The organism is Sphingomonas citri, assembly GCF_019429485.1.
Classification (GTDB): domain Bacteria; phylum Pseudomonadota; class Alphaproteobacteria; order Sphingomonadales; family Sphingomonadaceae; genus Sphingomonas; species Sphingomonas citri.
Map to the genome: position 1 here is coordinate 505,265 of NZ_JAHXZN010000001.1, position 54,965 is coordinate 560,229.

The window sequence follows — 54,965 nt, forward strand, 5'->3', positions numbered from 1 at the left end:
CCGCCCGCGCGCTCCACCGTCACCAGCCCCTCGCTCTCGATCGCCTCGCCTTCCAGCGCACCGGGGCCCTCGCCCCAGCGGATCGCGAGGTCGAGGTTGGCCTCGGTGAAATCGACGTTGTCGTCGGCTGCGACGAGCGCGAAGCGCAGCTCGGCATCGCCGGCGGCGATCTCGGCGAGGCGCGGCAGCAGCCATTTCTCGGTGACGTCGCGGGGCGCCGCGATCGTCAGCGACTTGGACGACTGGCCCGCCTGCATCGCACGCACCGCTTCCTCGAACTCGAGGAAGCCCTGGCGCAGCGGCGCGAGCCCCGCCTCGCCCTCGGGAGTCAGCTCCAGCCCCTTGGTGGTGCGGCGGAACAGGACGACGCCCAACGTGTCCTCCAGCGCGCGGATCTGCTGGCCGACCGCCGCGGGGGTCACCGCCAATTCGTCGGCGGCACGGGTGAAGGAGAGGTGGCGCGCCGCCGCGTCGAGCACGCGCAGACCGTTGAGCGGCAGGTGGGTGCGCTTCACTCCGCCACCGCCGGCGCGGTCAGCGCGAAGCGCGGGATGGCGACGTCGAACAGCTGCCCGTCCTCGGCAATCATGCGATAGCTGCCCTGCATGGCGCCGCTGGGCGTGGCGAGCGGGCAGCCCGAGACATAATCGTAGCTCGCGCCCGGCGCGATCAGCGGCTGCTCGCCGACCACGCCCTCGCCCTCCACGGTGTGACGCGCCCCGTTGCCGTCGGTAATGACCCAGTGGCGCGTGAGCAGCTGCACCGCGCCGTTACCGTCATTCTCCAGCCGAATGTGATAGGCCCAGAACCAGCGCCCGCGCGCCGGCTCGGACTGTTCGGGCAGATAGCTGACCGAGACCCGCACGGTGACCGTCCCGGTCGTCGTGGCGAGCGGGAACAGCGCCTCCATGCCGATCGCGGTCATAGGCCGACCTGCCGGAGCGCCTGGTCGAGATCGTCGATCAGGTCCTGTGGATCCTCGAGGCCGACGTTGAGCCGCAACAGCCCCTCGGTCACGCCCATCTCGGCGCGCGCCTCGGCGCTGACGCCGAAATGGGTGGTGGAGGCAGGATGCGTCATCAGCGAGCGAGAATCGCCGATATTGTTCGAGATGTCGATCAGTTGCAGCGCGTTGAGCAGCGCGTGCGCCTGGGCGCGGTCGGCGACCTCGAAGGCGAAGATCGGGCCGGTCGCGACCATCTGCGCCATCGCCAGCGCGTGCTGCGGGTGGCTCGGCAGGCCGGGATGCAGGATCCGTGGCACCCGGCCCTCGAGGAATCGCCCGACCGTGACCGCGTTCTCCGACTGGCGACGGACGCGCAGGTCGAGCGTCTCCAGCCCCTTGAGCACGACCCAGGCGTTGAAGGCGCTGAGCGTCGGCCCGGTGTTGCGGGTGAAGGGCAGCAACGTGTTGGTGATGAAATCCTCGCTGCCGCACACCGCGCCGGCGAGCACGCGGCCCTGCCCGTCCATCATCTTGGTGGCAGAATACGCGACCACGTCGGCGCCGAACTCGAGCGGGCGCTGGAGCGCGGGCGTGGCGAAGGCATTGTCGACCACGCTGACGATCCCGCGCTCGCGCGCGATGCCGCACACGGCCTTGAGGTCGACCACGTCCATCGTCGGGTTGGCGGGGGTCTCGAAGAAGAAGACCTTGGTGTTGGGCCGCACCGCCGCCTCGAACGCACCCGGATCGCGCGCGTCGACCGTGGTCGACTGGATGCCGAAGCGCGGCAGCAGGGTGTCGACCAGCCAGCGGCACGAACCGAAGGCGGCGCGACCGGCGACGACATGGTCGCCCTGCTGGAGCTGGCACAGCAGCGCCGCGGTCATCGCCGCCATGCCAGTGGCCATCGTGCGACACGCCTCGGCGCCCTCGAGCAGCGCGATGCGGTGTTCGAGCATCTCGACGGTCGGGTTCTGCAGGCGGGAATAGGTCATCCCCTCCTGCTCTCCGGCGAAGCGCGCTGCGGCGTCCTCGGCACAGTCGTAGCTGTAGCCCGAGGTGAGAAAGATCGCCTCCGAGGTCTCGCCGAACTCGGATCGGGCCGTGCCGCCGCGCACCGCGAGGGTGGCGGGGCGCCAATGCTGGGTGACCGACCGGTCCTGTCCGCTACGCCGCTTCATGCGCGCACGCTTAGCCCCCGGCGGCGCGCGGAGACAAGGGGCAGCGCAGGTGAGGAGGCTTGTCGCCGCGGCGGCGCTGCCGCAAGGGAGCCGAGTGTTTCTGCGCAGGCAGGAACTCAGGATGATGACCCGCCACGCTCGCGGCCCTGCGCTCCTGCGTGCGCGGGAGCACAAGTGGGGAAGTTGATGGCCGCACGCGACGAGACGGTAACGACGCCCCGCCCCTGGTTACTCGGAATGACGATCGCGCTCGCCGCCGAGCTGCTGTTCCTGTTCCGCGTCACCGTGCCCGACAAGCCGGTGTTCGACGAGGTCCATTACCTGCCCGCCGCGCGCGCGCTGCGCGACCTCAGCGGCCCTGCCAATATGGAGCACCCGCTGCTCGCCAAGGAGCTGATCGCGCTGGGGCTGCGGCTGTTCGGCGACGGGCCGCTGGGCTGGCGCGCGATGTCGACCGTGGCGGGCAGCGCGACGATCGCGGGGGTGTTCGCGCTGACCTGGCTGCTGACCGGGCGCACCCGCGCGGCGCTGACCGGCGCGCTGCTCGCGGTGCTGGGCTTCACCGTCTACGTCCAGGCGAGGATCGCGATGCTGGACACCTTCCTGCTCGCCTTCCTGTTGTGGGGGATCGTGCTGCTCACCGCGGCGATGCGCGACGGCAGCGTGGCGCGCTGGATCGCCGGCGCGGCGCTGCTGGGACTCGCCACCGCATGCAAATGGGTCGCGGCGCCGTACGTGGCCGCGGCGGCGGTCACCTTCGTGATGATGAAGCGCGAGCGGCCCGCGCGCTGGCCGGGGCTCGGCGCGGTGCGCGCGCTGGCGCTGCTGGGCGGCGTGTCGGTGGCGGCGTACTTCCTTACCTTCGTCCCCGCCTTCTTCTACACCAACGAGCCGATGACGGTCGAGCGGCTGCTGCCGTTCCAATGGGACATGTACCTGCGCCAGACGCAGAAGCTGCCGCACCACACCTATCAGTCGGACTGGTGGACTTGGCCGCTGCTGATCCGCCCGATCTGGTACCTCTACGAGCCGGTCGATGGCGCGCAGCGCGGCATCATCCTGCTCGGCAACCCCGCGGTGATGTGGGGCGGGCTGGCGGCAGTGGCGGCATGTTATTGGGGCTGGGTGAAGCGCGGGTCGGCGCGGCTGCTCGCGCCCGCGGTGCTGTGGACCTTCGCGGTGGGGATCTTCGCTATTATCCCCAAGTCGCTGGGGTTCTATTATTATTACTATCCGGCCAGCGTCTTCCTCAGCATCGCGCTGTCGGTGGCACTGGACCATTGGCGCGCGCGGCTGGGTTGGTGGGACGAAATGTATCTGCTGCTGGCGTTCGCGCTGACGCTCTACTTCCTGCCGGTGCTCACCGCCGCCCCGCTGGCGCATGCCGCGGCCTTCCACCGCTGGACGTGGTTCCCGAGCTGGGTTTGAACCTCACGCAAACACGTGATGATCCGGAGTCGGCGGAAGGCGTGCAGACGGTCGTTCTAGCTCGACGGCTTGCACGTCTTCCGCTTACAGCTCGCGCGGATCCGGCCCCATGCGACCGTCGGGATCGTCCATCCCGTCGATCGCTACGACGTCTTCCTCGCTCAGGCGCAGCTCAGTCGCCTGCCAGTTGCTCGCGAGATGCTCGGGGTTGCCTGCCTTCGGTATAACCGCCAGCCCCTTGGTGAGGTGCCAGGCGATCAGCACCTGCGCCGGCGTCGCGTTTAGCCGCTCGGCGATCGCGACCACGCGCCCGTCGCGCAGCGTCTCGCCCTGCCCCAGCGGCGACCAGCTCTGGGTGACGATCCCGCGCTCGCGGTTGTACGCCTGCAACTCGCGCTGCTGGAAGGTCGGGTGAAGCTCGATCTGGTTGACCGCGGGCACCACACCAGTCGCGTCGATGATCGCGTCGAGATGCTCGGGCAGGAAGTTGGACACACCGATCGAGCGCGCCTTGCCCGCGTCGCGCAGCTGCACCAGCGCCTGCCACGCCTCGACATAGCGCTCGCCGGCGGGGTGCGGCCAGTGGATCAGGTACAAATCGACATGGTCGCGCCCGAGCAGCGCCAGGCTGGCGTCGAGCGCGGCCGCGGCGTCACCGTGCTGGTCGTGCCACAATTTGGTGGTGAGCCACACGTCGTCGCGGCCAAGGCCTTCGCCGACACCGCGCTCATTGTGGTACAATGCCGCGGTGTCGACGAGCCGGAAGCCGAGGTCGAGCCCGGCGCGCACCACGGCGGCCACCTGAGAGTCGGGGATCTGATAGGTGCCGAGCCCGAGTTGGGGCATCAGGCGGCCGTCGTTGAGCGTGAGATCGGTCATGCGCGTCGAACCGTTGCTGGACGGCACAGTTCCACTTTGCGGCTTCCCTTTCGCATCCGCGTGACGCAAGCGCAGCATCATGGTCGAGAAGATCCTTGCCGCGCTCGCCGGCTTCGCCATCGCCGTGATCTCCGCCGGCGGCTATTGGGGCATCGCGCTGCTGATGGCGATCGAGAGCGCGTGCATCCCGCTGCCGTCCGAGATCATCATGCCCTTCGCGGGCTATCTGGTCTCCACCGGCGAGCTCAACCTCTTCCTCGCCGCGACCGCGGGCGCGATCGGCTGCAACATCGGCTCGGTCGTCGCCTATGAGATCGGTCGCCGCGGCGGGCGGCCGATGGCGGAGAAGTTCGGCCGCTACGTCCTCATCGGCCCCGGCGAACTCGACCTCGCCGACCGCTTCTTCAACCGCTGGGGTGCGTGGGCGATCCTGATCGGGCGGATGCTACCCGTGATCCGCACCTTCATCGCCTTTCCCGCCGGGGTGGCGCGGATGAAGCTGATCCCGTTCCACGTCTACACCTTCGTGGGTTCTTGGCCCTTCTGCCTGCTGCTCGCCTGGATCGGCATGACGTTGGGCGACAAGTGGAACAGCGACCCGCGGCTGAAGGCCTTCTTCCACCGCGCCGACGCGGCGATCGGCGTGGTGCTGGTCGCGGCGATCGCCTTCTACGTCTGGCACCGGGTCCGCGGCCTGAAGAAGCACGGCTGAGCCGTCAGCGCGGGCGCTCCCCGCGCCGCGGGGCGGGCCCGCGATCCGAGCGGTCCCTCATCGGACGCGGCGTGCGATAGCCCTCCGCGCGGTTATCCCGGCGCAGCTCGCGATACTCGCGCCGCACGTCCCCACGATACTCCTGGCGCGCGTCGCGCCGCCCCTGACGGAACTGGTCGCGCGTGATCGTGCCGCTGCGATAGGCGTCCCGGTTGGCGCGAAGGTCACCGCGATAGTCGCGCCGCTCGCGCCCTACGTCGCGGCGGAAGTCGCGCCAATTGTCGCGCACGTCGCGGCCGGCATAGCTGCCGCGGCGCTGCTGCCAGTAGCGCTGCTGGTTGTCGTTCCAGCGGTACGGGCGACGGTAGCGATCGTAGACGTAGACGCCGGTGCCCGGGTAATAGAAGCCGTCGTTCCAGCCGTAATAGCTCGGCGCGTAGCCGTAGCCGTATCCGCCGTACGGGTCGTCATAATAGCCGCCGCTGCCGATGCCGAAGCCGACCCCGCTATAACCGTAGCCGGTCGAGCAGGCAGAGGTCATGAGCGCCAGCCCGCCGAGCAGGCCAGCGGCGACGATGTGGGTCCATCTCATCGAAACTCTCCATACCACGGAGGAAGCGGCTGGTACGCGCCGCCAATGCGGAGCCAACGGCGCTGAGCCGGTGGCGGTTCCGGCGACGCTCAGTGACCCTCGAAGGCCACCAGCGCGCTGACCGCGATGTCCTCGTCGCGCAGTCGCTGGGCGCCGCCCAGGTCGGGCAGGTCGACGACGAACTGGGCCTGGCGCACCTCGGCACCGGCCTTGCGCAACAGCCGCACCGCGGCGCGCGCCGTGCCGCCGGTGGCGATGAGGTCGTCGACGAGCAGCACGCGCGCGCCCGGCGCACAGGCGTCGGCGTGGATCGCGATCCGGTCGCTGCCGTACTCGAGCGCATAATCCTCGGCGATGGTCGCCCCGGGCAGCTTGCCGTCCTTGCGGATCAGCAGCACGCCGGCGCGCAGCGGCACCGCCAGCGCTGCGGCGAAGAGGAAGCCGCGTGCCTCGATCCCCGCGACCAGATCGACCGGCCCCTCGGTCGCCGCCACCATCCGCTCGACGCAGGCGGCCAAGCCGGCAGGATCGAGCAGCAGCGTGGTGATGTCGCGGAACTGGATGCCGGGTTTGGGGAAGTCGGGTATGGTCCGGATCAGGGCCCGAAGATCGTCGTTCATGCGCGGCTCCGCTGCGGCGGGAAAGAAGAAGGCGCGCCGAGGCGCGGAAGTCGCGGGTTCCTAGCCGTTGCGGGGCGGAAGTCCATCGCCGGGGCGTCGCGCGCTTGCCCAAGCAAGGGCGAACGCGCGAGAATAAGCGCGGATGATGAGGAGCAACCGATGCGGGTGACGATGACGGCGATGGTTCTCACCGGGAGCCTGCTCGCGCTGCCCGCGACCGCGGCCCCGCAGGTGGAGGAAGTATCGCTCGAGCAGCTGAGCGCGCAGCTCGCCGCCGGCAAGACCAGCAGCGTCGCGCTCACTCGCGCCTATCTCGCGCGAATCGCCAAGATCGACCGCAGGGGCCCGACCCTGCGCAGCCTGATCGCGCTCAACCCCGATGCACTTGCCCAGGCGCGCGCGCTCGACGCCGAGCGCGTCGCCGGACGCGTCCGCGGCCCACTTCACGGCGTGCCGATCCTGCTCAAGGACAATATCGAGACCGCCGACCCGATCGCGACCACAGCCGGCAGCCTAGCGCTTGCCCGCAACATCACGCGCCGCGACGCTCCCTTGGTGGCGCGGCTGCGCGCGGCGGGCGCGGTGATCCTCGGCAAGACCAACCTGTCCGAATGGGCCAACATCCGCTCGACGCGCTCGATGAGCGGCTGGAGCGCGGTCGGCGGGCTGGTGCGCAACCCCTATGCGCTCGATCGCACCGCCTGCGGCTCCTCCTCGGGCTCGGGCGCCGCGGTCGCCGCCAGCCTCGCCGCCGCGGCGGTAGGCACCGAGACCGACGGCTCGGTCACGTGTCCCTCGTCGATCAACGGGCTCGTCGGGCTGAAGCCGACGCTGGGGCTGGTCAGCGCCGAGCGCGTCGTGCCGATCAGCCATAGCCAGGACACGCCGGGGCCGATGGCGCGCAGCGTACGCGACGTCGCGCTGCTGCTCGGCGGGATGACCGGCGAAACCACCGACTATGCCGCCGCGCTCTCCACCAGCGCGCTGAGCGGCACGCGCGTCGCGGTGATCCGTCCGCCTGAACTGCGCCCCGCGCTCGCCTCGCGCTACGACGCCGCGCTGGCGGTACTTCGCGCCGCCGGCGCCGAGCTGGTCGAAGTCACGCCGCCCAAGCTCGAGGGGCTCGGCGAGGCCGAGCTGCTGGTGCTCAAGACCGAGCTCAAGGCCGATCTCAACGCCTATCTCGCCACCACGCCCGCGAGCGTCACGACGCGCACGCTCGCCGACGTGATCGCCTTCGACCGCGCCCATGCCGCGACCGAGATGCCGTATTTCGGCCAGGAGCTGTTCGAGGCCGCGGAGCAGACCAAGGGGCTCGACGACCCGGCCTATCGCGCCGCGCGCGCGACCTCGCTGCGGCTCGCCGGCGCGCAGGGGATCGACGCGATGCTGCGCCAGGCGCGCGCGACGCTGCTGGTGGAGCCAAGCTACGACGCCGCCTGGCCGAGCGACCGCGTCTATGGCGACCAATATGGCGGCCCCTCGGCGTCACAGCTGCCGGCGATCGCAGGCTATCCACACCTTACCGTGCCGATGGGGCTGGCGGACGGGCTGCCGGTCGGCCTCTCGTTCATCGCCACGCGCGGCGGCGACCAGGCGGTGCTCGGCGCGGGCTATGCCTATGAGCAGCGCGCGCGGGCGCGGGTGGCGCCGCGTTACCTTGCCACGGCTGGGGTAAATGCCGCGGCGGACGCCGGGGCCGTGCGCTGACGAAGCCGGTTCATGGCGGCGTCGCGACTTGCTCATCGCGACGCCACGGAGACGGTGCGCGCGCGCGGCGTTGAGCGGGCAACATCCTCGCGGAGACGTATCCATGAAAATCACGCGCAGCGGCGACATCGCCTCATCGCGCGGCCCGGCGAATTATTTCGCCGGCACCGTTCGGCTCGACATGCCTTTCGAGGGCAGCGGTGCGCTCGCCGGCGCCACCGTCACCTTCGAGCCGGGCGCGCGCACCAACTGGCACACGCACCCGCTCGGCCAGACGCTGCTCGTCACCTTCGGACGCGGGCGGGTGCAGCGCGAGGGCGGCGCGATCGAGGAGATCGCGCCGGGCGACATCGTCTATTTCGCGCCCGACGAGCGTCACTGGCACGGCGCCGCACCCGATGCCGCGATGACGCATATCGCCATCGCCGAGAAGAGGGACGGCAGCGCGGTCACGTGGCTCGATCCGGTCAGCGACGAAGAGTATGGCGGCGGGAGTGCGGCATGACCCGCCCGCGCCTGACCTGCCTGATGGCGGGCTCGCTCGACGGTCGGCTCCACCCGAGCCGCTGGACCGAGAGCCCCGACGGCACCGCGGCGGACTGGACCGGCGCCTATGAGGCGATCCACGACCGCTACACCGCGGACGGCTGGATCGTCGGCCGGGTCACGATGGCGGAGATGGCGAGAGGCGAGCCGCATCCGCCTTCCCCCATCGGGGCGCCACCCCGTCCGCTCCATGTCGCGCGCGACCACGGCCCCTATGCGATCGCGCTCGATCGCGACGGCAAGCTCCACTTCACCGCGGCGGACATTCACGGCGACCATGTCATCGTGCTGCTCGGGCCGGACATCCCCGACTCGCATCTCGCCGAGCTGGTTGGCGACGGCGTCTCCTACATCGTTTGCCAGGAGCACGCCGGCCGGCTCGACCTCGCCGCCGCGCTGGACGTGCTGGGCGAGCGGTTCGGTGCGCGCCACCTGCTGCTCGAGGGCGGGGGCGGGGTGAACGGCAGCTTCCTCGCCGCCGGGCTGGTCGAGCAATTCGACCTCGTCCTCGCGCCCGCGCTGGACGGCAGCGACAGCCGCGCGATCGTCGAGGCCGGGGAGACAGGACTGAAAGGCAAGATCCGGCTCAAGCTGATCGGCGTCGACCCGCTCGCTCACGGCGCGCTTCATCTGCGCTACGCCGTCACCGTAGCTCAGGACGCGGTGTAGCGGTCGCAGGTGTAGCGCTGCGCCGTCGGCGCGGGATTGTAGACCATGTCGAAGGTGCGCCGGTCGCGCACGATGAACGAGGCGGTGTAGCGCATCTGCTGCACGCCCGCGCTCAGCCAGCGGCTGCTGATGATCGGGTTGTAGAGGTAGTTGACCTCCACGAACATCACCCCGGTGCCCGTCGGCGCGGTGACCTGCGCGCCGGGCTTGCCCATGCCGGTCACCACCGTACCGGCATAGCCGCTGCCGGTCTGGGTGCCGGCCGTGACCGGCGTCGTCCCGTAGTGCGAGTCGTAGTCGGCGCCGCTCTGCGTGCCGAGGCAACGCTGCCAGTGGATATATTGCTTCCCGCCGCTCTCCTCGAGCGAGGAGACGATGATGCGCCCCCTGGTGGTGAGCCCGAGCTTGGCGCCCTGCAGCCGCGCCGCGGTGAGCACGTCGTTGATGTCGACCTCGCGCAACTGGGTCGAGTTGTCGCTCTGCATGCTGCCGACACGCGAGGCGTTGTCGGCGAGGTTGAGCGCGAGCTGGCTGACCTGCAGCGAGGTCAGCGCGAGGTTGCTCGTCTCGATGCCGTAGCAGCCGAGCGTCAGCACAACGGGCAAGGTGAGCGCGAACTCGATCATCGACACGCCCGAGCGGTCGCGCCGCAGCCGTGCGGCGAGCGGGGCGAGGCTCAGGTGCATATCGATTTCACCACGTTGCTGGTCTGGGTCTTGTACGGCTGATTCTTGAGCAACGTGCTGGCGGACAGCGACTGCACCCGAGGCCAGCCGGCCAGCGCCGCCATCGGGAAGATGCGGTTGTAGGTCAGCGTGACGGTATAATTGGTGACGTCGTTGGCGCCGCCCTGCCCGCCGACCCCCGGGTCGGCGTCCCACACGCCGTTACCGTTGACGTCGTCGAAACACTCGCCGGCGTCGCGCACGCCGTTCCTGTTCTGGTCGTCGAACGCCTCCGGCTTGACCAGCGAGAAGCTGGCGTAGCTCTTGCGCGACGTGGTGATCGTCATCCCGCCGCCGAGCGAGGCGAGCATCGAGCGGACCTTGGCGTCGATCGCGTTCTGATCGGCGGCGTTGTTCTCCAATGCGCTGTCGCGCCCCGCCTTGATCACCGCGCCTTCCAGCACCGAGCGGACGTAGACGCCGTAAAGCAGGTCGAAGAGTCCGAGCACGACGAGGAACAGCACCGGTGCGAGCAGCGCGAACTCGATCGTACTGACGCCGCGGCGGTCGCGGACGAGCCCCGGGCGCGCGCTCACTGGTCGATCCGCAGCATAGCGACCTGCTTGGCGATCTTCTGGAAGATCGCTGACAGACCGCTGCCGGTGGTGGTGTAGAGCGCCTGCGAGCTGTTGCGTGCGCATTGCGTCAGCTGGTCGCTGGAGCTGGTGTCGATCGCCACCGTCCACACGTCGATGCCGAGCTGGCGCGCGCGGCCGCACTCGTAGAGGAAGCGCGCATTGTGGTAGCTGGTGAGGTTGCCCGTGTCGCCGTTGCTGACGCGCTTATCGAAGTTCTCCACGCCGTACATGCCGTAGATCACCTCACTCGGCGACATGTCGCCGTCGGTCAGGAAGACGATGACCTTGCGCGGCAGCGGTTGACCGGTGCGACCCTTGTTATCGGAGGAGAAGACGCCCGCATTCGACAAAAGGCGCGTGCCCCAGATCATCCCGGTATCGTGGTAGGTACCGCCCAGCGGCTTGAAGTCAGCGGCGTCGACATAGGCAGCGATGTCGGACGCGCTCATCGTCGACAATCGATGGATCGGCTTGCCGCACGAGTAATAGCCCGACTTGCGCATCCACGCGAGATTGTAGCTTGGACGGTAACTTGTATCGTCGCCGTTGCTCGTGTCCGTCGGCGATGACTGACGGAAATATTCCACGTCAGGCCACATCGGCCGCCAGCGCGTCCGCGCGTCGGTGGTGGGGATCAGGTCGGGATCGAGGTCGTACGAGGCAGACGTGAAGCTCGTCGTCCCCGCCTCGGTCGCACGCTCCTCGACGCAGCCGTCCCAAGCGGTAGTCTCGCCCTTCACCTTGGTTGGGTCAGTGACCGTGCTGCCACTCAGGAACTTGGACACGTCCCAGCTATATTGCTGATATTGGTACTGGGGACCGACAGTCCGCGTGAGATTGCCGTAGCACTTGCCATCGCTGCTGTTCCAGCGCTGCCCCCCGCTCCACGTTGCCGTACCGCTGCTGTTGTTGTACGTGAGCGGCGCGCTGACCGCGGGCGAGCGCGTGCCGTCGATCGTGGTGCAATTCGTCGATGTCTTGTTGTTGGCCGTGCCCGTCCAGCTGATCTCGTAATCCTTCCACGGCCAGCGGGTCTGATAGGCCACCGTCTCGCCATTCACGCCGCCTAGCAGATAGGAAGGTGAGACCTGGTAGATCGCCTTGCCGGCGTTGACCGTCGACGTATAGGTGACAAACCCATAGCGGACGCGCGTGCTGCTATCGACCGATGACGCGATCACCGCGGAGAAGTCCTTCACCGCTTGACGCAGCGCCTTGATACGCGACCCATTGCCCGCGGTGGTTTCCGGAACAGCATAAGCGGTCGAGCCGAGATATCCTGCGACCGCGTCCGGATCGCTTCCGGGGCGAGCGTAGGACTGAACCGTAGTGCTGCTGACATAGCTATTGCACTGCGTGTCGGTGTCTTCCGGGCGGCACGCCATCGAGCCCGTGGTGTCGAGGACGAAGACGATGTCGGTGTCGGCGATGTCGAAGCGCGCCTTGCACGTCACCGTCAGATTGGCGGTGGCCATCGAGAACATCTTCATGACGGTCATCGGCACCTGCACGGTCGCGGTCCCCGCCACCTGCTGGTCACTGGTCTTGGTGGGGGTGAAAGTGGCGCTGGATGAGCCGAAGAAACCCGCGCCGAAATTATTGGTGAAGAACGTTTTGGCCTGGGTCGTCGCGTTAGCGTCGAGCGTCGTGCCGCCGTCGGTCGCCATGAAGCGCCGCCCCGCCAGCACGCCCGCGTCGCACGCCTGCTGAAGCCGTGACTTGACCACGTACATGCGCGACACGTCGAGCGCCGAACCGGCGAGCGCGGCGAGCGGGATCATCGCCACCGCCATCATCGCCGCGACATTCGCGCCGCGATCGCGGGCCAGGCGGGTCAACCAGGAGAAGCTCGTCATGCGCATGCGACCGCGTCGGGGCCCGACGCGTCACCGGCGCACGCGTCGAGCGGGGGAAACCAGCCGCCCTCCCCGTCTCGCGGAGCCGAGAGCGACGCGGGTCTACGACCTCGTCGCTTACCACTATGTCATTCGTACTTAAGGATTGGTTCGCACGACCGTATACGAGACACCGCGTCACTCGTCGGGAGCACCGCGGACGCCGACCGTGGCGACTATCACGTTGAGCAGCGGGCGGCGGCTCGAGTCCTCCACCGTCACGCGCCAATGGCCCTCCTCGGCATAGCCGGGATGGTCGGAGAGATAGCCGCCGAGCCGCCGCACCGCCTCGTTGCGCGCCGCCGCCACGTCGGTGCAGTCGATCCCGGTCGCGTCCCGCTCGCGACCGGCAAACTGAAAATAGAACAGAGCCATAGGCCTCAGAAGCGCGGTAGAGGCCGATCGTTCCGGAGACTGATCCAGGGCAGTGGCTCGGCAGCCGCCGCCCCGGGCCGGATCACCGCGCCGCGCCGATCCGACGGAGCTTGATGTTGCGGAAGGCGACCGGCTCGCCATGGTCCTGCAGCGCGATCACGCCGCTGGTGAAGGTGCCGTAGAGCGGCATCTTGGCGAACTTGGACTTGGCCACGCGCGCCTTCCACGCCGCGTCGCCGTAGGACACGTCGGCGGTCGGCACGCCGTTGAGCCACTGGCGGATGCGGCCGGGCTCGACCAAGAGCCGCGCGTGGTTCCAGCTGCCCGCCGGGCGCGACACGCCCGCGGGCGGCACGGTGATGTCGTAGAGCGAGCCGGCACGATGCGACGGGATCTTGCCGTCGGGGTGGCCCTGATCGTCGAGCACCTGCATCTCGAGCCCGGTCTCATAGCTCTGCGTCGTCTCGGGCACGTTGCGGGCGAGATAGATCACGCCGCTGTTGCCGCCCTTCTCCACCTTCCAGTCGAGCGTGAGCTCGAACGGTCCGTAGCTCTCGGCGGTGGCGAGATCGGCGCCGCTCATGTGACCGCCCGAGGCGGTGAGCTCGAGCGCGCCGTCGCGCACCACCCAGGATGGTGTCGGCGCGCCGCCCTTGAACGAGCGCCAGCCGGTGAGATCGCGGCCGTTGAACAGCAGGGTCCAGCCCGCGGCGCGCTCCTGGGCGCTGAGCGTGTTGGGCGCTGACGCGCCGCGCTGCGCCACGCTCGGCGCCGCCGACAGCGCCAGCGCGAGCGCGGCCACGCCCGCCTTGGTCAGATTTCGCATCATGTCTCTCCTTCTCGTCGGCGCCGTCCCATCGTCGGGCGACGCCGGTGCGATCCACCGGTACTCAAGCGCATGCGGCCGTCCACCGCAACGCCGCTCAGCGCTTCTCCTCGCGCAGCGTGCGCTCGAAATCGACCCGTGCCGCGCGCGCCATGTCGCCGAGCAATCGCGGCGCGACGAGCGTCCCAACGCGCGCGCGGGCGAACACGTCGGCCGCCTCGGGGTGCATCGGCAACACCACGTCGGCGTGCAGCCGCTCGATCCGGTCGAAGGTGGCGCGATAGTCGCGCACGATCGCGGGATAGCGGCGATTGCCGATCAGGCGATTACCCGCGACCGTCATACTGCCCGCGAACACCACCTCGCGCGCGCGACCGTGATCGACCACGCGCATGGTCCAGCTGGTACAGCCGGGCGTGTGTCCCGGAGTCGCCACGGCGCGCAGCGTGACATCGCCGAGCCTGACTTGCTCGCCGTCCGCCACCGGCGACACGCGCGTCACCGCGGGGAAACGGTGGACGCCGTAGCTGGTCTCGCCCGGCGGGGTCCCGCTCCGCAGCGCGGCGACGTCGCCGCTGCCGGCGAGCACGCGCGCGCCGGTGTCGTGCCGCATGCGCTCGAGCCCGCCGACATGGTCGAAATGCGCGTGGCTGACGAGGATGAGCTTGACGTCGCTGAGCTTCAGCCCGAGCGAGCGAATGTTGCGCTCGATCGCGGGGACGTTCTCGGCCATCGTCGCGTCCACCAGGATCGCGCCGGCACTGGTGCGGATGAGATAGGCGCCGAGCCCGCGCGTGCCGACATAGGTGATCGGGCCGAGCAGGTGCAGCGGCGGGCGCGGCTGGGTCCACTCGGGCGGGTCGCTGCTCGCGGCATTGGCAGGCGCAGCGGGGAGCGCGAGCGCGGCGGCGATGGGCAGGAAGGCGCCGACAAGGCGGAGAGCATTGAAGCAAGCCCGCGCCGGTGACGCGCCCCGGATCGCAGTGTCACGCCGCGCACGGCGGCTCGCGCCGCCGAATGACACGAGCGAGCAGCCACCGGCTGCTCGCTCGTCCCGCGCGCCGCGGCGGCTCGCGCCGCCGAATGACGCAGGCGAGCAGCCCCCGGCTGCTCGCTCGTCCCGCGCGCCGCGGCGGCTCGCGCCGCCGAATGACGCGGGCGAGCAGCCCCCGGCTGCTCGCTCGTCCCGCGTCATTCCCACTCGATCGTGCCCGGCGGCTTGGAGGTGTAATCGTAGGTCACCCGGTTGATGCCCTTCACCTCGTTGATGATCCGTGTCGCCACCCGCGGCAGGAAGTCGCCCGGGAACTGGAACGCCTGTGCCGTCATCCCGTCGGTCGAGGTGACTGCGCGCAGCGCCAGCACCGAATCATACGTCCGCCCGTCGCCCATCACGCCGACCGAGCGCACCGGCAGCAGCACCGCGAAGGCCTGCCAGATCGTGTCGTACAGCCCCGCCGCGCGGATCTCCTCGAGGTAGATCGCGTCGGCCTTGCGCAGGATGTCGCAGCGCTCCTTGCTGACCTCGCCGGGGATGCGGATCGCGAGACCCGGCCCCGGGAACGGATGGCGGCCGACGAAGGCGTCGGGCAGCCCCAGCTCGCGGCCGAGCTCGCGCACCTCGTCCTTGAACAATTCACGCAGCGGCTCGACCAATTTCATGTTCATTCGCTCGGGCAGGCCGCCGACATTGTGGTGGCTCTTGATCGTCACCGACGGGCCGCCGGTGAAGCTCACGCTCTCGATCACGTCGGGATAGAGCGTGCCCTGCGCGAGGAACTCGGCGCCGCCGATCTTGCGCGCCTCATCCTCGAACACGTCGATGAAGGTCTTGCCGATGAACTTGCGCTTGGCCTCGGGGTCGGTGACCCCCGCCAGGCCGCCGAGGAACAGCGTCTCCGCGTTCACGTGCACCAGCGGGATGTTATAGTGGTTGCGGAAGAGCCCGACGACCTGGTCGGCCTCGCCCGCGCGCAACAGCCCGTGATCGACGAAGACGCAGGTGAGCTGGTCGCCGATCGCCTCGTGGATCAGCACCGCCGCCACCGCCGAGTCGACCCCGCCCGACAGGCCGCAGATCACGCGCCCGCTGCCGACCTGCGCGCGGATCTCGGCGATCTTGGTGGCGCGGAACTCGGCCATCGTCCAGTCGCCCGCCAGCCCGCAGACGTGGCGCGCGAAATTGGCGATCAGCTTGCCGCCGTCGGGCGTGTGGACCACCTCGGGATGGAACTGCATCCCGTAATAACGGCGCGTCTCGTCCGCGGTGAGCGCGAACGGCGCCCCCTTGGACGAGGCCACCGGGGCGAACCCGGGTGCGAGCGCGGCGACATGATCGCCGTGGCTCATCCACACCTGATGGCGCTCGCCCGACTGCCACAACCCGTCGAACAGCCCGCAGGCGGCGTCGACCTCGACATAGGCCTCCCCGAACTCGCCGGCATTGCCCTTCTCGACCTTGCCGCCGAGCTGCTCGTTCATCACCTGCTGGCCGTAGCAGATGCCGAGCACCGGTACGCCCGAGTCGAACACTGCCTGGGGCGCGCGCGGGCTTCCCTCGTCCACGACCGAGGCAGGACCGCCGGAGAGGATCACGCCCTTGGGGCGCATCCGCTCGAACGCGTCGGCGGCGGACTGGAAGGGCGCGATCTCGCTGTAGACCCCCGCCTCGCGCACGCGGCGCGCGATCAACTGGGTCACCTGGCTGCCGAAATCGACGATGAGGATGCTGTCGGGATGCTCCATGGCGGGCCTGTAGCGGCTGTGCCCCTGGCTTGGAAGGGGCGCGAATGTTGCGAATGTTGAGTCCGGAGCGGGGTGCGCGGCGGCGGATGTTGCGAATGTTGAGTCGACCGCCGCGCGCCGCGCTCCACCGCACCGCTTCATGCCGCGGAGACCTCCGCCGTCATCGCGACCAGCTTCGCCACGGTGTTGACGTTGCGTGCAGTCCCCTCCGCCGCACTCGGCAGCTTGAGCCGCGACCGCCCCATTCCCGCGCCGTACGCGACGTAGATCTCGCGCGCGCCGAGAGCCAGCCGCTCCCCATCGGGCGCTACCGCGCGCTCGAGCGTGTCGGCCTGGGGCGGCGCGTCGAGGAAGTGGAGCACGGTGGTAGAGGGCGGCGCGTCGGCGAAGGGATTGGCAGCGAGCGCCGCCGCCAGCTCGGCCGCGGTGCGCACCGCGACGCTCACCTGCCGCCCGGTCGACACCTGCAAGGCCTCCTCAAGGCGCCGCTTGACCGTTGCCGCGTCGAGCGGGCTCGTGAAGACCACGTTGCCGCTCGCGATATAGGTGCGCACCGCCGCGAAGCCCGCCGCCTCGCACAGCCGTCGCAGCTCGGCCATCGCCAGCGCGCCCGTGCCGCCGACGTTGACCGCGCGCAACAGCGCCACATAGGCCGTCATCCCCGGCTCACCGCGCATAGCTTGTTGCCGTCGGGATCGCGGACATAGGCCAGCACCGCGGGGCCGAGGCTGGTCTCGCGCGGGCCGGGCGCGTCCTCGATTGAGGTGCCGCCGTTCGCCACCGCGACGTCGTGAAACCGCTGCACCTGCTCGGCTGAGTCGCAGCGGAAGGCGACCGTGCTGCCGTTGCCAACGCTCGCCGCGGCGCCGTCGATCGGCTGGCTGACGCCGAACATGGTGCCGTTGTGACGATAGAACAGGCGCTCGTGCCCGCTCGGCGCGGTGTCGCGGCGCGCCGGCGGTGCGCCCAGCACACCGAGCACCGCGTCGTAGAAGCGCGCCGACCGCGCGAGGTCGTTCGACCCGACCAGAACATGGTTCAACAAGGCCGCTCTCCTTCTCCCCTAGGGACGCATCTCGTGACAGATCGCGCCGGCGTAGGACAGCCCGTCGCCCGCGCGGGCCGGGAAACCGCCCGAGCGAAGAAGTCCGTGTAGCGCGCCGTTCGTCGTTCCCCGTCCCGCTACATAGCGCCCGTGGGGAAGCGATGACATTCTGGCAGGACCTGGAGCGGCACGCCGGCCGCGTCGCCTTCGTCACCGCCGCGGGCGACACGCTCGATTATGCCGCGCTGGCATGCGCGGCCGACGCCGTCTTCGATCTGCCGCGCGGCACTCCGGTGCTGCTGGCGCTCGACAACGACCTCGCCGCGATGATCGCCTATCTCGGCGCGCTGCGGCGCGGGCTCCCCGCGATCGTCACCGCCGCCGGGGACACGACCGCCGACCGCGAGCGCGCCGACCGACTGATCGCCGCGTTCCGACCGGCGGCGCGCTGGTCGAGCGCGCGCGGCACCGAGCGGCTGCGCGACGCCGGCGACGCGCCCGCGGCGCACCCCGGGCTCGCGCTGCTGCTGTCGACCTCAGGCTCGACGGGCGCGACCAAACTGGTACGGCTGTCCGCGCGCGCGGTCGACGCCAACGCGCACGCGATCGCGGCCAGCCTCGCGCTGACGCCCGACGAGCGCGCGATCACGACGCTGCCGCCGGGCTATGCCTACGGCCTGTCGGTGATTCACTCGCATCTCGCGGTAGGGGCGACGACGATCCTCTACGCCGGCTCGGTGGTCGACCCGGCCTTCCGCGCCGTGATCGAGCGCCATCGCGCCACCTCGTTCGGTGGGGTGCCGCACAGTTATGAGCTGCTCGACCGCGCCGGCTTCCTCGACTCGCTGCCCGAGTCCCTGCGCACGCTGACCCAGGCCGGTGGTCGGCTCGCACCCGAGCTGCTCACCTCGGTCGCGCGGCGCGCGCGTGCCGCCGGCAAGCGCTTCGTGGTAATGTACGGCCAGACCGAGGCGGTGGCGCGGATCGCGACGCTCGACGTCGATCCCGATCACGTGGTCGCGGGCGGGATCGGGCGCGCCATCCCGGGCGGCACGCTCACGCTGGTCGATCCAGAGACCGGCGCCTTCGCGGCGACCGCGGGCGAGCTGGTCTATACCGGCCCCAACGTGATGATGGGCTATGCCGAGGCGGCGGTCGATCTCGCGCGCGGCCACGAGCTGACCGCGCTGCGCACCGGCGACCTCGCCGAGCGTCTGCCCGACGGCGCCTATCGCGTGACCGGTCGCCGCAGCCGCTTCATCAAGCCGTTCGGGCTGCGCGTCGCGCTCGACGAGGTGGAGCAGCGACTCGCAGCCGCGAATGTCTCCGCGGTGGCCGCGGGCGACGACGCGCTGCTGGTGGTCGCGGTATTGGCACCGGGCGACGTGGCCTCGGCCGAGCGGTTCGTCGCCGACAAGGTCGGCCTGCCGGCGAGCCATCGCGCGGTGCTGGCGCTCGACGCGGTGCCGCGGCTCGCCTCGGGCAAGGTCGACTATCCCGCGCTGCTCGCCGCCGGTCGCGCGGCGGCGGGAGCGATCCGGACGGCTGCCTCCGCGGGCGCGTTGCGCGCGGCGCTCGCCGCGGCACTGGGCCGCGACCGGGTAGAGGACGGCGACTCGTTCCGCTCGCTGGCGGGCGACTCGCTCAGCTATGTCCGCGCCAGCCTGGCGATCGAGGAGGTGCTCGGCACGCTGCCCGAGCGCTGGGAGGAGCTGACGGTCGCACGGATCGAGGCGCTCGCCCGACCGACGACAGCGCGCGCCGATCCGGGCTTCCGCTGGGTCGCGACCGACGTGCTGCTGCGCCCCGCCGCGATCGCGCTGGTGGTCGCCAGCCACGTGCTCGGCGACCCCGCCAACCGCGCGATCAAGGGCGGCGCGCTCGCGCTGATGATCCTCGCGGGCTACGGCCTCGCGCGCTTCCAGTCGCGGCGGCTGCTCGGTTCGGCGCGCTGGGGCGTGATCCGCGACTATCTGCTGCGCGTCGTCGCACCCTTTCTGGCGATCCTCCTAGTCTATCGCGCGCTCACCCCCAACCGCTTCGGCTGGCAGACGCTGCTGCTTCTGGGCAATATCGTCCATGATCCCGGCGTGCGGACGATGGCGCAGTTCTGGTTCGTCCCCGCGCTGTTCCACTGCACACTGGCACTGCTGCTGCTGCTCGCCATCCCGCCCGTGCGGCGCCGCGCCGAGCGATCGGGCTGGGCGATCGGCTTCCCGCTGCTGTCACTCGCGCTCGCGGCGAAGGTCGCCGGGCTCGCGCTGCGCGGCGCCGTGTCGGCGGACGATTTCAGCACAGACGCCTGGGCCTATGCGATCACGCTCGGCTGGCTGGCGAGCTACGCCGAGACCGGGGCGCAGCGCTGGACCGTGATCCTCGTCACCGCGCTGGTGACCGCGCTCGACTGGGGGGCGAGCGACTCGCACGCGCTGATCGCGGAGGCGGTCGTCGCCGCGCTGCTGCTCACACCGCGGGTGCTGGTCCGGCGCGAGGTCGCGGCGGTGCTGGGCTATCTCGCGCGCAGCAGCCTGTTCGCCTACCTCACCCAGGGGATCACCATCCACCTGCTGCGCGACCGCCTCGGGATCGACGGCGTGGCGCCCAACGTGGTCGCTGCGTTGACGGTGGGAGCGCTGGCCTATGCCGCGTGGGAGCAGCTAATGCGGCGTCTCCGCGACGGCTGGCGGGGGCGCGGGCGGCGCTGGCCCGCGCGTCGCGGCGTATCGCCGGTGTGCCGCCCGTCTCGCCCGGCGCTCGCTGGCCGCCTCACACCGCGGTCTTGCCATAATCCTGCCGCGTCACCGGATGGCTCGACGACAATCCGCCGTCGACCACGATCGCCTGGCCGTTGACGTAGCTGGCGTCGTCGCTGGCGAGGAACATCGCGACGCGCGCCAGTTCGTCGGGCTGCGCGCCGCGCCGCAGCGGGTTGAGCCGGCCGAGCCGGTCGAGCTTGCCCGCCTCGCGCGCGTAATCGAAGGTCGGTCGAGTCATTTCCGTCTCGGTCAGCCCGGGGCAGATCGCGTTGACCCGCACGTTGCTGCCGCTGAGCTGCTGCGCCGCCACCTGCGCGAGGTTGATCACCCCCGCCTTGCTCGCCGAATACGCCGGCGACCCCGCCCCCGAGCGCAGCCCGGCGACGCTGGCGGTGAGCACGATCGCGCCACCCCCGCGCGCGGCGATCAGCGGTGCGGCATGTTTGATGGCAAGGAACGGGCCGATCAAATTGACGCGCAGCACCTCGGTGATCAGCGCGACGTCGGTGTCGAACAGGTTGGCGAGCCCGCCCGAGATCCCGGCGTTGGCGAAGATCACGTCGAGCCCGCCGTGCCGCTCCGCCGCCAACGCGACCAGCCGCGCGACATCGCCCTCGTCGCCGGCGTCGCCGCGGAACGCCAGCGCGGTGCCGCCCGCGTCGATGATCGCGGCGGCGGTCGCGTCCGCTCCCTCGCTGACGTCGGCGGCGACGACGCGGCCGCCCTCGCGCGCGAACAGCAGCGCGGCGGCGCGACCGATGCCCGAGCCCGCGCCGGTGACGACGATCGACTTGCCCGCGAACCGCATCCGCTCCCCCTCCCCGCTCAAGCCCCGGCACGCCCGGCGAAGTGCCAGGCCGCGCTCACCAGCATCGGCAGCCGCGCCGCGGTCTCCTGCGCGCGCGCGTTGGCGGCGGTGCCGACCAGCACGCGCTTGCGGATGCCCTGGACGATGCTGGCCAGGCGGAAAAGGTTGAAGGCGAAGTACCAGTCGATCGTGACCGGCTCGTCGCGTCCGGTCCGCGCCGCGTAGCGCGCCAGCATCTCCTCCAGCGTCGGGATGCCGGTGGCGTCGCCGGTCAGCCCCATCACGCCCGAGCGCCCCTCGGGCTCGGTGACCCAGCTCATCAGGTAGTAGGTCAGGTCGGCGACAGGATCACCGAGCGTCGACAGCTCCCAGTCGAGCACCGCGGCGACGCGCGGCGCCTCGCCCGGCGCGAAGCGCATGTTGTCGACGCGATAGTCGCCGTGGACGATGGCGGTGCGGGTCTGCGGCGGCACGGTGCGCGGCAGCCACTCGATCAGCCGCTCCATCTCGGGCAAGGTCTCGGTCTCGGCGCCGCGATATTGCTTGGTCCAGCGCGCGACCTGGCGCTCGAAATAATTGCCCGGCCGGCCGTAGTCGCCGAGGCCGATGCGCTCGGCGTCGAGATTGTGGAGATCGGCCAGCGTGTCGATCATCGCGTGATAATGCGCCCGGCGCGCCGCGGGGGCGAGCTCGGGCATGGCCCCGTCCCAGATCGTCCGCCCCTCCACCATCTCCATGACGTAGAAGGCCGAGCCGATCACTGCCGCGTCCTCGCACAGCGCGTACGGCCGTGGCACCGGGAAGCCGGTGGGGTGGAGCGCGGCGATGACGCGATACTCGCGTTCGACCTGGTGCGCCGAGGGAAGCAGCTCCCCCAAGGGCTTGCGCCGCAGCACGTAGCGCCGCGCGGGCGTGTCCAGCCGGTAGGTCGGGTTCGACTGGCCGCCCGCGAATTTGGCATAGTCGAGCGGGCCGGCGAAGCCGGGCACGTGCTCGGCCAGCCACGCGCCCAGCCGCGCCGTGTCGAGCCGGTCGCGCTCCGCGATGTCGCGCTGGATCGAAGGGTCGCCGCTCATGCGAAGACGATCACGCTACGGGTGGTGTCGCCGCGGCGGAGCTCGTCGAAGGCGTGGTTGATGCGTTCGAGCGGCAGCCGCTCGGCGATCAGCGTGTCGAGGTCGAGCAGCCCGCGCTGGTAGAAGTCGACCAGCCGCGGCACGTCGATCGGGAAGCGATTGGAGCCCATCAGCCCGCCCTGCAATCTCTTGCCCGACAGCAGGTCGATCGCGGACAGGCCGACCCCCTCGGCCGGCGGCAGCATGCCAAGGATCGTCGCGGTGCCGCCACGGCGCAGCACCGCCACCGCGGTCGCGGCCGACTGCGGGCGACCGACCGCCTCGATCGCGTGGTGGACGCCGCCGCGGGTCGCCTCCACCACCGCCGCGGCGACACCCTCGGCGGCGCTGTCGAACGTGTCCGTCGCGCCGAGCCGCTCGGCGATGGCGCGCTTCTCGGGCACGGGATCGAGCGCGACGATCCGCCCTGCCCCCGCGATCCGTGCGGCGTTGATCGCGGCGAGCCCGATCCCGCCGCAGCCGACCACGCATACCGTCTCGCCCGGCGCGACGTCCGCGGTGTTGAAGACCGCGCCCGCGCCGGTCGTCACCGCGCAGCCGATCAGCGCGGCGCGGTCGAGCGGCATCTCGCGGTCGATCGCGACACAGGCGTGTTCGTGCACCAGCATCTGCTCGGCGTAGGCGGAGAGGTTGAGCATCTGCGCCACCGCGCCGCCGTCAGCGAGGCGCAGCCGCGGCTCGGCGCCGCGTGGGCGCCGCGTCTCACCGCTGACGCACAGCGACATGCGGCCGCTGAGGCAGAACTCGCAGTGGCCGCAGAAGGCGGAGAGGCAGGTGACGACATGGTCGCCGGGCCCGACGGTGCGCACCTCGCTGCCGACCGCCTCGACCACCCCCGCCGCCTCATGGCCGGGGATGGCGGGGAGCGGGTGCGGGTAGAGGCCGTCGACGAAGTGCAGGTCGGAGCGGCACACGCCGACCGCGGCGGTGCGGATCAGCACCTCATGCGCGAGCGGCTTGCTGACGGTGACGTCGGCGATCGCGAGCGGTTCGCGCGTGGCGGTGAGGACGGCGGCTCTCATTCGGCCTCGCACCGGGTTCGTGCGCAGCGGGAAAGTGGCACCCGTTCGCGCTGAGGAGAGGCTGAGCTCGTCGAAACCTCGTCCCGGCGCGCCGGCGCGACCCTTGTAGCGGTGCTTCGAGACGGCACTTCGACTTCGCTCAGTGCCTCAACAGCACGAACGGCTCTCTTCAAGATGCTCAACTTCTCACGCTCACGCGGCGCTCGCGCGATCGTGGATCCTGAAAGGTCAGGATAACGCCGGAGAAAAGTGGCAGAGCTTATCCTACTTCCCCTCACCGGCTCACCCTGACGTCGCCGCTCGACGGCGCATCGCGCCCGCCGGCGTCACCGTATTTCCCGAACTCGTGGCGCGCGATCGCGCGACAATGCACCTCGTCCGGTCCGTCGGCGAAGCGCAAGGTCCGCACCGAGGCCCAGGCGTGCGCCAGACCGGCGTCCTCCGCCACCCCGGCGCCGCCGAACGCCTGGATCGCGTCGTCGAGGATCTGCAACGCCATCGTCGGCGCCTGCACCTTGATCATCGCGATCTCCTGCTGCGCCGCCTTGTTCCCTGCCTTGTCCATCATGTCCGCGGCCTTGAGGCAGAGCAGCCGGGTCATCTCGATGTCGATCCGCGCGCGCGCGATCCGCTGCTCCCACACGCTGTGATCGGCAATGCGCTTGCCGAAGGCCACGCGCGCGAGCAGCCGCCGCGCCATCTTCTCGATCGCCACCTCGGCGACCCCGATCGTGCGCATGCAATGGTGGATCCGCCCCGGCCCGAGCCGCCCCTGCGCGATCTCGAAGCCGCGCCCCTCGCCCAGCAGCACGTTCTCCACCGGCACGCGCACGTCAGTGAAGCTCACCTCGCCGTGGCCGTGCGGCGCATGGTCATAGCCGTAGACCGAGAGCAGCCGTTCGACCTTCACGCCGGGTGTGTCCAGCGGCACCAGCACCTGACTCTGCTGCTGGTGGCGTGAGCCCTCGAAGCTGGTCTTGCCCATCAGGATGCCGATCCTGCAGCGCGGGTCACCCACCCCGGACGACCACCATTTGCGCCCGTTGATCACGTAGTGATCGCCGTCGCGCTCGATCCGCGTCTCGATGTTGGTCGCGTCGGACGAGGCGACCGCGGGCTCGGTCATCAGGAAGACCGAGCGGATCTCGCCCTCCATCAGCGGGCGCAGCCACGCCTCCTTCTGCGCGCGCGTGCCGTAGCGGTGGAGCACCTCCATGTTGCCGGTGTCGGGCGCGGAGCAGTTGAAGCATTCGCTGGCCCAGCCGATCCGCCCCATCTCCTCGGCGCACAAAGCATATTCGAGGTTGGTCAACTGGGTGCCCTGGAACGCGAAGCTGTCGTCGACGTGCTGCTGGCCCGAGTGCGGCGGCATGAAGAAGTTCCACAGCCCCTCGGCGCGGGCGACGCGCTTGACCTCCTCGATCACGGGGATGACCTTCCAGCGCTCGCCGCTCGCCAGCTGCTGCTCATATTCATGGTCGCGCGGCGTGATATGGCGCGCGATGAAGGCGCGGACGCGGTCGCGGAAATAGGTCTCGCGCTCGCTCAGCGTGAAGTCCATCGCCACCCTCTCCTCGTTGGTCGCGACCGGGCTTAGGCCATACCGTGCATTCGGTAAAGCAGGCTTCGTCGCGCCGCCAGCTACGATCCATGTCGATGGAAAAGGGACTGTATCTTCGAAAGCGACGTGCTAACCATCGGCCATGGGGGATCTGAGGACCGACGACGCCACCGCGACGCGGCGCTTCCGCGAGAAGCGTGAGGCGATCCTGGCCGCCGCGGCGGACGCGATCAACGAGCAGAGCGCGAAGGGCATGACCTTCGCCGACGTGGCGCGCCGCGTCGGGCTCAACACCACCAGCGTCACATATTACTTCAAGCGCAAGGAGGATCTCGCCGCCGCCGCGTTCGAGCATACGCTCGACTATCTGCTGGCGATGCTCGACGAGGCTTCGGCCGAGGCGGCCCCGCCCGAGCGGGTCGAGCGGCTGATCACGCTCAACCTCGCTCGGCTCGCCCGGATCGAGCGCGGCGAGGAACGCGCCTTCGCGGTGCTGTCCGACCTGCGCGCGATGGACGGGCCGGTGCGCGCGCGACTGATGGCGCGCTGGCGCGAGGTGTTCCGCCGTACCCGCGCACTGTGGGGCGAGCAGCGTGCGCGCGGCGCGGTCGATCTCGCCGGCGCGCGCGCGCACGTGCTGCTGGAAAATCTGTTCTGGCTGCCGGCCTGGCTGCCGCGCTACGACGCCGACCAATACCCGCGCGCCGCCGAGCGGCTGATGGACCTGTTCCGCCACGGCCTGGCCGGCGCGGACGCGCGCTGGTCTCCGCGCCAGCTGACGCTCGAGCAGGACGATGGGATGTCCGGGCGCGACGCCTTCCTGCTGGCGGCGACGCGGCTGATCAACGAGCTAGGCTATCGCGGCGCCTCGGTTCAGCGGATCGCCTCCGAGCTGAACGTCACCAAGGGCAGCTTCTACCATCATCTCGACGCCAAGGACGATCTGGTCGCGGCCTGCTACCGCCGCAGCTTCGACACGATCGCGGCGGCGCAGCGCAGCGCCGACGCGCGTGGTGGTACGCATTGGCAGCGGCTGTGCGACGCGGTGGCGACGCTGGTGGGGGTCCAATTTTCCGACAGCGGCTCGCTGCTGCGCACCACCGCGCTGAGCGGTCTGCCACCGGGCGAGCGCCAGCAGATGGTAGACCGCTCGACGCGGATCGCGCGTCGCTTCGCCGGCACGCTGATGGACGGCGCCGCCGAGGGGACGATCCGCCCGGTCGATAGCCTGATCGCGAGCCAGGCGCTAATGGCGCTGCTCAACGCCGCGTTCGACATGCGGAAGTGGGCCTCGACCATGGCGCACGAGCGCGCGGTGGGGCTCTACGCCTCGACCCTGCTGTTCGGCATGTTCGACGACCGGCTGCTCGGCGAGTGAGCGGACTCCTCACGGATCTCGTGCCGGAACTTCGAACCGCTCGCGCTGAGGAGAGGCTTTGACAAGCTCAGTGCCTCCTCAGCACGAACGGGAAGCGGGGCGGAAAGGTCTTGAAGGTGGGGCAGTCCACGCCCCGCCCCGCTACACCGGTTCGCCCAGCGCCTCGGTCCGCGCACGGATGGCGAGCTGGTTGTGCGGGCCGCGCCGGCGCGAGAACTCGCGCACCGAGCAGCCCAGGAACAGGTGGCTGTCGCGCAGGAAGTGCGAGCGGTCCCAATAGCCCGCGTCCTCCAGCGCCATCGGTGCGGCGTCGGGCTGGGTCAGCACCAGGCTCAAGGCGCGCAGGAAGCGCGTGCGGCGCAGCAGCAGCTTGGGGGTAAAGCCGAAGTTGAAGCGGGTCAGCGCGGCGAGCGCGCGCGGGGTCATGTCGAGCGCGTCGGCCACCGCCTCGATCCGCGTCGTGGCGGGATCGCGCAGCATCGTGCACAGCCGGTCGATCCGCGGGTCGGCCGGCGGACGGCGCTGCAACCGCGCCTCGAGCCAGGTGTCGAATACCTGCTGGAACGGCTCGCCCGCCTCGAGGGCGGCGCGCAGCATCTCGGCGCCGGGGTCGAGCTCATCGAGCGGCACCACCCGGTTCGACAATCGCGACACGTCGCCGCCGAACATCTGCGCCCAGCCATAAGGCAGCAGCCCCGCGCCCACCAGCGTGCCGCCCGAACTGTTGACATAGCCGGCGTAGCTGGTCGGCCCGGTCAGCGCGACCGTCGGCATCGGATCATAGGTCCGGCTGCCGATCCGCAGCGCCCAGGGCGGGCTGCCCGCCAGCGTCACCCGGATCGTCGCGACGCTGGGGAAGAAGGCATCGTGGAAGACGTGCCCCGGCACCACGGGCGCGGCGAAGCGGTGATAGCCCGTGACATGATGCGTCAAGGCGTCGCTCGGGCGGTGATACGCGACCGCGACGCTCTCCTGATCTCCCACCGGCGCCCCCCAGCAACCCTTATTTACATCTCATTACCGCGACGCGCGCGCAGGGCAAGCCTTGGTACCGGTTCGAGCCATATTCTTCTCACATGGATCAGCTTGTTGAACCCGGCGGCGACAGCGACCCTGCGCGGCGCTATGGAGTGGCAATGCCCCGTTTCGCGCATCGCGCCGTGCCGATCGTCCTCGCCGCCGTCACGGTGGACGTGATCGGCTTCGGCATCGTCATGCCGGTGTTGCCCGGCCTGATCGTCGCGCTCGGCCACACCGACCTGGCGCATGCCACGCTGATCGGCGGGTGGATGCTCGCCGCCTTCGCACTGGCGCAGTTCGTCGCCGGGCCGATCCTCGGCAATCTCGGCGACCGCTATGGTCGTCGCCCGGTGCTGGTGGCGGCGATGATCGCCTTCGCGCTCGACTATGCGCTGATGGCCGGGGCGCCCTCGCTGGCCTGGCTGTTTCTCGGCCGAGTCATTGCCGGCGCGGCGGGGGCGAGCTACGGACCCGCCGGCGCGGTGATCGCGGACGTGACCCCGCCCGAGCAGCGCGCCGCGGGCTATGGCCTGCTCGGCGCGGCGTTTGGGCTCGGCTTCATCGTCGGACCCGCGCTGGGCGGGCTGGTGGCACATTGGGGGCCACGCGCGCCGTTCGCGCTCGCCGCCGCGCTTGCCGCCCTCAACGCGATCGCGATGCTGCTCTTCCTGCCCGAGACGCTGGGGCGCGAGCGGCGCCGGCCGTTTCGCCTGCGCGACGCGCACGTGATCGGCGCCTTCCGCCCGCTGTTCGCCTCGGGCAACGCCGCGCCGCTGCTGGTGGCCTGGTTCCTGTGGCAGCTCGGCGGTATCGTATACCCGGCGGTGTGGAGCTTCTGGGCAACGCTGCGCTTCGGCTGGAGCCCCGCCGCGATCGGCTGGAGCCTCGCCTGGGTCGGCTTCCTCCAACTGCTCGTTCAGCTCTTCCTCACGCGGCGCGCGGTGGCGCGGCTGGGCGAACGCCGCGCCGCGCTGATCGGGCTGGTGGCGGGCGCCGCGACGCTGCTGGCCTACGCGTTCGTGACGCAGGGCTGGCAGGTCTATGCCTTCTTCCTGGTGGGCGCGCTCGGCGCCTTGGCGTGGCCGGCGCTGAACGGGCTGCTCAGCCGCCTGGTGGACGCGACGCGCCAGGGCGCGCTGCAGGGCGGGCTCGGCAGCATGAACTCGGTGGCCGCGGTGATCGGGCCGCTGATCGCGACGCAGAGCCTCGCCTGGGGCGCGCGGCGCGGCTTCGACGGGCTCGCCTTCGTCGTAGCGGGCACGCTGATCGGCGCGGCGGCATTGATCGTGGCGTTCGGCGTCCCCACCCTTCGCGCACACGACGGAGACGCGCGATGATCGACCTGCATTACTGGCCCACGCCGAACGGCCACAAGATCACGATTTTCCTGGAGGAGGCCGGGGTCGACTACACCGTCCACCCGGTCAATATCGGCAAGGGCGAGCAGTTCCGCCCCGAGTTCCTCGCGATCTCGCCCAACAATCGCATGCCCGCGATCGTCGACCATGCGCCGAGCGACGGCGGCGCGCCGGTCAGCGTGTTCGAGAGCGGCGCGATCCTGCTCTATCTCGCGCACAAGACCGGGCAGTTCGGCGGGGCGACGCCGCGGGCGCACGTCGAGGTGCTCGAGTGGCTGATGTGGCAGGTCGGCGGGCTCGGCCCGATGCTGGGGCAGAACCACCATTTCACCCGCTACGCGCCCGAGCGGGTGCCCTATGCGATCGAGCGCTATCTCAAGGAGACCGAGCGGCTGTACGGCGTGCTCGAGCGGCGATTGGAAGGGCGCGACTATGTCGCCGGTGGCGCGTACAGCATCGCCGACATGGCGTGCTTCCCCTGGATCTTGCCTGAGCCGCAGGGACAGGACATCAACGACTTCCCCAACATCGCGGCATGGCACGCACGGATCAAGGGGCGGCCCGCGGTGGTGCGCGCCTATGAGCAGGGCACGCGGGTGCAGGCGCAGCCGGCGGAGATGAGCGACGAGCAGCGGCGCGTGCTATTCGGCCAGGCCGCACGATAAGGAGGGTTGACCTGAGGTCGCGTAGCGAGCGCCGGTGAGAGAAGGACAACACGCCGGGGTCGGCGCTCGCTCACGTCAACGATCTGTCACCGCAGCTTCCCGTCACCCGGGGCTTGGCCCCGGAACCATGCCGCCAAGCACGCCAACCTCCTGTACATGCGGCGAGATGGATCCAGGCTCAGGGCCTGGTATGACGGTGGGCAGGCGGAGGGTTCGCCCATCTCACCCCTCCCGCGTCGGCCAGACGTCCGCCGTGGTGACGACAGGTATCTTCGAGCCCAGAGCGGCGAGCGCGACCTGATGGACGAAGTCGGTCGGCGCGGTGCAGAGGTCGCCGACGACGCGGCGGTCGAGCACCGTCGCCTCGGGCGCGAGCGCGGTGTAGGTGACGCAGTTCTGCGTCATCATGCCGCAGATGAAGAGCTCGCCGGTGTCGAGCAGATGCGCGCCGAGGTCGGTCTCTTGGAACGCGTCGGGAAAGCTCTTGGTGATCACCGCGGCGCCCTCCGCCGCGTCCATGATCGCGGGACGGATCACGCTGCCCGGCTCGTCCTCGGCGAAGGGACCGCCGGCGGCGACGTGGCGCACCAGCACGACCTGATCGCCTGCCGCCTGCGCCGCGGCGATCGCGGCGACGATCCGCTCCTCCACCGCCTCGGCGCGCCACAGCGGCAGCGCGCCGCGCGCGAAATAGGCGTTCTGGACGTCGATCACCAGCAGCGTACGCCTCATGTCATCTCCTCGTCGTCGCAGCCTCCTTCATAGCGGCTCCCGCGCCCCCGACGTGCCGCGCGGCCGACTCTTCTCGCCCCGCGGTGGCGTGCGGCATTGATCCGCCGCGATCCGCGGCTAGCGTGAGGCGATGACCGACCCAGCCTCCGCCACCCCGCTCGCCCAGTTGCTCGCGGCGCTCGTCCGCGACGGCGGCGCGGCACGCTGGCACGGCGCGATCCCGCCCGACTGGCAGCAGGGCCGCACCGCGTTCGGCGGCCTCTCGGCGGCGCTGGCGCTGCACGCGGCGCGCCAGCTCGAGCCCGAGCTGCCGCCGCTGCGCTCCGCGCAGGTGGCGTTCGTCGGGCCGCTCGCCGGCGCGGTGACGGTCTCCGCCACGCTGCTGCGTCGCGGGCGCAACGCCGCTTTCGTCGCCGCCGAGGTGAGCGGCGAGGCCGGGCTCGGCGTTCGCTGCACCTTCGTCTTCATGCGCGCGCTGCCCGACGCGCTGTCACATGCGCGCGGCGCCGCGCCCGCGGCCGCGCCGCCCGCTCCCAGTGACCGCGTGCTGCGCGGCGGCCACCCGCAGGTGGCGTTCACGCGCCACTTCGAGTTCGTCGACCCGCCCGGCCAGGACGATCCGGCGGCGTGGCTGCGCTGGGCGCGGCTCGCCGAGCGCGGCGGGCTCCACCCCGAGGTCGAGCTGCTGGCGCTCGGCGACTGCCTTCCCCCCGCGGCGCTGCGGCTGCTCGGCGTCGGCGCGCCGGTGAGCTCGATGACGTGGCAACTCAACCTGCTCGCCCCCGCTCCGGCGACGCGCGACGGCTGGTGGCTGCTGCGCTCCGCCACCGATCACGCGCGCGACGGCGCCTCGTCGCAGCAGATGGCGATCTGGGACGCGGACGGCCGCGCGATCGCCGAGCAGATCCAGTCGGTCGCGATCTTCGGCTGATACAAATCGCGACAATATTCCAGCGCGCCGACATTCCGGCGCGACAGGCGCGCTGTAGCACCACGACACTGACGGGGTCCGAGCCCCGTCGAACGTGTCGAGGGGTGTATCCGATGAAGACCTTGCTCTCCGCCGCGGTGCTCGGCGCCGCCGCGCTCGCCCATGCCGCGCCGCTGCTCGCGCAGGACCTGCCTGCCGCGCGCGCCGACGCGCCGCCGCCCGGTCCGATGGGACCGCGCGACCCGCTCGCCGCCGCCGACGCCGACCGCGACGGCGTGGTGACCCGCGAAGAGGCCGCCGCCGAGGCCGACCGCCGCTTCGCCGCGATGGACACCAATGGCGACGGCAAGATCGACCGCGACGAGCGTCGCGCCTTCCGCCCGCCGCACCGTCCGCGCGGCGACATGGCGCCGCCGCCCGGCGAGGACGGCCCACCGCCGCCGCCCCCGTCGGGTGCGGACGCGCCACCGCCTCCCCCGCCACCCGGTGCCGAGCGCGACGGCGGCCGGCGCGAACGGGGCGAGCGCGGCGACCGTCATCACCGGCGCGCGCCGCGCGAGATGACGCGCGAGCAGTTCCGCGAGCGCGCGCTGCGCATGTTCGACCGCGCCGATGCCAACCACGACGGCCGCGTCGATCAACAGGAGCGCGAGGCGATGCGGCTGATGATGCGCGCCCGCCGCATCGGCCCCGACGGCGATCTGCGCGGCCCCGGCCCGCATGACGGTGAGCATGGGGGCGGGCGTGACGGCGCGCGCGCCGGCACCGCGCCCGAGCGCGACTGACACCCGGCCCTTCCCTTCGAGGCATCAGCTATGGCAGGCCCCGACGACATGGCCGACACCCCGCATCTGCTGCTGGTCGACGACGAGCGCTCGATCCGCGAGCCGCTCGCCGTCTACCTGACCAAGCAGGGCTTCCGCGTCACCCAGGCGGGCGACGCGGAGAGCGCGCGGACACGCATGGCCGCCTACGCGATCGACCTGGTCGTGCTCGACATCATGATGCCGGGCGAGGACGGGCTGTCGCTGTGCCGCCATATCCGCGCCACCGGCGAGACGCCGGTGATCCTGCTCACCGCCAAGAGCGAGGAGACCGATCGCATCGTCGGGCTCGAGATGGGCGCGGACGATTATGTCGTGAAGCCCTTCTCGCCGCGCGAGCTGGCGGCCCGGATCAAGGTCGTCCTGCGCCGCACCGCGGGGGGGGCGGTGCGCCAGCACGCCCCCGAGAGCGGCGCCTATGCCTTCGCGGGCTGGCTGCTGAAGACCGGCGAGCGCGCGTTGGTCGACCGCGAGGGCGTCTCGGTGCCGCTGTCGACGGGCGAGTACAACCTGCTGCTCGCACTGGTGCAGCGCCCGCGCCAGGTGCTGACGCGTGACCAGCTGCTCGACCTCACCCAGGGGCGCGAGGCGGCGGCGTTCGACCGCGCGATCGACAATCAGGTGAGCCGGCTGCGGCGCAAGATCGAGGCCGATCCCAAAGCGCCCGAGATCATCAAGACGGTGTGGGGCGGCGGCTACGCGCTCTCCACCGACGTGACGCGACTGTGAGCGCGCCTGTGAGCGCCCTCGTGAGCGCCGCGTGACCTGGCGCCGCCTGCCCTGGCCGCGCAGCCTCGCCGGGCAGATGGCGCTGCTGGTCGCGCTCGCCCTGTTCGTGGCGCAGGCGATCAATCTCGCGCTGCTGCTGCGCGAGCGGAGCAGCTTTCGCGTCGCGCAGGCGTCGCGTCCTGCCGCTTTTCGCCTCGCCGACGCGATCGACCAGGAAGCGAGCGGGCGCCGCATTACCCCCGATCGCGGCCGCGTCCGCGTCGCGGCGCGCAGTCCGATCACCGCCGAGATGGCACCGCAGCCCGAGATGGCGCGCGAGGTACGCGCCCAGCTCGACGAGTTCGGCGTGCGGATGCGCCGGGTGGAGGTGGCGATCGCGCCGCCGGGCACCTATCAGGTGCCGCTCAGCCGGTTCGAGCGCCGCATGGCCGCGCGTCACGGCCCGGAGCCGCCGCCCGAGACGATCGTGGTCGCCGCGCAGCAGCCCGGCGGGCGCTGGCTGGTGCTGGCGGGCGGGCTGCCGCGCGGCGATACGCGACTGTTCTGGCGGCTGCTCGCGCAGACGCTGATCCTGTACGGAATGGTGCTGCTGCCCGTGCTGTGGGTAGCGCGGCGAATCTCGCGCCCCCTGCGCGAGCTCGCCGCCGCGGCGCGCGCCTACTCGCCGCGCACGCCGCCCCGCCCGCTCGAGGAGGAGGGACCGCCCGACGTCACCGCGGTGATCGCCGCGTTCAACGCGCTGAGCCTGCGCGTCACCGCGATGCTCGACGAGAAGGATCGCATGCTCGGCGCGATCGGCCACGACCTGCGCACGCCGCTGGCCGCGTTGCGCGTGCGGATCGAGTCGGTCGAGGACGAGCAGGACCGAGCGCGCATGGCCGACACGATCGCCGAGATGAACCGCACGCTGGAGGACATCCTCTCGCTGGCGCGGCTCGGCCGCCCGAGCGAGCCCGAGACCGAGGTCGATCTCGCCGCGTTGGTCGACGCGGTAGTGGAGGATTTCCGTGACCTGGGTGACGATGTCGCGTTCGAGGAGGCCGAGCGGCTGCGCATGCGGCTGCGCCCGTCGCTGATCCGCCGCGCGGTGCGCAACCTGATCGAGAATGCGGTGAAATATGCCGGCGCCGCCGAGGTCTCGCTTCGTGCCGGGGCGGCGAGCGCGGCGATCGTGGTCGCCGACCGCGGCCCCGGCATCCCGGCGGACCGACTGGACGACGTGTTCGGCGCCTTCATCCGGCTGGAGACGTCGCGCAACCGCGAGACCGGCGGGATCGGCCTCGGGCTGGCGCTGGCGCGCGCGATCGTCGAGGAGGCCGGCGGCGCGATCGTGCTCGCCGCGCGCGACGGCGGCGGGCTGGTCGCGACGATCACGCTGCCGCGGGGGTGAGCGGGAGTCGGGCGTGTGGCCGTGCTTCGAGACGGCACTTCGACAGGCTCAGCGCCTCCTCAGCTGGACCGGCGGTGGGCATGATGGTTCCCTCCCGTTCGCGCTGAGGAGAGGCTGAGCCTGCCGAAGCCTCGTCTCGAAGCGCCACCGCCCCCTTGCGCTCACCCGGCGCAGCGCCGAAAGCGTCCGCTCACCTGGGGGAGCCTATATGTCGATCCTGTCGGACCGCTGGATCCGCGAGCGCGCGCAGGGCGAGGGCATGATCGAGCCCTTCGTCGAGGCGCAGCGCCGCGACGGCTGCATCAGCTACGGCCTGTCGAGCTACGGCTATGACGCGCGCGTGGCCGACGAGTTCAAGATCTTCACCAACGTCGACAACGCGATCGTCGACCCGAAGGACTTCGCCTCGAACAGCTTCGTCGATCGCAAGACCGACGTCTGCATCATCCCGCCCAACAGCTTCGCGCTCGCCCGCACGGTGGAATATTTCCGCGTGCCGCGCGACGTGCTGGTGATCTGCCTCGGCAAGTCGACCTACGCGCGCTGCGGCATCATCGTGAACGTCACCCCGCTCGAACCGGGTTGGGAGGGGCACGTCACGCTCGAATTCTCGAACACCACGCCGCTGCCCGCCAAGATCTACGCCAACGAGGGCGCGTGCCAGTTCCTGTTCCTCCAGGGCAACGAGCCGTGCGAGATCAGCTACGCCGACCGCGCGGGCAAATATATGGGCCAGCGCGGGGTGACGCTGCCGCGGCTGTGAGAGGAGTGCGAGGAGTGGGAGGGCGGAGCACGCCGTGATCTGCTACGCTGCCGCTCCCCCTCCTAACCTGTTCCCCGGCGGCCGCCGGGGTCCAGTTGGGGGACGCTTATGTGTCGTACCGCGGCCTTCCCACCTGGGCCCCGGCCTTCGCCGGGGAACAGGCCACGCTCGTAGCGACGTCCGCCGTATCATCGCGGCGTCGGGGCAGCGCGCGGCTGGGGCGTCGCCGATCTTCTGCGTACCGCACGGAACCCCACCGCCGCGCGCGTCTTAGAAAAGAGTCTCAGCGGGAGAGCTTGAAGTTGGATGTCGTTACCCTGTGCCTGTTCCTGTTGCTGGCGGTGGTCGTCAGCGGCACCGTCTCGCGACTTCTTCCCTCCGCTCTCCCCCGCCCGCTGGTCCAGATCGCGCTCGGCGCGCTGATCGGCGCCTTCGCCGGCATCCGGGTGGAGCTCGATCCCGAGCTGTTCTTCCTGCTTCTGGTCCCGCCGTTGCTGTTCCTCGACGGATGGCGCATCCCCAAGGACGAGCTGCTGCGCGACCGCGGCGCGGTGCTCGGGCTCGCGCTCGGTCTGGTGTTCCTCACCGTGCTCGGGCTCGGCTTCTTCGTCCACTGGCTGATCCCGGCGATGCCGCTGGCGGTCGCCTTCGCGCTCGCCGCGGTGGTGTCGCCGACCGACCCGATCGCGGTCGGCGCGATCGCGCAGAAGGTACCGATCCCCAAGCGCATGATGCACATCCTCGAGGGCGAGTCGCTGCTCAACGACGCCTCGGGGCTGGTCTGCCTGCGCTTCGCCATCGCCGCCGCGCTCAGCGGCACCTTCTCGCTCGGCGAGGCGCTCGGCACCTTCGCCTGGATGGCGCTCGCCGGGGTCGCGATCGGCGCCGGTGTCACCTGGCTGGCGATCGGCGGCAAGTCACTCGTGGCGCGCCGTACCGGGGGCGATGACGCGGGCTCGAACATCCTCGTCAGCCTGCTGATACCCTTCGGCGCCTATCTCGCGGCCGAACATGTCCACGCCTCGGGCGTGCTCGCCGCCGCCGCGGCGGGCATCGCCATGACCTTCGTCGGCAGCGGCGTCGCGGTGAGCGCGGCGACGCGGATCCGTCGCCGCGCGGTATGGGACATGCTGCAGTTCACGCTGAACGGCGTGATCTTCGTGCTGCTCGGCGAGCAACTGCCCGCGCTGTTCGCCGGCGCGCGCGCCGCGGTCGCGGGGACGGGGCACGACAATGTCTGGTGGCTGCTCGGCTATGTCGGCGCGATCGTCGCGGTACTCGCCGCGCTGCGCTACGGCTGGGTGTGGGTGGCATTGCAACTGACGCTCTATCGCGCCAAGCAGCGCGGCGACGGTCCGAAGGGCAGCCCACCGCGGCGGGTGATCGCGGCCATGTCAGTGGCCGGCGCGCGCGGCGCGATCACGCTGGCGGGTGCGCTGACGCTGCCGCTGACGCTGCCGAGCGGCGCCGACTTCCCCGCGCGCGATCTGGTCATCCTGCTCGCCTCGGGCGTGATCCTCGCCTCGCTCGCGATCGCCGCGGGCGGGCTGCCGCTGCTGCTGCGCGGGCTGACTTTCCCCGCCGAGGAGGGCGCCGCGGGCGAGCGCGACCGCGCGCGCGTGGTCACCGCCGAGGCGGCGATCGCCGAGATCGAGCGGGTCCAGCATGCCATGGCGCAGGACCGCGGCGACGCCGATCGCTACACCGACGTGGCGGCACGGCTGATGGCGCAATATCGCGACCGCATCGCCCATCTCGACGAGGACAGCGGCGCGCGCGACGAGCGCTCACAGGACGCCGAGATCGAACGCGAGCTCCGCCTCGCCGCCGTCCGCGCCGAGCGCCGGGCGCTGTTCGCGCTGGGCCGCCGCCGCGAGATCGGGCTGACGCTAGCCGAACAGCTCGGCCGCGAGCTCGACCTCGCCGACGCGCGACTGACGCGGAAGGGGCTGTGATCGGGCCATGAGCATGACGATCGCCGAGCTGCACGCCGCGATGGAAGCCGCCGCCGCCGCGCTCGACTTCGAGGAGGCGGGCCGGCTGCGCGACCGCATCAACCTGCTGCGCGGCGGCGCGACAGCGGACGAGGCGGCTGCCGCCGATCTCGGCGGGCTGGAGCGTCAGCGCCCCGGCGCGATGGGGCTGGGCACGAGCCAGCAGCGGGTCACGCCGCCGCCGGGCTGGACTCCCCCGCCCCGCCCCGACCCGATGACGCGCGGCCGCGGCACACGCCGCCGCTGAGCGGGGTCGGAGGTGCGTCTGAGCGTCTGGCGCAAGGACGGTGACGCCTGTCCCCACGCCGCCGTCACCCTCAGCGCTGGCAGACGAAACGAGCTGGCCGCGATCACGACGCGAAGCTCAGCCGGCGTTCGGTGCCCCCTAGGCTCAGCCTTCCTCACAACCCGATGGTATCGAGCGCGGCGGCGAGTTCGGGGTCAATGGTCTCGCCTTGTCGCGGCGTCAGCCGGTTGAGTGCGGTTTGTAGGCGGCGCTGTGCCACCTGGAGCGTCTTGTGACGAACCGCGCGCACCTGGTTGGTCCGCCCCGAGCGGCTCTCGCCCAGCAGCGCGGCCCATTTCTCCTCTTCCGCCGCGAGGATCGCGAGCGCGAGCCGGAGGCCGTCCCGCTGGCCGCGCGCGTGATCGTCACTCATCTGCCGTCGCTCCGCCATGGCGCCGGCCGAGGGTGGCACGGCGCGCCCGATGCTTTACGGGCATCGCCGTGCCCCAGTTGATCCCGATCGTCGACCCCGCCGACCCGCGCGTCGAGCCCTATCGCGACATCCGCGAGCGCGACCTGGTCGGGCGGCGCGGCCTGTTCGTCGCCGAGGGGGTGGTCGTGCTCGAGAAGCTGGTGGAGAGCGCGACGCATCGCGCGACCTCGCTGCTGATCGCCGACAAGCGCGCCGCGGCGCTGGCGCCGCTGCTGGCGCGGCTGCCAGCCGACACGCCGGTGTACCTCGCCGCGCCGGGCGTGCTCGACGCGGTCGCCGGCTTCCCGCTCCACCGCGGCGTGCTCGCGATCGGGCAGCGCGGCGCGGACCTGCCCGCCGAGGCATTGCTCGGCGGCACGATCCCGCCGCGCGACGTACTGCTGCTGAGCGGCATCGCCAATCACGACAACATGGGCGGGATCTTCCGCAACGCCGCGGCCTTCGGCGTGGGCGCGGTGCTGCTCGACGCCGACTGCTGCGACCCGCTCTACCGCAAGGCCATCCGCGTCTCCGTGGGCGCCGCGCTGACCGTGCCGTTCGCGCGGCTCGGGCGCGACGAGGACGCGCTCGCGCTGCTGGCACACCACGGGTTCGAGGCGGTCGCGCTCAGCCCGGCCGGCACGACCGCGCTGCCGGCGTGGCGCCCCGCCCTGCGCAGCGCGGTGCTGCTCGGCGCGGAGGGGCCGGGGCTGGCGCCGGCGCTGATGGCGCGGTCGCGCACGCTGCGGATCGCGATGGCGGCGGGGTTCGACTCGCTCAACGTCGCGACCACCTCGGGGATCGTGCTCCACCATCTCGCCACCGCGCGCGGGGGCGGGGCGTAGCGTTATGGGGCGACGCCGCGCCGGCGCGGCGTTGCCGTGCCGGGCCGGCGCGGCATAAGTCTCGTCGCCATGAGTATCCTGTGTACCCTCGGCCTGCACCGCTGGCAGAGCCACCCGACCCTGCGCCCGGGCACCACCGTCCATCGCTGCGCCTGGTGCGGCACGCGCGCGCTGACCCATGGCGGCCGGCAGCGACGGCGCAAGCGCATCTTCTTCGGCGCCGCGCTGCTCGTCTCGGCGGGGCTGTGGTTCGTCGGCTACAACCTGCTGGTGCACGGCCGCACGCGCGTGCTCCACACCGCCTCGACCTCGGCGCGCAAGGTGGCGACCGCGGCGTCGCACGGCCGCAACGCGGTGCATCGGATCGAGGGCGACCGCGGCAGCTACGTCGAGGGCAAGGACTGAGGCAAGCGAGAAGGAAGCTGAGTGCGCGGTCCGCGGCGAGCATTAGAAGACGCCGGCGCGTCGTAGGGCGGGCAAAAGGCGGTCGGCCGGGCGGACAGCGACGGCGGCACTCTCGAGATTCTTCATGATGCCCGAGCAGCTCGCGGCTGGGATGACGGCGCCGCAGCGGTGCCCGAGCAGCCTCGGTGCCGACCAACGACTGCAGGCAAAGACGCCTGCGATACGAGCATTTAAGGTGGTGCCGCTTACAGGACTCGAACCTGTGACCCCATCATTACGAATGATGTGCTCTACCAACTGAGCTAAAGCGGCCCGATAGCGCCCGAGGGCACCGCATCGTGGAGCGCGCGCTTAGCAGCGGCTCCCGGACGTGGCAAGCGCTTCCGGACTTTACGCGGAGTTTACCATCCATGGTGCAGATCGGGCGGGACAGGCCGACTCCGCAGGCCTCACTGGGACGATGAGCATGGACACGCCGCGCGGTTACGACGACCTCCGCCACGACCTCGACCCGACCGAGGGCGGCGTCGGCGAGGCGGTGCTCGCGATCGGCGGCGACGAGCGGCGCATGCACGTGCGCGCCTATAATCACTGGGTGTCGCTGCTCGGCGACCGCCCGTACCCCGCCATCGCCGACCTCGAGCCCGCCAGCATCGCCGACTTCGGCGCCAACAGCGTGCTGCTCGACTTCTCCGCGGGCGTGGACGATCCGTCGGTCCAGTTCATCGGCCGCGCGCTGCGCGACGAATGCGGCGCTGACCAGACGATCGCGCGGATCAGCGACGTGCCCGCGCGCTCGCTGCTGTCGCGGCTGACCGACCATTACCTCCAGATCATCGCCAACCAGGTGCCGATCGGCTTCGAGGCCGAGTTCGTCGGCACGCGCGGCCACGCCACGCTGTACCGCGGCATCCTGATGCCCTTCTCCTCCGACGGGGCGGCGATCGACTTCATCTACGGCGTGATCAACTGGAAGGAGCTGGTCACCGCGGACCATCAGGCCGCGCTCGACCGCGAGCTGTCGGTGGCGCGCGCGCCGCGGCATGATCCCGTCCCCGCCGCCGCCTGGGCCGACGGGCCGCACGCCGATGCCGACTTCGACGCGCTGCCCTGGCCCGAGGCCGCGCCCGTCGCCTCGCTCGACGACCGGCTCGCCGCCGCGCGCGAGAGCGCGGCCTCGGCGCGCACCGCCGCGACGCGCAGCCACGCCGCGCTGTACCGCGCGCTCGGCCGCGCGCACGATTTCGCGCTGGCCGCCGCGGACGCGCCCGAGCGGCTCGCCGATATCCTCGACGAGGCCGCGATCAAGGTGCAGGCGCGCGCGCCGATGACCGCGATCGCCAAGCTGATCTTCGGCACCGATCATGACAAGACGCGGCTGACCGAGCTGGCCACGGTCCTCGCCTGGGCCGCGCGCACCGGCGTCGCCGAGGGCGAGCTGGCCGGCGTACTCGAGTCAGTCGAGGGCGGGATCAAGCGCCTCGTCGCGGACGAGCGCGCCGCGCGCCGGCCGGTGACGCGCGCCACGCCGCGGCTGGCGCCGTTGATCGCGGCGCGCGCGCCGCTGGCCGAGCTCGCGCTCGACAGTGGCGTGGCCGAGGGCGAGCCGGTCGTGCTGCTCGGCCGCGCCGTCGCGGGCGGGATCGTGGTGGTCGGCACCGTCGGCGACGATACCAGGCTCGCGGAGCAGGTGCTGCGGCGGCTCGGTTGAGGCTTTCGGCTCGTCACCGCGGCGGCGCGGAGGCCGCTGGTGCGACCCGGTCTCGGCGTATGACACCGCCGGTTCGAATGATGCCGTCAACCTGAGCTCGTATCAGGATCAACCTGTCCTCAGATTCGGCGCCCGATGAGTGCGCGACACGGTGGATCCTGAGACAAGCTCAGGATGACGCCGGTATTGGGCGACGGGCTCCTTGTTTTTCATCGGCTATTTCTCTCGTGCCACATGGGGTTGAGCCGCGTCGCTGCCCGGCGCATAGCGCGGGTCATGGTCGAGAAGTCTCTGCAGAAACTGTCTGCCGCGCTCGCGGCGCGGCTCACCCATCGCGCGCTTCCTGGGGAGATCGCCGGCTTCGGCGAGGACAAGCAGGCCGAGGCGGCCGCCTTCCTGGCCGAGACCGCGGCGCATCGCGCCCCCGGCACTGCCGCGCTCGCGCTGGAGCAGCTGCCCGGCGACGGCGCGCGACGCCGCATGCGGCTCGCCATCGTCAACGACGACATGCCCTTCCTGGTAGATTCGGTCGCCGCCGCGATCGGTGACCGCGACATCGCGGTCGATCGCGTGATCCACCCCGTCATTCGCGTCTCGCGCGACGCCGACGGCACGCTGACCGCGATCGAGGAGGCGAGCGGCCACGCCGAGTCGATGATCTACGTCGAGCTCGAGCGCGTCGACGCGAAGGATCGTCGCGCGCTGACCGACGAGATCGAGCGGCTGCTGCGCGACGTGCGCGTGGCGGTGGGCGACTGGCGCCAGATGCAGGCCGCGCTCGCCGCCGACGCGGGCATGCTCGACGATACAGGGCACGATCCCGAGGGCGCCAACCTGCTGCGCTGGTTCCTCGACCGCCATTTCACGTTGCTCGGCCACGAGCGCTGGCACGTCGACGGCCACGCCGACGCGGCCGAACCGCTCGGGATCGCGCGCAACGACCATGAGGTGCCGCTGCTCGCCGAGCGCTCGCGCCGGCTCGCGGTGGAATATTTCACCGCCGGCAACGCCGCGCCTTTGCTGCTCAAATCGAGCCTGATCTCGCCGGTGCATCGCCGCGTCCCACTCGACCTGCTGGTGGTGCCGCTCGCCACCGGCGGCACGGTGACGGGGCTGTCGATCCACGCCGGGCTGTGGACCTCGGCCGCGCTCAACGCGCCGCCGCGCAGCGTGCCGGTGCTGCGCCAGCGGCTGGCGGCGAGCGAGGCCAAGTTCGGCTTCGATCCCGCCGGCCATACCGGCAAGGCGCTGACCCACGCGATCGCGACGCTGCCGCACGACCTGATGATCGCGGTCGACGCCGCGGGGATGGAGGAGCTCGCGCTCACCGCGATGAGCCTCGCCGACCGGCCGCGTCCCAAGCTGGTGCTGGCGCGCTCGCCGCTCGGCCGCCATCTCTACGCCTTCGTCTGGCTGCCGCGCGACGAGATGACGACCGCGCGCCGCGTCGCGATCGGCGACATGCTGGCGGAGGAGGCCAACGGCCAGATCCTCAACTGGACCACCAGCGTCGAGGACAGCCGCACTGCGCTGCTGCGCTACACGATCGACCTGCGCGGCGCAGGCCGACTGCCCGACGCCTCGCTGCTCGACGCGCGGCTGGAGAAGATGGTGCGCGGCTGGACGCCGTCGATCGAGGCGGCGCTGGCCGACGAGGTCGGGCCGGCGCGCGCGGCGCGACTGGCGCTGCGCCACGCCGCCGCCTTCCCGCCGCGCTACCGCACTGGCGCCACCCCCGACGAGGCGGCCCGCGACATCGTCTCGATCGCCAACCTGGTCGACGACGCCGACCGCGAGGTGCGCTTCACCGCCGGCGGCGACGGCATGCTCCACCTCAAGGTCTATCGCCAGGGCGGCCCGCTGGCGCTGTCCGACGCGGTGCCCGCGCTGGAGCATTTCGGCTTTCGCGTGATCGAGGAGATGCCGACCGGGCTGACCGACGAGGAGCGGTCGTCGATCCACGACTTCACGCTGGAGACCGCCGCCGACGTGCCCGCGGTGCTCGCCGCGGCGGAGACGCTGCAGGAGGCGATCGCGCAGGTGCTCGAGGGCCGCGCCGAGGACGACGGCTTCAACCGGCTGATGCTCGAGGCCGGCCTGTCGCCGTCGGCGGTGGTGCTGTTTCGCGCCTGGTTCCGCTACCTGCGCCAGGCCGGGATGAGCTACGGCATGGCGACGGTGGTGGAGACGCTGACGCGCGCGCGCGACGTGACGAAGGCGCTGGTCGACCTGTTCGCCGCCCGCCACGACCCCGCGCGCCCCGGCGACGCCGAGGCCGCCGCCGCCGCGATCGACGCCGGGCTCGACGCGGTCACCGGGATCGACGACGACCGCATCCTGCGCGCCTTCCGCGCGGTGATCGACGCGACGCTGCGCACCAACGCTTATACCGAGGCGGCGAACGAGGCGCTGGCGTTCAAGCTCGACAGCGCCCGGATCCCCGGCCTGCCCGCGCCGCTGCCGTGGCGCGAGGTGTGGGTCTATTCGCCGCGCGTCGAGGGCATCCACCTGCGCGCCGGCCCGGTCGCGCGCGGCGGCCTGCGCTGGTCCGACCGGCGCGACGATTTCCGCACCGAGATCCTCGGCCTGATGAAGGCGCAGCGCGTCAAGAACGCGGTGATCGTACCGACCGGCGCCAAGGGCGGCTTCTACGCCAAGCAACTGCCCGCGCCGGGCAACCGCGACGCCTGGCTGGCCGAAGGTACCGAGGCCTATCGCATCTTCATCCGCACGTTGCTGTCGATCACCGACAATATCGTCGCCGGCGAGGTGGTGCATCCCGACGGCGTCGTCGTCCATGACGGCGACGACCCCTATTTCGTCGTCGCCGCCGACAAGGGCACCGCGACCTTCAGCGACGTCGCCAACGCGATCGCGCTGGAGCGCGGCTTCTGGCTCGGCGACGCCTTCGCCAGCGGCGGCTCGCAGGGGTACGACCACAAGGCGATGGGCATCACCGCCAAGGGCGCCTGGGTCTCGGTGCAGCGCCACTTCGCCGAGCGGGGGCTGGACGTGCAGACACAGCCGATCCGCGTCGTCGGCTGCGGCGACATGTCGGGCGACGTGTTCGGCAACGGCATGCTGCTGTCCAAGGCGATCCGGCTGGTCGCCGCCTTCGACCACCGCCACATCTTCCTTGACCCCGATCCAGACGCGGCGGCGAGCTGGGCCGAGCGCGACCGCCTGTTCGCGCTGCCGCGGTCGAGCTGGGCCGATTACGACACCGCATTGATCTCGCCGGGCGGTGGGGTGTTCGCGCGCGACATGAAGTCCATCCCGCTCTCGCCCGAAGTACGCGCCGCGCTGGGCATCGCGGCGGAGCGGCTCGAGCCGACCGCGCTGATCTCGGCGATCCTCAAGAGCCCGGTCGACCTGATCTGGTTCGGCGGCATCGGCACCTATGTGAAGGCCGCGTCCGAGAACAACGCCACCGTCGGCGATCCCGCCAACGACCGGCTCCGCGTCGACGCCGAGGAGCTGCGCGCCACCGCGATCGGCGAGGGCGCGAACCTCGGCGTCACCCAGGCCGCGCGCATCGCCTTCGCGGCGAGAGGCGGGCGGATCAACACCGACTTCATCGACAATTCGGCCGGCGTCGACTGTTCGGACAATGAGGTCAACATCAAGATCGCGCTCAACCGCGAGATGATAGAGGACCGGCTGGCCTTCGACGACCGCAACGCTTTGCTCGGCGCGATGACCGACGATGTCGCGCGGCTGGTGCTGGAGGACAACCGCCTCCAGACGCTCGCGCTGTCGATCGCCGAGGGCGGCGGGGTGCAGGCGCTGCCCAGCTATGTCCGGCTGATCGAGGTGTTCGAGGAGAGCGGCCGACTCGACCGCCGCGTCGAGGGGCTCGGCAGCAACACCGACCTGCTCCGCCGCAGCAGCGACGCGCGCGGGCTCACCCGCCCCGAGCTGGCGGTGCTGCTCGCCACCGCCAAGCTCGCGCTGCAGGACGCGATCGAGCATTCGGCGCTCGGCGACGACCCGGCGCTCGCCGAGGACCTCCATGCCGCCTTCCCGCCCGCGATGCGCGAGCGCTTCGCCGCCGCGATCGACGCGCACCGACTGCGCTTGCAGATCGTCGCCACCAAGCTGGCCAACCGCGTCATCAACCGGATCGGCATCCTCCACCCATTCGAGCTGGCCGAGGAGGAGGGAGCGACGCTCGCCGATATCGCCGCGATGTTCGTGGTGGTGGAGCGCCAGTTCGGCCTCACCGCGCTGTGGCACGCGATCGAGACCGAGCCGATGCCCGAGAGCGGTCGGATCGCGCTGTTCGACGAGACCGCGGTGGCGGTGCGCTCGCAGATCGCCGACCTGCTGCGCACCACCGCCCCGGCCACCCCGCCCTCGGCGGTGCTGGCGCGGCTGTCGGCGGGCATCGAGCGGCTCGACGTCGCCGCGGGCGAGCTGCTGCTCGACGAGGCGCGCGCGCACTCGCGCCGCATCGCCGACACGCTCGAGCAGGCCGGCGCGCCGCACGATCTCGCCACCCGCGTGGTGCGGCTGTTTGAGCTGGACGGCGCGGTCGGGCTCGCCGATCTGGGCGAGCGCGCCGGGATCGAGGAGACGCGGCTGGCGCGCGCCTTCACCCGATTGGGGCAGGCGCTGGGGCTCGACTGGGCGCAGTCGACCGCGACGCGCATCTCGCCGAGCGACCCGTGGGAGCGGCTGCTGATCGCCGGACTGGCGCGCGACTTCCAGCAGCTGCGGCTCGACTTCTTGGGCCGCGGCGGGGCGGGCGATCCGGAGGCGCTGGTGGCCGACTGGCTCGCGCGCAACGGGGCTCGCGTGACGCAGTTCCGCGCGGTGATCGACCGCGCGCGCAACGCGCAGTCGCCGAACGCCGCGATGCTGGCGCAGATCGCGAGCCAGGCGCGCGTGCTGCTGGGGCGGTAGGAAAGCGCGTGGTCGTCTGAGGTTCCTCCCCTTGCACGGGAGGATCGGTCCGAGTGCCCCTCAGTGCGGCACCACGCCCAATTCCACCCCGGTCTTGTCGTGCAAGGCGAAGCGATCGACGAGGTCGGCGCTGGCGCGATTATAGCCGGTTACCACGACGACGCGGCCGTCGCGCCGCAGCCGCGCCACCACCTTGTCGAGCGCCGCCACGCCCGAGATGTCCCAGAAGTGCGCGCCGACCACGTCGATCGTGACATACCGCGCGCCGTCCTCCGCCTGGAAGCCGCGGGTGAAGCGCTCGACCGAGGCGAAGAAGATCTCCCCCGTCACGCGATAGGTCGCCCGATCGCCCGTCCCGAGGCGCTCGACCGAGAACAGCCGCTGCACCTTGCCCGCGAAGAAGATGCCCGAGAGCAGCACGCCGGCCAGGACGCCGAGCGAGAGGTCGCGCGTCGCCACCACCACCGCGACGGTCACCAGCATCACCACCGACGAGGTCGGCGGGTGACGGCGCAGGTTGGGGATCGAGTTCCAGCTGAACGTGCCGATCGACACCATGATCATCACCGCGACCAGCGCGGGCATCGGCACACGCCCGACCCATGGCCCCAGTACCGCGAGCAGGAACAGCAGGAAGGCGCCGGCGACGAAGGTGGACAATCGCCCGCGCCCACCCGAGGTGACGTTGATCACCGACTGGCCGATCATCGCGCAACCGCCCATGCCGCCGAACAGCGCGGCGACGACATTGGCGCCGCCCTGCCCCGCACACTCGCGACGCTTGTCGCTCTCGGTGTCCGTCATGTCGTCGACGATCTGTGCGGTGAGCAGCGACTCGAGCAGGCCGACCGCCGCCATGGTCAGCGAGTACGGCAGGATGATCCGCAGCGTCTCGAGCGTGAGCGGCACCTGCGGCAGCGCGAGGCTGGGCAGCCCCTCGGGCAGCCGGCCCATGTCGCCGACGGTGTTGACCTGCAGGCCGAGTGCCACGCTGATCGCGCTGAGCACCAGGATCGCCACCAAAGGCGACGGCACCGCGCGGGTCAGCCGCGGTAGCCCGTAGATGATCGCGAGGCCGCCCGCGACGAGCGCGTAGCTCACCCAACTCACCCCGGTGAGCTGCGGCAGCTGCGCGAGGAAGATGAGGATGGCGAGCGCGTTGACGAAACCGGTGATCACCGAGCGCGAGACGAACTGCATGACGAGATCGAGCCGCAACAGGCCGGCGGCGACTTGGATCAGCCCCATCAGGATCGTCGCCGCGAACAGATAGTCGACGCCGTGCGCGCGCACGAGCGGCCCGACCACCACTGCCACCGCGGCGGTGGCGGCGGAGACCATACCCGGGCGGCCGCCGATCAGCGCGATCGTCATGGCGATCGCGACCGAGGCGTAGAGCCCGACGCGCGGGTCGACCCCGGCGATGATCGAGAAGCCGATCGCCTCGGGGATGAGCGCGAGGGCGACGACGATGCCCGCGAGCACGTCGCGGCGGGCGGCGGCGCCGTCAGTGAACCACTGGCGGCGGTAGGTTGGCATTGAAGGAGTCATCGATGATTCCACAACAGGGCACGCGGCGCCAGCTGGGGCGCGAGAGGATCGGTGCGTTGTGTTGTCCGGCGGATCGGCGGCCGGAAGAGCCACCCGGATTCTCACCGGGTCCTTGCGGTTGCGCGCGCCTTAGGCGGTGCCGAACGCGCTGACAAGCCCGGACGCTCGGTGAGCCGGCAGGGCTTGGGGGACAGGCGCGTGTCGTCTAGACGATGGCGATGCCCCTCCACATACGCGACGCCACGGCAGAGGACGAGCACCAGATCATCGCGCTGTGGCACAGCTGCGGACTGGTCGCACCCCACAACGATCCCGGCGCAGACTTCCGCTTCGCCGTCGCCGGACCTGCCTCCACGGTGCTGGTCGCGCTCGCTGACGACCGGATCGTCGCCAGCGCGATGGTCGGCCACGACGGTCACCGCGGCTGGCTCTATTACGTCGCGTGCGCCCCCGGGCGCCGCCACGAGAGGCTGGGCAGCCGCATCGTCGCGGCCGGCGAGGAGTGGCTCCGCTTTCAGGGAGTCGCCAAGGTGCAGCTGATGATACGCCCGGCCAACGCCGCGGTCGTGCCCTTCTACCAGCAGCTCGGCTACGAGGACATGCCGCGCGTGCTGATGAGCAAGTGGCTGAACGGCTGAAGCAGCGTGCGGCCGCCGCGCTCACTCGGCCTGCCCTGCCTCCACCATCAGCCACGTCCGCAGCGCGCTCGCGAGGTTCGCCGGCTCGGGCTCTCGCACTCGCAGCGCGTCCACCTGCGCCACCAAAGCGGAGAGCGGCAGCTGGCGCGCCGCCGCGGCGCGCTCGAGGGCCGACCAGAAGACCGGCTCGAGGCTGATCGAGGTCTGGTGCCCCGCGATCGTGATCGAGCGCTTGACCGGGCCGACGAAGCCGCCGGGCGGGGACGTGATCACTCGGCGTCGAACAGCGCGGCGAGCTGCTCGATGATCGTGCCGCCGAGCTGCTCCGCGTCCATGATCGTCACAGCGCGGCTGTAATAACGCGTGACGTCGTGGCCGATGCCGATCGCGACCAGCTCGACCGAGGACTTCTTCTCGATCCAGCCGATCACCTGACGCAGATGGCGCTCCAGATAGGAGCCGGTGTTGACGCTCAGCGTGGAATCGTCGACCGGTGCACCGTCCGAGATCACCATCAGGATGCGGCGTTCCTCCGGCCGTGCGAGCATGCGCGCGTGCGCCCAGAGCAGCGCCTCGCCGTCGATATTCTCCTTGAGCAGCCCCTCGCGCATCATCAGCCCGAGCGCGTTGCGCGCGCGCCGCCATGGCTCGTCGGCCTTCTTGTAGACGATGTGGCGTACGTCGTTGAGGCGGCCGGGCTGCGGCGGGCGGCCCGCGGCGAGCCAGGTCTCGCGACTCTGCCCGCCCTTCCAGGCGCGCGTGGTGAAGCCGAGTATCTCGGTCTTGACGCCGCAGCGCTCGAGCGTGCGCGCGAGGATGTCGGCGCTGATCGCCGCGATCGAGATCGGGCGGCCACGCATCGAGCCGGAATTGTCGATCAGCAGCGTCACCACGGTGTCGCGGAACTCGGTGTCGCGCTCCACCTTGTAGCTGAGCGACTGGGTGGGGTTGACCACGACGCGGGCCAGCCGCGCCGCGTCGAGCAGCCCCTCGTCCTGGTCGAAGTCCCACGATCGCGACTGCTGCGCCATCAGCCGGCGCTGCAAGCGGTTGGCGAGCCGCGACACCGCCGACTGGAGGTGCACCAGCTGCTGGTCGAGATAGCCGCGCAGCCGCGCCAGCTCGTCGCTATCGCACAGATCGGTCGCCGCGATCACCTCGTCGAACTGGGTCGTCCACACGCGATAGTCGAAGTCGGGGCCGAGATCGGCGCTGGGGCGGTTGGGGCGGACCGGCTGCATCCCCTCCTCGCCGTCGTCGCCGGGCTCACCCTCGGCGTCGTCGTCGAGATCGTCGCCCTCGAGCCGCTCGCTCTCGCCCTCGCTCGACTCGTCGTCGCGCTGCTGGCCGCGCGCCTCCACCTCGGACTCGCCCTCGCTGCCCTCGGCATCGCCCTCGTCGGGCTGGTCAGTGTCCTGCCCCTCCTCGCTCTCTTCCTCGTCGCCGCCCTCGTCGCTCTCCTCCGGCGTGCGATCGCCCTCGACCAGCTCGAGGTCCTCGAGCAGCTTACGCGCGAGCCCCTGGAAGGCGCGCTGGTCATCGAGCGCGAGCGCGAGCGCGGCGAGATCGGCGCGCTCCTCCACCCACTCGCGCACCAACGCGAGCCCGGGCTCGGTCGCGACGGGTGGACGCTCGCCGGTGAGCGCCTCGCGCACCATTAGCCCGAGCGCCGTGGCGAGTGGCACCTCGCTGCGATTGCGCGCGCGCAGGATCGGGTCGGCGCGCAGCCGCACGTCGAGCGCGGTAGCGAGATTGGCGGTAATGCCCTGATAGCCGCGGCTGCCGAGCGCCTCGACGCGCGCGTCCTCGATCGCGTCATAGACGCCGCGCGCGGTGGCGTCGTCGGGCGCGCCGCGGGCGTGGAGCGCGGTGTCGTGGTGGCGGAGGCGCAGCGCGAAGGAGTCGGCGAAGCCGCGCGCCTCGGCGACCTGGTCGGCGGGCAAGGTGCGCGCCGGCATCGGTACGCGCAGGTGCTTGCCCGACTGCGCCGGTGCGTCGGCGGTGAAGGCGAGCTCCACCTCGGCCTCGTCGGACAGCGCGCGGGCGGTGCCGCCGAGCACGGACTTGAAGCGGTCGAGCGGGGTATCGGTGGCCATCAGCCCTCCAACGCGCGCAGCGCCGCCTGGCGCAACGCAGGCACTTCATTGCGGACCAGCCCGAACAGGATGGTCAGGTCGATGTCATCATAGGCGTGCCGCAGCACGTTGCCGAGCCCACGCACGCGCTCGAACGGCACGTCGGGAGCGACGGTCGCGAACTGCTCGGGACCAAGCTTCACCACCGCCTCGGCAATCCGCTCCAGGCAGCGCTCGCAGGCGTCGATGGTCTTGCGATCGGCGGCGAAGGCCGCGAGGTCGAGCCCAGTGACGTAAGCCTCGATACGGGCGGCATTGTCGACGACGTCGCGTAAGCGACGGGCCGCGTCTCTAGTAGACACGGACACGATCTCGGTCGATCTCCGCCTGAAGCGCCGATTTCCGCGCGGGCTCGGTGACGAGGTCGACCCGCTGCCCGAGCATCCCCGCGATCGCGTCGCTCAACGCGAAGAAGGCGAACGGCCCCGCAGCTTTCACGATGTCATAGTCGAGGGCCGCGGCGAGATCGATGTCCGACTCGGCGCCCGCCTCGTCGCGCGCGGTCGAGCCGAAGAGCGAAAGCGCGCGGATGCCGAGCGCGCGTAGCTCTGGCTCGCACGCACGGAGCAGGTCGATCGCCTCGGTACGCCTCACCTCACCTCACGCCTTCGCCACGACGCTCTCCGGCAGGTCCTTGCCGAACACGCGCTGGTAATATTCGGCGACCAGGGCACGCTCGGCCTCGTCGCACTTGTTGAGGAACGACAGCCGGAAGGCGAAGCCGACGTCGCCGAAGATCAGCGCGTTCTGCGCCCAGCTGATCACGGTGCGCGGGCTCATCACCGTCGATATGTCGCCGTTGACGAAGCCGCGGCGGGTCAGGTCGGCGACGCGCACCATATTCTCGACCAGCTTCTTGCCCTCGGGCTTGTCATACTCGCCCGACTTGGCGAGCACGATGTTGGCCTCGGTCGCGGCGGGCAGATAGTTTAGCGTGACCACCACGTTCCAGCGATCCATCTGGCCCTGGTTGATCTGCTGCGTGCCGTGGTAGAGTCCGCTGGTGTCGCCCAGCCCGACCGTGTTGGCGGTCGCGAACAGGCGGAACCACGGGTTCGGCCGGATCACGCGATTCTGATCGAGCAGCGTCAGCTTGCCCTCAGTCTCGAGCACGCGCTGGATCACGAACATGACGTCGGGGCGGCCGGCGTCATATTCGTCGAACACCAGCGCGGTCGGCGTCTGCAACGCCCAGGGCAGCAGGCCCTCGCGGAACTCGGTGATCTGCTGGCCGTCGCGCAGCACGATCGCGTCACGCCCGACCAGGTCGATGCGGCTGATGTGCGCGTCCAGGTTGATGCGGATGCACGGCCATTTCAGCCGCGCGGCGACCTGCTCGATATGGCTCGACTTGCCGGTGCCGTGATAGCCCTGCACCATCACGCGGCGGTTGTGCGCGAAGCCGGCGGCGATCGCGAGCGTGGTGTCGGGATCGAACACATAGGCGGGGTCGAGATCGGGCACGCGCTCGTCCGCCTCGCTGAACGCCGGCACCTGCATGTCACTGTTGATGCCGAACAGGTCGCGGACGCTGACCATCTTGTCGGGCGCGTCGAGGATGGTCGTGTCGCGGCTGTCGGGCTGGGTATTGGGCAGATCGGTCATTCGCGGGCACGCCGTTCGCTGGAGGATGCCGTTCCAGTGGGAACGGAACGCGCCCGCGTCAACCCGCCGCGGGCGCCGCGGTTGCCTTGGCCGGCAGGTGGAACAGGTCGATGAACGCCTCCGCCACGGCGCGATCGCCGCCGAAGCGCAGGCTGCCCGCCGCCTCGGCCGCGGCGATCGGCAGCTTGCCGTAGACGATCGCGGCCATGGTCTGCGGGTCGGTGTCGAACACCGCGTCGCCGAAGGCGGGCGAGCGCTCGATCGGCAGCGCGCCGTCGGCGAGCCGCGCCACGAACGAGTCGCGTCCGAACAGGAAGCCGATCGTCATCGGTTCGGCCGCGCGCGCGAGATCGACCATCGTTCGCAGCGACATCATCATCGAGGCGGCCGACAGTGGCAGCGTCGGATCGTGGTCGGGCGAGCGCGCCGCCCAGCGCCCCAAGGTCATGATCGCGGGCTCGGCCTCATAGCCCCATTCGGTGAGCGCGTAGCCGGCGGCACGCCCGGGCAGCTCGACCTTCTCCACCACTGCGGTCGCCGCGAGCCGCTCGAGCCGTTGCGTCAGCACGTTGGCGCTGATCCCGGGCAGGCCGGCGCGCAGCTCGGTGAAGCGGCGCGGGCCGAACATCAGCTCGCGCACGATCAGCAGCGCCCAGCGCTCACCGAGCAGCTCCATCGCCAGCGCGGTGCCGCAGGCATCGTCGTACCAGCGCTCGCGGCTCGCCGACCCTTTTGTTACATTTTCTAACTTCATGGTTGCTTTAAATAACCACACGGTCCATCGTTCCACAAGGGACGAGCGAGGGAGATCGCACCATGGAGAGGATGATTTTCGTGAACCTGCCGGTGGCCGACGTGGCCGCCTCCACGCGTTTCTACGAGGCGCTGGGCTTCAAGCGGAACCCGGACTTCTCGAACGAACAGGCGTCCGGGATGGTCTGGTCGGACTCGATCTGGGTGATGCTGCTCGGGCACGATTTCTACCGCACGTTCACGCCCAAGACGATCGCGGACACGCGCAGCACCAGCGCGGCGCTGCTCTGCCTGTCCTGCGCCTCGCGCGACGAGGTCGACCAGCTCGGCGCGGCGGCGCTGGCGGCGGGCGGGCGCGAGTTGCACGGTGCCGACGACAAGGGCTTCATGTACGGCCGCGCCTTCGACGATCTCGACGGCCACGGCTGGGAAGTGATGCACATGGACGCGAACGCCAAGCCGGCCGAGCAGCATGACGCCGCGGTGCCGGCCTGAGTCGGGCGCCGCGCGGCGCGTGCTCGACCGGCCGCTGCCGCTCGGGCTCGCTGCCTTCGCGCTGACCGCCGCGCTGCTGTGGCAGGCCGCCGCCGTCGGCGGCTGACGAGACAACGGAGAGTAGAAGACCGTCATCCCGGCCACGAGCCGGGGATCCAAGGTCCGGCCGACGACATTGTCGTGGCGTGCGGGGCGCGATGGATGCCGGGTCGAGCCCGCCATGACGGGAAAGCCAGAGGAGAGGCTCCCATGCAACCCGTGATCACCGCGTTCGACTGGGTCCCCGATTTCGCGCGCGGCCAGGTCCGCGACCTGCGCGTGCGCTGGGCGCTCGAGGAGGTCGGCCAGCCCTATCGCGTGCGCTATCTCGCGCAGGGCGAACAGAAGGCGCCACCGCACCGCGCGCGCCAGCCGTTCGGCCAGGTGCCGACCTATGAGGAGGGCGAGCTGGTCCTCTACGAGTCGGGTGCGATCGTGCTGCATCTCGCCGACAGCCGCGACGGGCTGCTGCCGGACGATCGCCTCGGCCGCGCGCGCGCCACGGAATGGGCCTTCGCCGCGCTCAACACGGTCGAGCCGCCGATCATGGACCATGCGATCGCGACGCTGTTCGAGGCGGACCAGCCCTGGTCGAGGCCGCGCCTGCCCGCGGTGGAGGCGCGCATCGCCGAGCGGCTCGGCGAGGTGGCGGCGCGGCTCGGCGAGCGCGAATGGTATGACGGCGCCTTCTCCGCCGGCGACCTGCTGATGGTCGCGGTGCTGCGCATCCTGCGCGACCACCCTTTGCTCGCCGCGCAGCCGACGCTCGCCGCCTATGTCGCGCGCGGCGAGGCGCGGCCCGCCTTCCGTCGCGCGCTCGCCGATCAGCTCGCCGGCTTCACCGGCAGCCCGCCGCCGGGTTTCGCCGAGTGGATCGCGAAGCGGGCGGCGCGTGCGGAGCAGCTCGCATGAGCTACGTCGACGGCTTCATCACCCCGGTCGCGACCGCGGCGCGCGAGCGCTTCGCCGAGCACGCGCGCGTCGCCGCGGCGATCGTGCGCGAGCATGGCGCCCGCCGCGTGGTCGACACCTGGGGCGAGGACGTGCCCGCGGGCGAGCGCAACGACATCGCCGGCGCGGTGCGGCTCGGGGCCGACGAGACGCCCAGCTTCGGCTGGATCGAGTTCACCGACCGCGCCGCGCGCGACACCTTCGGCGAGGCGATCGTCACCGACGAGCGGCTCGCCGCGCTCGGCCTGCCGCCGTTCGATGTCTCGCGCATGATCCTCGGCGGCTTCGAGGTGATCGTCGACACCGGCCGCGGCGCCGCGCCGGGCTTCGTCGACGGCTTCATCCTGCCGGTGCGAATGACACATCGCGCCGATTACGTCGCGCTCGCGGAGGCGGCATCGCCGGTGTTCCTCGACCATGGCGCGATCCGCCATGTCGAGGCGTGGGGCGATGACCTGCCCGCCGGCGAGACGGTCGACTTTCGCCGCGCGGCGCTCGCGGACGAGGACGAGACCGTCGTCTTGTCCTGGGTCGAGTGGCCCGACCGCGCCACGCGCGACCGCGCGACCCCGCTGGTGATGGCGGACGAGCGCATGGCGAACCTGCCGACGCCGCTGCCGTTCGATGGCAAGCGCATGATCTACGGCGGCTTCGCCATGCTCAACGAGAAGTGAGGAGGAAGAGGATGACCGACCGGGAAGGACTGCCGATCTGGTACGAGCTGCTCGCCCGCGATCCCGACGCGGCGGAGCGTTTCTACACGCACGTGCTCGGCTGGTCGGTGGAGCGGCCGCAGCTCGCCGCCGCGCCCGACTATCGCGTGCTCGCCGCGCCCGACGGCGACGGCGTGGCGGGGCTGATGGCGGTGCCGCCGGGCGCGCCGATGGCGCCGGGCTGGCTGTTCTATCTCGCCGCCGACGACGTCGACGCCACGGTGGAGCGGATCATCGCCGCGGGCGGCGCGGTGGCGATGCCGGCGACCGATATCCCCGAGGTGGGCCGGATCGCGCTGGTGGCGGACCCGCATGGCACGCTCTTCTACGTCATGCGCGGCGACGGCGATGAGTCGCGCGCGTTTCGTACCGCCGACACCGCCACCGCGGGTCACGCGGTGTGGAACGAGCTGACCGCCCCCGACCAGGACGCCGCGCTCGCCTTCTACGCCGGGCTGTTCGGCTGGCGGCACGAGGGCGCGATGCCGATGGGCGATCTGGGCGACTATAAGTTCGTCCACTCGGGCACGACCTGCCTCGGCGCGACGATGAACAACTTCGCCGGCAAAGGGCCGGGCTGGCAGTTCTACTTCATGGTCGAGGACGTCGACGCCGCCGTGGAGCGGCTGATCGGCGCGGGCGGGCGTGTGGAGCAGGGGCCGGACGAGATCCCCGGCGGCAGCTTCTCGGTGGTCGCGGCCGACCCGGAGGGCGCGGCGTTCGGCTTCGTCGGCGAGCGGCGGGCGTGATGGACAAGGTGTCGGTGTGGCTGTGGTGCGACGGCACCGCGGAGGAGCAGGCCGCCTTCTACACCGGGCTGGTCCCCGGCAGCGCGATTACGGGGGTGTCGCGCGCGCCGGCGGACTATCCCGCGGGCAAGGCGGGCGACGTGCTCACCGTCACCTTCACGCTGGCGGGGCGATCGTTCGCGATGCTCAACGGCGGTGCCGGTCCGGCGCACAGCGAGGCGATGTCGCTCCAG

56 protein-coding genes, 1 tRNA gene and 1 other annotated feature (2 of these 58 running past the window's edge) are annotated in these 54,965 nt (G+C 71.0%); of the genes, 27 read left to right on the forward strand and 30 right to left on the reverse strand.

Annotated features, from left to right (window positions below):
- The 3 genes in view from KZ820_RS02505 to KZ820_RS02515 are tightly spaced (at most 11 nt apart) and all read right to left on the reverse strand, a layout consistent with a single transcriptional unit that may run on beyond the window.
- Positions 1-515, reverse strand: the 5' portion of a protein-coding gene (locus tag KZ820_RS02505) for a LysR family transcriptional regulator (RefSeq protein ID WP_219747114.1). 277 nt of this gene lie to the left of the window's left edge; the window shows 515 of its 792 coding nt (coding positions 1-515); its start codon is at positions 513-515; its stop codon lies beyond the left edge, outside the window.
- Entirely contained in the window at positions 512-910 is a 399-nt protein-coding gene (apaG, locus tag KZ820_RS02510) for a Co2+/Mg2+ efflux facilitator ApaG/CorD (protein WP_219748058.1), read from the reverse strand. The genes KZ820_RS02505 and apaG overlap by 4 nt, the downstream gene beginning before the upstream one ends.
- An 11-nt stretch (positions 911-921) precedes the next feature.
- Positions 922-2,127 carry a trans-sulfuration enzyme family protein gene (locus KZ820_RS02515; RefSeq protein ID WP_219747115.1) on the reverse strand — a complete coding sequence of 402 codons (1,206 nt, stop codon included), beginning with the start codon at positions 2,125-2,127 and terminating at the stop codon, positions 922-924.
- Positions 2,128-2,313: 186 nt separating this feature from the next.
- Here KZ820_RS02515 and KZ820_RS02520 point away from each other — a divergent pair, with 186 nt between their 5' ends.
- The gene (locus KZ820_RS02520) at positions 2,314-3,555 is read left to right on the forward strand and encodes a glycosyltransferase family 39 protein (protein ID WP_219747116.1); all 1,242 of its coding nucleotides are present in this window, start codon (positions 2,314-2,316) and stop codon (positions 3,553-3,555) included.
- An 84-nt stretch (positions 3,556-3,639) separates the two neighbouring features.
- On the opposite strand, the gene KZ820_RS02525 is transcribed toward KZ820_RS02520, so the two are convergent.
- Positions 3,640-4,434, reverse strand: a complete 795-nt coding sequence (locus KZ820_RS02525; protein WP_219747117.1) for an aldo/keto reductase — start codon at positions 4,432-4,434, stop codon at positions 3,640-3,642.
- Positions 4,435-4,513: 79 nt separating this feature from the next.
- On the opposite strand from KZ820_RS02525, the gene KZ820_RS02530 reads away from it, so the two are divergent.
- The gene (locus KZ820_RS02530) at positions 4,514-5,146 is read left to right on the forward strand and encodes a DedA family protein (protein ID WP_132909111.1); all 633 of its coding nucleotides are present in this window, start codon (positions 4,514-4,516) and stop codon (positions 5,144-5,146) included.
- 4 nt (positions 5,147-5,150) lie between these two features.
- Here KZ820_RS02530 and KZ820_RS02535 read toward each other — a convergent pair whose 3' ends face one another.
- Together KZ820_RS02535 and KZ820_RS02540 are read right to left on the reverse strand one after the other, a co-directional pair.
- Positions 5,151-5,738, reverse strand: coding sequence for a hypothetical protein (locus tag KZ820_RS02535; protein ID WP_219747118.1), 588 nt, complete (start codon positions 5,736-5,738; stop codon positions 5,151-5,153).
- Positions 5,739-5,827: 89 nt separating this feature from the next.
- Entirely contained in the window at positions 5,828-6,358 is a 531-nt protein-coding gene (locus KZ820_RS02540; RefSeq protein WP_219747119.1) for an adenine phosphoribosyltransferase, read from the reverse strand.
- Positions 6,359-6,517: 159 nt separating this feature from the next.
- Between KZ820_RS02540 and KZ820_RS02545 the strand changes: the two genes are divergently transcribed.
- The 3 genes from KZ820_RS02545 (at position 6,518) to KZ820_RS02555 (ending at position 9,283) form a co-directional block, all read left to right on the forward strand.
- Positions 6,518-8,068, forward strand: a complete 1,551-nt coding sequence (locus tag KZ820_RS02545; protein ID WP_219747120.1) for an amidase — start codon at positions 6,518-6,520, stop codon at positions 8,066-8,068.
- A gap of 103 nt (positions 8,069-8,171) precedes the next feature.
- The gene (locus KZ820_RS02550) at positions 8,172-8,573 is read left to right on the forward strand and encodes a (R)-mandelonitrile lyase (protein WP_219747121.1); all 402 of its coding nucleotides are present in this window, start codon (positions 8,172-8,174) and stop codon (positions 8,571-8,573) included.
- The gene (locus KZ820_RS02555; protein ID WP_219747122.1) at positions 8,570-9,283 is read left to right on the forward strand and encodes a RibD family protein; all 714 of its coding nucleotides are present in this window, start codon (positions 8,570-8,572) and stop codon (positions 9,281-9,283) included. The genes KZ820_RS02550 and KZ820_RS02555 overlap by 4 nt, the downstream gene beginning before the upstream one ends.
- Here KZ820_RS02555 and KZ820_RS02560 read toward each other — a convergent pair.
- The 9 genes from KZ820_RS02560 to KZ820_RS02600 all read right to left on the reverse strand — a co-directional run bounded on the left by KZ820_RS02560 (position 9,268) and on the right by KZ820_RS02600 (position 17,472).
- A complete protein-coding gene (locus tag KZ820_RS02560; protein WP_219747123.1) occupies positions 9,268-9,969 on the reverse strand; it encodes a TadE/TadG family type IV pilus assembly protein in 702 nt (233 codons plus the stop codon). The two genes, KZ820_RS02555 and KZ820_RS02560, sit on opposite strands and share 16 nt — an antisense overlap.
- On the reverse strand, positions 9,960-10,544 hold the full coding sequence (locus tag KZ820_RS02565) for a TadE/TadG family type IV pilus assembly protein (protein ID WP_308462099.1): 585 nt from the start codon (positions 10,542-10,544) through the stop codon (positions 9,960-9,962). Before KZ820_RS02565 ends, KZ820_RS02560 begins: the two co-directional genes overlap by 10 nt.
- Positions 10,541-12,424 (reverse strand): TadE/TadG family type IV pilus assembly protein, encoded by a 1,884-nt coding sequence (locus KZ820_RS02570; RefSeq protein ID WP_258047701.1) that lies wholly within the window; start codon positions 12,422-12,424, stop codon positions 10,541-10,543. Before KZ820_RS02570 ends, KZ820_RS02565 begins: the two co-directional genes overlap by 4 nt.
- A 195-nt stretch (positions 12,425-12,619) precedes the next feature.
- Positions 12,620-12,856, reverse strand: a complete 237-nt coding sequence (locus KZ820_RS02575) for a DUF6894 family protein (RefSeq protein WP_219747126.1) — start codon at positions 12,854-12,856, stop codon at positions 12,620-12,622.
- Between the two features lie 82 nt (positions 12,857-12,938).
- Entirely contained in the window at positions 12,939-13,685 is a 747-nt protein-coding gene (locus KZ820_RS02580) for a 3-keto-disaccharide hydrolase (protein ID WP_219747127.1), read from the reverse strand.
- 94 nt (positions 13,686-13,779) lie between these two features.
- Positions 13,780-14,706 carry a subclass B3 metallo-beta-lactamase gene (bla, locus tag KZ820_RS02585; RefSeq protein WP_308462100.1) on the reverse strand — a complete coding sequence of 309 codons (927 nt, stop codon included), beginning with the start codon at positions 14,704-14,706 and terminating at the stop codon, positions 13,780-13,782.
- 167 nt (positions 14,707-14,873) lie between these two features.
- Positions 14,874-16,427, reverse strand: coding sequence for a glutamine-hydrolyzing GMP synthase (guaA, locus tag KZ820_RS02590; RefSeq protein ID WP_219747128.1), 1,554 nt, complete (start codon positions 16,425-16,427; stop codon positions 14,874-14,876).
- 137 nt (positions 16,428-16,564) lie between these two features.
- The gene (locus KZ820_RS02595; protein WP_219747129.1) at positions 16,565-17,086 is read right to left on the reverse strand and encodes a DUF1697 domain-containing protein; all 522 of its coding nucleotides are present in this window, start codon (positions 17,084-17,086) and stop codon (positions 16,565-16,567) included.
- A complete protein-coding gene (locus KZ820_RS02600) occupies positions 17,083-17,472 on the reverse strand; it encodes a VOC family protein (protein WP_219747130.1) in 390 nt (129 codons plus the stop codon). The genes KZ820_RS02595 and KZ820_RS02600 overlap by 4 nt, the downstream gene beginning before the upstream one ends.
- A gap of 161 nt (positions 17,473-17,633) precedes the next feature.
- Here KZ820_RS02600 and KZ820_RS02605 point away from each other — a divergent pair, with 161 nt between their 5' ends.
- Positions 17,634-20,324 carry an AMP-binding protein gene (locus tag KZ820_RS02605; RefSeq protein WP_219747131.1) on the forward strand — a complete coding sequence of 897 codons (2,691 nt, stop codon included), beginning with the start codon at positions 17,634-17,636 and terminating at the stop codon, positions 20,322-20,324.
- Here KZ820_RS02605 and KZ820_RS02610 read toward each other — a convergent pair.
- The 4 genes from KZ820_RS02610 to KZ820_RS02625 all read right to left on the reverse strand — a co-directional run bounded on the left by KZ820_RS02610 (position 20,239) and on the right by KZ820_RS02625 (position 24,755).
- Positions 20,239-21,036 (reverse strand): SDR family NAD(P)-dependent oxidoreductase, encoded by a 798-nt coding sequence (locus tag KZ820_RS02610; RefSeq protein ID WP_219747132.1) that lies wholly within the window; start codon positions 21,034-21,036, stop codon positions 20,239-20,241. The two genes, KZ820_RS02605 and KZ820_RS02610, sit on opposite strands and share 86 nt — an antisense overlap.
- 17 nt (positions 21,037-21,053) lie before the next feature.
- Positions 21,054-22,112 carry a phosphotransferase family protein gene (locus tag KZ820_RS02615; protein WP_219747133.1) on the reverse strand — a complete coding sequence of 353 codons (1,059 nt, stop codon included), beginning with the start codon at positions 22,110-22,112 and terminating at the stop codon, positions 21,054-21,056.
- Positions 22,109-23,194 (reverse strand): Zn-dependent alcohol dehydrogenase, encoded by a 1,086-nt coding sequence (locus tag KZ820_RS02620; RefSeq protein WP_219747134.1) that lies wholly within the window; start codon positions 23,192-23,194, stop codon positions 22,109-22,111. The genes KZ820_RS02615 and KZ820_RS02620 overlap by 4 nt, the downstream gene beginning before the upstream one ends.
- A 274-nt stretch (positions 23,195-23,468) precedes the next feature.
- On the reverse strand, positions 23,469-24,755 hold the full coding sequence (locus KZ820_RS02625) for an acyl-CoA dehydrogenase family protein (protein WP_219747135.1): 1,287 nt from the start codon (positions 24,753-24,755) through the stop codon (positions 23,469-23,471).
- 142 nt (positions 24,756-24,897) lie between these two features.
- Here KZ820_RS02625 and KZ820_RS02630 point away from each other — a divergent pair, with 142 nt between their 5' ends.
- Positions 24,898-26,133: a TetR/AcrR family transcriptional regulator gene (locus KZ820_RS02630; RefSeq protein ID WP_219747136.1), complete on the forward strand. Its 1,236-nt coding sequence runs from the start codon at positions 24,898-24,900 to the stop codon at positions 26,131-26,133.
- A 141-nt stretch (positions 26,134-26,274) separates the two neighbouring features.
- Here the strand turns inward: KZ820_RS02630 and KZ820_RS02635 are convergent, their stop codons facing one another.
- Positions 26,275-27,066: a helix-turn-helix domain-containing protein gene (locus KZ820_RS02635; protein ID WP_219747137.1), complete on the reverse strand. Its 792-nt coding sequence runs from the start codon at positions 27,064-27,066 to the stop codon at positions 26,275-26,277.
- Positions 27,067-27,269: 203 nt separating this feature from the next.
- Between KZ820_RS02635 and KZ820_RS02640 the strand changes: the two genes are divergently transcribed.
- On the forward strand, positions 27,270-28,490 hold the full coding sequence (locus KZ820_RS02640; protein ID WP_219747138.1) for an MFS transporter: 1,221 nt from the start codon (positions 27,270-27,272) through the stop codon (positions 28,488-28,490).
- On the forward strand, positions 28,487-29,176 hold the full coding sequence (locus KZ820_RS02645; protein ID WP_219747139.1) for a glutathione S-transferase N-terminal domain-containing protein: 690 nt from the start codon (positions 28,487-28,489) through the stop codon (positions 29,174-29,176). The genes KZ820_RS02640 and KZ820_RS02645 overlap by 4 nt, the downstream gene beginning before the upstream one ends.
- A gap of 222 nt (positions 29,177-29,398) precedes the next feature.
- Here KZ820_RS02645 and KZ820_RS02650 read toward each other — a convergent pair whose 3' ends face one another.
- Entirely contained in the window at positions 29,399-29,908 is a 510-nt protein-coding gene (locus KZ820_RS02650; RefSeq protein WP_219747140.1) for a cysteine hydrolase family protein, read from the reverse strand.
- Between the two features lie 130 nt (positions 29,909-30,038).
- Between KZ820_RS02650 and KZ820_RS02655 the strand changes: the two genes are divergently transcribed.
- The 7 genes from KZ820_RS02655 (at position 30,039) to KZ820_RS02685 (ending at position 36,786) form a co-directional block, all read left to right on the forward strand.
- Entirely contained in the window at positions 30,039-30,839 is an 801-nt protein-coding gene (locus KZ820_RS02655) for a thioesterase family protein (RefSeq protein WP_219747141.1), read from the forward strand.
- Positions 30,840-30,952: 113 nt separating this feature from the next.
- Positions 30,953-31,624 carry an EF-hand domain-containing protein gene (locus tag KZ820_RS02660; protein ID WP_219747142.1) on the forward strand — a complete coding sequence of 224 codons (672 nt, stop codon included), beginning with the start codon at positions 30,953-30,955 and terminating at the stop codon, positions 31,622-31,624.
- Positions 31,625-31,672: 48 nt separating this feature from the next.
- Positions 31,673-32,392, forward strand: a complete 720-nt coding sequence (locus KZ820_RS02665; protein WP_183943522.1) for a response regulator — start codon at positions 31,673-31,675, stop codon at positions 32,390-32,392.
- A 76-nt stretch (positions 32,393-32,468) separates the two neighbouring features.
- Positions 32,469-33,782 (forward strand): sensor histidine kinase, encoded by a 1,314-nt coding sequence (locus tag KZ820_RS02670; protein WP_219748060.1) that lies wholly within the window; start codon positions 32,469-32,471, stop codon positions 33,780-33,782.
- A 208-nt stretch (positions 33,783-33,990) separates the two neighbouring features.
- The gene (dcd, locus tag KZ820_RS02675) at positions 33,991-34,545 is read left to right on the forward strand and encodes a dCTP deaminase (RefSeq protein ID WP_183920730.1); all 555 of its coding nucleotides are present in this window, start codon (positions 33,991-33,993) and stop codon (positions 34,543-34,545) included.
- Positions 34,546-34,847: 302 nt separating this feature from the next.
- Positions 34,848-36,500 carry a Na+/H+ antiporter gene (locus tag KZ820_RS02680; RefSeq protein ID WP_219747143.1) on the forward strand — a complete coding sequence of 551 codons (1,653 nt, stop codon included), beginning with the start codon at positions 34,848-34,850 and terminating at the stop codon, positions 36,498-36,500.
- Between the two features lie 7 nt (positions 36,501-36,507).
- Positions 36,508-36,786 carry a UvrB/UvrC motif-containing protein gene (locus tag KZ820_RS02685; RefSeq protein ID WP_219747144.1) on the forward strand — a complete coding sequence of 93 codons (279 nt, stop codon included), beginning with the start codon at positions 36,508-36,510 and terminating at the stop codon, positions 36,784-36,786.
- 154 nt (positions 36,787-36,940) lie between these two features.
- On the opposite strand, the gene KZ820_RS02690 is transcribed toward KZ820_RS02685, so the two are convergent.
- Entirely contained in the window at positions 36,941-37,198 is a 258-nt protein-coding gene (locus tag KZ820_RS02690) for a hypothetical protein (protein ID WP_219747145.1), read from the reverse strand.
- Between the two features lie 68 nt (positions 37,199-37,266).
- Here KZ820_RS02690 and KZ820_RS02695 point away from each other — a divergent pair, with 68 nt between their 5' ends.
- Positions 37,267-38,082 (forward strand): TrmH family RNA methyltransferase, encoded by an 816-nt coding sequence (locus KZ820_RS02695; RefSeq protein ID WP_219747146.1) that lies wholly within the window; start codon positions 37,267-37,269, stop codon positions 38,080-38,082.
- A gap of 69 nt (positions 38,083-38,151) precedes the next feature.
- Positions 38,152-38,487 (forward strand): hypothetical protein, encoded by a 336-nt coding sequence (locus tag KZ820_RS02700; protein ID WP_219747147.1) that lies wholly within the window; start codon positions 38,152-38,154, stop codon positions 38,485-38,487.
- Positions 38,488-38,723: 236 nt separating this feature from the next.
- On the opposite strand, the gene KZ820_RS02705 is transcribed toward KZ820_RS02700, so the two are convergent.
- Positions 38,724-38,799: transfer RNA gene (locus KZ820_RS02705), tRNA-Thr, on the reverse strand.
- A 154-nt stretch (positions 38,800-38,953) separates the two neighbouring features.
- On the opposite strand from KZ820_RS02705, the gene KZ820_RS02710 reads away from it, so the two are divergent.
- Both KZ820_RS02710 and KZ820_RS02715 read left to right on the forward strand, forming a co-directional pair.
- The gene (locus tag KZ820_RS02710; protein ID WP_219747148.1) at positions 38,954-40,198 is read left to right on the forward strand and encodes a PAS domain-containing protein; all 1,245 of its coding nucleotides are present in this window, start codon (positions 38,954-38,956) and stop codon (positions 40,196-40,198) included.
- A 276-nt stretch (positions 40,199-40,474) separates the two neighbouring features.
- Entirely contained in the window at positions 40,475-45,103 is a 4,629-nt protein-coding gene (locus KZ820_RS02715; RefSeq protein WP_219747149.1) for an NAD-glutamate dehydrogenase, read from the forward strand.
- A 60-nt stretch (positions 45,104-45,163) separates the two neighbouring features.
- Here the strand turns inward: KZ820_RS02715 and KZ820_RS02720 are convergent, their stop codons facing one another.
- A complete protein-coding gene (locus KZ820_RS02720; RefSeq protein WP_373368993.1) occupies positions 45,164-46,642 on the reverse strand; it encodes a SulP family inorganic anion transporter in 1,479 nt (492 codons plus the stop codon).
- 71 nt (positions 46,643-46,713) lie between these two features.
- Positions 46,714-46,769: a sequence feature (sul1 is cis-regulatory element that is thought to sense ions involved in sulfur or methionine metabolism; They are found in Alphaproteobacteria), on the reverse strand.
- A gap of 103 nt (positions 46,770-46,872) precedes the next feature.
- On the opposite strand from KZ820_RS02720, the gene KZ820_RS02725 reads away from it, so the two are divergent.
- A complete protein-coding gene (locus KZ820_RS02725) occupies positions 46,873-47,292 on the forward strand; it encodes a GNAT family acetyltransferase (protein WP_219747151.1) in 420 nt (139 codons plus the stop codon).
- Positions 47,293-47,313: 21 nt separating this feature from the next.
- On the opposite strand, the gene KZ820_RS02730 is transcribed toward KZ820_RS02725, so the two are convergent.
- The 6 genes from KZ820_RS02730 to KZ820_RS02755 are packed head-to-tail and all read right to left on the reverse strand — an operon-like array spanning position 47,314 to position 51,786.
- Positions 47,314-47,565, reverse strand: a complete 252-nt coding sequence (locus KZ820_RS02730; RefSeq protein WP_219747152.1) for a ribbon-helix-helix domain-containing protein — start codon at positions 47,563-47,565, stop codon at positions 47,314-47,316.
- Positions 47,562-49,388, reverse strand: a complete 1,827-nt coding sequence (gene cobT / locus KZ820_RS02735) for a cobaltochelatase subunit CobT (protein WP_219747153.1) — start codon at positions 49,386-49,388, stop codon at positions 47,562-47,564. Before cobT ends, KZ820_RS02730 begins: the two co-directional genes overlap by 4 nt.
- Complete coding sequence (locus KZ820_RS02740; protein ID WP_219747154.1) at positions 49,388-49,729, reverse strand: HepT-like ribonuclease domain-containing protein; 342 nt, start codon at positions 49,727-49,729, stop codon at positions 49,388-49,390. The genes cobT and KZ820_RS02740 overlap by 1 nt, the downstream gene beginning before the upstream one ends.
- Positions 49,719-50,021: a nucleotidyltransferase family protein gene (locus tag KZ820_RS02745; RefSeq protein ID WP_219747155.1), complete on the reverse strand. Its 303-nt coding sequence runs from the start codon at positions 50,019-50,021 to the stop codon at positions 49,719-49,721. The genes KZ820_RS02740 and KZ820_RS02745 overlap by 11 nt, the downstream gene beginning before the upstream one ends.
- A gap of 6 nt (positions 50,022-50,027) precedes the next feature.
- Positions 50,028-51,032, reverse strand: coding sequence for a cobaltochelatase subunit CobS (gene cobS, locus KZ820_RS02750; RefSeq protein ID WP_219747156.1), 1,005 nt, complete (start codon positions 51,030-51,032; stop codon positions 50,028-50,030).
- A gap of 58 nt (positions 51,033-51,090) precedes the next feature.
- Entirely contained in the window at positions 51,091-51,786 is a 696-nt protein-coding gene (locus KZ820_RS02755) for a winged helix-turn-helix transcriptional regulator (RefSeq protein WP_219747157.1), read from the reverse strand.
- A 62-nt stretch (positions 51,787-51,848) separates the two neighbouring features.
- Between KZ820_RS02755 and KZ820_RS02760 the strand changes: the two genes are divergently transcribed.
- From KZ820_RS02760 to KZ820_RS02780, 6 genes are all read left to right on the forward strand, one after another.
- Positions 51,849-52,280 carry a VOC family protein gene (locus KZ820_RS02760; protein WP_219747158.1) on the forward strand — a complete coding sequence of 144 codons (432 nt, stop codon included), beginning with the start codon at positions 51,849-51,851 and terminating at the stop codon, positions 52,278-52,280.
- Positions 52,258-52,386, forward strand: a complete 129-nt coding sequence (locus KZ820_RS21720) for a hypothetical protein (RefSeq protein ID WP_258047705.1) — start codon at positions 52,258-52,260, stop codon at positions 52,384-52,386. Before KZ820_RS02760 ends, KZ820_RS21720 begins: the two co-directional genes overlap by 23 nt.
- A gap of 143 nt (positions 52,387-52,529) precedes the next feature.
- Positions 52,530-53,231, forward strand: a complete 702-nt coding sequence (locus KZ820_RS02765) for a glutathione S-transferase family protein (protein ID WP_219747159.1) — start codon at positions 52,530-52,532, stop codon at positions 53,229-53,231.
- Positions 53,228-53,944, forward strand: coding sequence for a DUF1428 domain-containing protein (locus tag KZ820_RS02770; RefSeq protein ID WP_219747160.1), 717 nt, complete (start codon positions 53,228-53,230; stop codon positions 53,942-53,944). The genes KZ820_RS02765 and KZ820_RS02770 overlap by 4 nt, the downstream gene beginning before the upstream one ends.
- Positions 53,945-53,955: 11 nt before the next feature.
- Positions 53,956-54,732 (forward strand): VOC family protein, encoded by a 777-nt coding sequence (locus tag KZ820_RS02775; protein ID WP_219747161.1) that lies wholly within the window; start codon positions 53,956-53,958, stop codon positions 54,730-54,732.
- On the forward strand, positions 54,732-54,965 hold the 5' portion of the coding sequence (locus KZ820_RS02780; RefSeq protein ID WP_219747162.1) for a VOC family protein. The gene runs 237 nt beyond the window's last position; the window shows 234 of its 471 coding nt (coding positions 1-234); the start codon lies at positions 54,732-54,734; its stop codon lies beyond the right edge, outside the window. The genes KZ820_RS02775 and KZ820_RS02780 overlap by 1 nt, the downstream gene beginning before the upstream one ends.

Bases quoted from the DNA above. Each gene is read 5' to 3' on its own strand.
- apaG (WP_219748058.1), bottom strand. From the start codon at position 910: ATGGAGGCGCTGTTCCCGCTCGCCACGACGACCGGGACGGTCACCGTG.
- KZ820_RS02515 (WP_219747115.1), bottom strand. From the start codon at position 2,127: ATGAAGCGGCGTAGCGGACAGGACCGGTCGGTCACCCAGCATTGGCGC.
- KZ820_RS02520 (WP_219747116.1), top strand. From the start codon at position 2,314: ATGGCCGCACGCGACGAGACGGTAACGACGCCCCGCCCCTGGTTACTC.
- KZ820_RS02525 (WP_219747117.1), bottom strand. From the start codon at position 4,434: ATGACCGATCTCACGCTCAACGACGGCCGCCTGATGCCCCAACTCGGG.
- KZ820_RS02530 (WP_132909111.1), top strand. From the start codon at position 4,514: ATGGTCGAGAAGATCCTTGCCGCGCTCGCCGGCTTCGCCATCGCCGTG.
- KZ820_RS02535 (WP_219747118.1), bottom strand. From the start codon at position 5,738: ATGAGATGGACCCACATCGTCGCCGCTGGCCTGCTCGGCGGGCTGGCG.
- KZ820_RS02540 (WP_219747119.1), bottom strand. From the start codon at position 6,358: ATGAACGACGATCTTCGGGCCCTGATCCGGACCATACCCGACTTCCCC.
- KZ820_RS02545 (WP_219747120.1), top strand. From the start codon at position 6,518: ATGCGGGTGACGATGACGGCGATGGTTCTCACCGGGAGCCTGCTCGCG.
- KZ820_RS02550 (WP_219747121.1), top strand. From the start codon at position 8,172: ATGAAAATCACGCGCAGCGGCGACATCGCCTCATCGCGCGGCCCGGCG.
- KZ820_RS02555 (WP_219747122.1), top strand. From the start codon at position 8,570: ATGACCCGCCCGCGCCTGACCTGCCTGATGGCGGGCTCGCTCGACGGT.
- KZ820_RS02560 (WP_219747123.1), bottom strand. From the start codon at position 9,969: ATGCACCTGAGCCTCGCCCCGCTCGCCGCACGGCTGCGGCGCGACCGC.
- KZ820_RS02575 (WP_219747126.1), bottom strand. From the start codon at position 12,856: ATGGCTCTGTTCTATTTTCAGTTTGCCGGTCGCGAGCGGGACGCGACC.
- KZ820_RS02580 (WP_219747127.1), bottom strand. From the start codon at position 13,685: ATGATGCGAAATCTGACCAAGGCGGGCGTGGCCGCGCTCGCGCTGGCG.
- guaA (WP_219747128.1), bottom strand. From the start codon at position 16,427: ATGGAGCATCCCGACAGCATCCTCATCGTCGATTTCGGCAGCCAGGTG.
- KZ820_RS02595 (WP_219747129.1), bottom strand. From the start codon at position 17,086: ATGACGGCCTATGTGGCGCTGTTGCGCGCGGTCAACGTCGGCGGCACG.
- KZ820_RS02605 (WP_219747131.1), top strand. From the start codon at position 17,634: ATGACATTCTGGCAGGACCTGGAGCGGCACGCCGGCCGCGTCGCCTTC.
- KZ820_RS02610 (WP_219747132.1), bottom strand. From the start codon at position 21,036: ATGCGGTTCGCGGGCAAGTCGATCGTCGTCACCGGCGCGGGCTCGGGC.
- KZ820_RS02615 (WP_219747133.1), bottom strand. From the start codon at position 22,112: ATGAGCGGCGACCCTTCGATCCAGCGCGACATCGCGGAGCGCGACCGG.
- KZ820_RS02620 (WP_219747134.1), bottom strand. From the start codon at position 23,194: ATGAGAGCCGCCGTCCTCACCGCCACGCGCGAACCGCTCGCGATCGCC.
- KZ820_RS02625 (WP_219747135.1), bottom strand. From the start codon at position 24,755: ATGGACTTCACGCTGAGCGAGCGCGAGACCTATTTCCGCGACCGCGTC.
- KZ820_RS02630 (WP_219747136.1), top strand. From the start codon at position 24,898: ATGGGGGATCTGAGGACCGACGACGCCACCGCGACGCGGCGCTTCCGC.
- KZ820_RS02640 (WP_219747138.1), top strand. From the start codon at position 27,270: ATGCCCCGTTTCGCGCATCGCGCCGTGCCGATCGTCCTCGCCGCCGTC.
- KZ820_RS02645 (WP_219747139.1), top strand. From the start codon at position 28,487: ATGATCGACCTGCATTACTGGCCCACGCCGAACGGCCACAAGATCACG.
- KZ820_RS02650 (WP_219747140.1), bottom strand. From the start codon at position 29,908: ATGAGGCGTACGCTGCTGGTGATCGACGTCCAGAACGCCTATTTCGCG.
- KZ820_RS02655 (WP_219747141.1), top strand. From the start codon at position 30,039: ATGACCGACCCAGCCTCCGCCACCCCGCTCGCCCAGTTGCTCGCGGCG.
- KZ820_RS02660 (WP_219747142.1), top strand. From the start codon at position 30,953: ATGAAGACCTTGCTCTCCGCCGCGGTGCTCGGCGCCGCCGCGCTCGCC.
- KZ820_RS02665 (WP_183943522.1), top strand. From the start codon at position 31,673: ATGGCCGACACCCCGCATCTGCTGCTGGTCGACGACGAGCGCTCGATC.
- KZ820_RS02670 (WP_219748060.1), top strand. From the start codon at position 32,469: ATGGCGCTGCTGGTCGCGCTCGCCCTGTTCGTGGCGCAGGCGATCAAT.
- dcd (WP_183920730.1), top strand. From the start codon at position 33,991: ATGTCGATCCTGTCGGACCGCTGGATCCGCGAGCGCGCGCAGGGCGAG.
- KZ820_RS02685 (WP_219747144.1), top strand. From the start codon at position 36,508: ATGAGCATGACGATCGCCGAGCTGCACGCCGCGATGGAAGCCGCCGCC.
- KZ820_RS02690 (WP_219747145.1), bottom strand. From the start codon at position 37,198: ATGAGTGACGATCACGCGCGCGGCCAGCGGGACGGCCTCCGGCTCGCG.
- KZ820_RS02700 (WP_219747147.1), top strand. From the start codon at position 38,152: ATGAGTATCCTGTGTACCCTCGGCCTGCACCGCTGGCAGAGCCACCCG.
- KZ820_RS02710 (WP_219747148.1), top strand. From the start codon at position 38,954: ATGGACACGCCGCGCGGTTACGACGACCTCCGCCACGACCTCGACCCG.
- KZ820_RS02715 (WP_219747149.1), top strand. From the start codon at position 40,475: ATGGTCGAGAAGTCTCTGCAGAAACTGTCTGCCGCGCTCGCGGCGCGG.
- KZ820_RS02720 (WP_373368993.1), bottom strand. From the start codon at position 46,642: ATGCCAACCTACCGCCGCCAGTGGTTCACTGACGGCGCCGCCGCCCGC.
- KZ820_RS02725 (WP_219747151.1), top strand. From the start codon at position 46,873: ATGCCCCTCCACATACGCGACGCCACGGCAGAGGACGAGCACCAGATC.
- cobT (WP_219747153.1), bottom strand. From the start codon at position 49,388: ATGGCCACCGATACCCCGCTCGACCGCTTCAAGTCCGTGCTCGGCGGC.
- cobS (WP_219747156.1), bottom strand. From the start codon at position 51,032: ATGACCGATCTGCCCAATACCCAGCCCGACAGCCGCGACACGACCATC.
- KZ820_RS02755 (WP_219747157.1), bottom strand. From the start codon at position 51,786: ATGAAGTTAGAAAATGTAACAAAAGGGTCGGCGAGCCGCGAGCGCTGG.
- KZ820_RS02760 (WP_219747158.1), top strand. From the start codon at position 51,849: ATGGAGAGGATGATTTTCGTGAACCTGCCGGTGGCCGACGTGGCCGCC.
- KZ820_RS21720 (WP_258047705.1), top strand. From the start codon at position 52,258: ATGACGCCGCGGTGCCGGCCTGAGTCGGGCGCCGCGCGGCGCGTGCTC.
- KZ820_RS02765 (WP_219747159.1), top strand. From the start codon at position 52,530: ATGCAACCCGTGATCACCGCGTTCGACTGGGTCCCCGATTTCGCGCGC.
- KZ820_RS02770 (WP_219747160.1), top strand. From the start codon at position 53,228: ATGAGCTACGTCGACGGCTTCATCACCCCGGTCGCGACCGCGGCGCGC.
- KZ820_RS02775 (WP_219747161.1), top strand. From the start codon at position 53,956: ATGACCGACCGGGAAGGACTGCCGATCTGGTACGAGCTGCTCGCCCGC.